We start from the raw sequence: 57,671 nt of genomic DNA on the forward strand, positions 1-57,671 counted from the left end.
GCCGACGCCGCCACCCAGGCGGCCGCCGAGGCGGACGCCGCGGCCACCCGCGCCGAGGCGGCAGCCAAGCGGGCCCGCTCCCACGCCGACGCCGCCCAGGCCGCCAAGCTGAGGGCCGACGCGGCCGTCGCGACCGCGACCAGCGCCGCCGCCGACGCCATCAAGGCGTCCGAGCACGCCTCTGCGGAGGCCAGGATGGCTGTCAAGCTGGCGGACGAGGCGGAGAAGCTGGCCAAGACCGCCAAGGCCCACGCGGACGAGGCGAGCAAGGAGGCGGCCAAGGCCCTGGCCGCCTCGGCGAAGGCCGCGGGCTTCGCCCACGTCACCGCGCAGGCCGCGGTCGTCGCGGGCAACTCCGCCGCCCAGGTCGCCAAGCCCGCCAACGACGCGATCCAGCTCGGCTCTCCTTTCGTCACCACCGACTCGGCCGCCGGCCTGGTCGTGCTGACCGGGCAGGCCTCGAAGTCGATCGCCGAGCAGCAGAAGGCCGTCGCCGACGCCCACGCCAAGAACGCGCAGGCGGAAGCAGCCGCGGCCAAGAACATCGCCGAGCAGGCGCAGGGCGATGTGAAGGCCGCGTACCAGTATGCGGCCAACGCCGCCGCCCACGCCGCCAACGCACGCACCTACTCCAAGGAGGCCCTGGGCTACGCGGCAGACGCCGCCAAGGCCGCCTCCCTGGCATCGGCGTCGCTGGCCCGCGCGACCGAGTACGGCCGCCAGGCCACCGCGGACGCGGCAGCCGCCGACCAGGCGGCCGGACGTGCCGAGGGCTACGCCAAGGAGGCCCGCTCCTCCGCCGACCAGGCCGCGCTCGACGCCCAGGCGGCCCGTGACGCCGCAGCTGCGGCCGAGCAGTCCGCCAAGGAGGCGCGGGCCGCCGCCAACCGCGCCGACGCCGCCGCCACCGAGGCGGAGCAAGCGGCGAAGGACGCGCTGAGGTACGCGCAGGAGGCACAGAAGGCAGCCGAGGAAGCGGCACGCAACGCCGCCAACAAGCAGGTCTCCATCGGCGCGGGCACCGGGGTCGGCGGCACGTGGTACGTCGTCGACGAGGACAGCATCGAAATCACCGACACCAAGCAGCACGACCCCTGCGTGATCACGGTCGGTTTCGAAGGCTGCACCACCACGTTCACTGTCACCTTCAGCGCGGTGGTCGACTTCTTCCTCTGCACCAACCCCGACACAACGGCCGCCGCCGGCGGTTGCCCGTCCCAGGACACCCTGCTCATCGAGAGCAAGCGCATCCCAGGTCTGAAGAAGGACGTCACCCGGTACTTCTCCAAGCTGGAACTCATCCAGCAGACCCTCACCTACAAGGTCATCAAGGCAGTTCTGGTCCAGGACTTCGTCGACTGCTGGCATGGCAGCGCCAGCGGTTGTGCCTGGGCCGCGAGCAACTTCATCCCCGGCAAGGCGCTCGGTAAGGTCTTCGAGGGGATCCAGGCTCTGGACGCCGCCATGAAGACCGGCGTCGGGGTTCGGGACGCGTTCCATGCCCTCAAGGCCCTCGACCTCGACCCCGGGACTCTCGCCAAGCTCAACGGCATCATCAACGCCCACGAGGAGCTCTACACCGCCTGCAAGGTGAACAGCTTCCCCGGCACCACCCGGGTACTGATGGCGGACGGCTCGCGCCGGCCCATCAGCCAGGTGGGGACGGGCGACCTGGTCATGGCCACGGATCCGGCTTCCGGCCAGTTGCGTGCCCGGCAGGTCACCGACACCTTCAAGCACGACACCGAGCGGTTGGTGGACATCACCGTGGCCGGCGGAGGGAGGCTGGCCAGCACCGCCGGCCACAAATTCTTTGTGGTGAACCGCGGTTGGACGCTGGTCTCCGACCTGCGCGTCGGCGACTCCCTACGCACCCCGGACGGCTCCGTCCGCGCGGTGACCGCCCTCCACGACCGTGCGGGCCTGGCTCCGAGCACGGTCTACGACCTCACGGTCGACGACCTGCACACGTTCTTCGTGCTGGCGGGCTCCACTCCGCTCCTTGTGCACAACTGCAAGGTAGCGTTGGGGTGGCAGAACAAGGGGAAACTCGACGAGTGGGCCGCGAGGCCCGAGAACAAGTTCACCACCTTCTCCAACGCATCCCCGAGGGACTTCGCCCGGATAGCGGAAATGGCCATCGCCGACCCCACCGTGAAGCTGCACATCAACATGACGGGGCTGAACGAACTCGGAGGCTTCATGGCGGCTGCGCAGCGTGGCCTGAGGGGCGGTGAGGCCGGAGCTGCTGCCACGGACTACGAGATGTCCATGATTGCGAGAGCTCTCGCCAATGGTCAACGCACGTGGGATTCGATCAAGTTCTACTCCCCGTCGGGTCCGGATGGAGCCATGCGGCTGGATCCCCCGACAGATATGCCGGATCTATCGGTACTGAAGGGGGAGCTTCCGCCCGTGAAAGGCTCGGTCATCGGATACTGCCACTGCTGAGGAGGCGGACATGGAGACTCATCGGAAGGACCTCTACCCGGACATGACCGCTTCGGGTGGCCTGGGACCAGCCATGAAAGAGGCAGCGACGCTGCGCGGATGCGACATCGGGCTGTCGCCCTGGGACACCGATGTCGTCAGGATCGAGACGGCAAGAGGCTTCGTGTCGGTCGATCCTGCGACCGACGAGCGCCTGTTCCGGGTGGGTGTCCACATTCCCGGGTTCACCTGGGAGATCGGCGCGACGGACGATCTCGGTTTGCTCGTGGAGGCGGTCGCCGCTTGGCGGGAAGGCATGCCGTTCGAGGAGCTGGAGGAGAGATTCGAGTTCATGGATCTCGAAGAACTCGCCAGGGCGCTCGAAGCGGGAGAGCCTACCTCTCTGCAGTGGTCCGACCTCCTGTCGTCCGATTTCTACCGGGGTCAATGGAACCTTCTGCGTCGCCTCCATGCGGATGAGGTACTGCGGAATATGTTCCCCATCGTTACGCACGGCGCCGTCCGCCTGCGTGTGGATCCGTTGGACACAACGAGCCGTCAGGTTCTGGTGCATGAGCTGGACGGCGAGCGTTACGAGGTCATGCGCGCCGGGGTGCCCGGGGCCGCCTGGGTCGAGGTGTCGGCCGGTGATCTGATCGCCTCCGTGCGAGCCGCGTTGCACGAACAGTGACCTCGACAGATCGATGAGGGGAAACCCCGCCAGGCAATTCCTGGCGGGGTTTTCCCGTGTTCCTCACGCGTTCGACCCATAGGCAGGCGACCGGGGCCACCCGATCTCCTGATGGGCTGCTCACGATGTCACCCTCGGCCTACTGATCGTCCCCGAACTCCCCGTATCACATGGAGTAGTACCGCGTACTTGCGCAAGTTGAAGTCGGTAAGTGGCAGGCGATCGTACGCAACGGGCTGGAGACCGGTTCAGCGAGTCATTCCCGCTCGCGGCCTGCCGCGGACGCGGGCCTCGAGGAGGTCGGACATGTGGTGCGGTGTGGTGCGCTTCTGTCTTTAGAACATGTGTCCCGCAACGGCGAGACATGACGACCAGGTCGTGATTCGAGGGTCGGGTCCACGACCGCGCAAGGCCACCGCGCGACCGCTTCGCCACGGGGCCGAGAGCGCGACTGGCGGACGTGAGGCTGGGGGGCGACGGACGCGAGGGGGGCTCCCGCTGGTAGCGGGGTGGTGGCAAATAGCAAAATTGCATGCTGCTCCACACGTGGCGGCCTACGTGGATACCTTCGATCTGTCAGGAGCCGTAGCGGGCAGGCGAGATCGAGGGAGCCTCAGCGTGCAGTACAGGACACTGCTCTTCGTGTTGGTCGTCCAGGGAGCCGTGATCGTCGGCATGCTGGCCGGCATCATCCAGTTCGCTGACGGGGGGCAGCTGATGGGAGCGATCAAGTACGGCGGAGTGGCGTTCGCGGGCGCCATGGGTCTGGGTATCTCGGCCGTCACCTGGTTGAAGCCGTCATGACGGCCCCAGTGCTCGAAAGGTCGCCCGTCTTCCGCAGCGTATGGCGTGCGCTGGACACCCTCTGCGCTGTAGCGTCGCCGGAGCTCGCCTACCAGCTGGCCCTTCAGGTGATCTTCCTGCGGCTGTGGCCCGCACCGGACGGTGCCGGCCTCGCGCGCTGCTTGGGGCCCGCCGAACCGGCATTGAGTCGCACTTGGACACGTCTGGGACTCGATCGGCCTTTCGACCTCGACATGGGGACGACGGGGATGTCCTACGTTCGCAGGCTCTACGGCGAGGGTGACCGCGCACTCGCCGCCCTTGTTCGGGAAGTGGACAAACTGAACAGGCCGGTGCACCTGTTCGACGCCTGCCTCGACCGGTACTCGTCCCGTTACGGGACGGGTGGGGACTACTACACGCCGCGCCCGTTGGCTCGACTCATGGCCGGCGTCGTCGCACCCAGGCCAGGAGAACGTGTTCTGGACCCCGTGTGCGGGAGTGGAAGGCTGCTGATCGCCGCAGACCAGTGGGCGCGACGTCACGGCGGCGGGGTCGGCGCGCTGGTGTTGCACGGCAGAGACGTACGTCCCGAGGCCCGCCGCGCCGCGGTGATGAACCTGACACTCAACGGGCTGTGCAACGACCTGGGTGACAGGGCGGTCGACAGCCTGAGTTCCGGGCCGGGCAACCTGTCCGTCGACGTTGTTTGTGCCAACCCGCCCCTCAATACAAAGGACTGGGGGTACGAGGAAGCGAGCCGGGATCCACGATGGGTCCTCGGGCTTCCTCCGAAAGGGAACGCGAACTTCGCCTGGGTGCAGCATGCTCTCCACCAGCTCTCCCCCCAGGGGCGCGCGATCATCTTGCTGCCGGAGAGTGCGACGAGAAGGCCCAACACAGCGGAGCTGCACATTCGTCGCCGTCTGGTGGAACGTGACCTGCTGGCAGGGGTGGTGGCCCTTCCCGCGCGTCTCTTCCCTCACACCCGCACAGGCACGACGCTGTGGCTGCTCAGCAAGGACAAGAGCGCAAACGCCCACTGGGGTGAGACTTCCAGGGTGGGTGAGGTCCTCTTCGTGGACGCGCGGCGAATGCCCAGTCACACAGACCAAGGGGGGCGCCGGTTTGCGGACGAGGACATTGACCGGATCTGTCGCGTCTTCGCGGACTGGCGGGGCCTTTCTTACGCGCAGGGCGACAGCGTGACCGAGGAAAGGGGCTGGAGCCGTTCGACGAGTCAAGAAGAGGTCGCCCGGCATGGATACGATCTCGACCCGGGCGCTTACGTCCTGTCGTCTACCGCGAGTAGCGAAAAATCCGTACCCGAGGGACGGCTAGGCCACCCGAAGGACGTGGTGTACGAGCGATTCGAAGAGACCCAGCGGATCGACCAGTGGCTTCGAAACGCACTGGAGGCGGAAGCGGAGGCCTGGGAGAGGGCTGGGGTGTGAAAAGGACAGACGAAGTCCGAGATCTCGACGCGACTGGATGGATTGAACGGGAACTGGCGCAACTGCCGGGCGTCGAGTCGGTGTCCTACGGTGTCGTGCGCCCCGGTATGGAAGATCCGACCGGCGTGCCCATGATCCGTGCCGGTGACATCACCGGGGGAGCCGTGCACGACCACGGCGTTGTGCGGATCTCCGAGGCCGTGGACCGACGAAATCGACGGACGTCGCTACGGACGGGAGACCTCCTTGTCGTGCTGGTGGGAAGAATTGGTGACACGGCAGTCGCTGGCCCACACCACGAGGGCTGGAACGTTGCTCGCTCCGTCGCCGTCATTCGACTCACCTCGGCAGGTATCGTCGAGGGCATCGGTACCTGGATCCGCTGGTGGTTGCGCAGGCCTCAAGCCCGAGAAGCCCTCTGGGCACGTTCCGTGGGAGCCGAGCACGCGACCCTTTCCCTCGCCGACCTCAAGCAGTTGCCCATGTCGCTGCCGCCGCGCCACCTCCGCACGAGGCTTTTGCAGACGATGGAATTCGCGGAACGGAAAATGGTTGTGAACGCACGGATCGCCGACCGCGCCGCCGAACTCGCGGACGCATATTTCAGTCGTGTCCTTGAGGAGTACAGCCAAGCCTGCCGATCGCGAGCGCCAGTCGCTGATGTGGGCCGGGTGATCGGGGGAGCTCGCCGGACCGGTGTGGTCGAAGGTGCTGCGCCGATCGCATGGGCGTCACCGAAGGAGGTGCTCAACAGTCGAACGGCCTATCTGGACCGGACAGCCGAGATCACATGGGCGCCTCTCGACACGGCTTGCGACATCGGGACGCTGCTGATCGCGCCGCGGCCCGGGGAAGTAAGGACGGTTGTGGCCGCGATTCCCGTCGTGCCCGGCCGTGGCATGCTGGCGATCCGCACCGAGACCGCGGCCGACCGGATGTGGCTCCTGCACGAGTTTCGCGCCCGAAGCGGGGAGCTCGTCGCCACGGCGCAAGGAGAACAGGCGCGTGCGATGAGCCGGAAGGCATTCGCGAAGTTTGCTGTGACCTGGCCGGCTGATGAGGTACGAGAGCGGTTCGCCCGTATCGCAGCCCCGCTCCACGCCCGGCTCCGCGCGGCTCTCAGTGAGAACAGCGCCCTCCAGGATCTGGTCGGGTCCGAGATGACCGGGCACCTCGGGGGTGGGAGGTGAGGAAAGTCCCTGCGCGGAGCAAGCAGCCGACGTCGGCCTCCGACCTGCTGTGGAAGGCTGCCGGCATTCTTCGTGGCTCCATGGACACGGCACATTACAAGAGCACCGTCCTGACCCTGCTCTACGTTCGGCTATTGTCCACCGAGTTCGAACAGGGGCGACGACATACTGAAGTGGAAGGTCTGGACGACACGAATTTCCACTGCGCCGCTGAAGGACTGCGATGGGTCCCGGAAGTGGCCCGATGGAAGACTCTCTTCCAGCGCGTTCAGGACCCCGACGACGATCCGGTGTCGGCGCTCGACGAGGCGTTCAGGGCCATCGAGCGCAGTGGCCGCGATTTTGCTGACTTGTTTCCGCCCGCCAGGGCCCTCATCAGAGACATGGAACGTCCGAGCATCACCGCGCTCTTCGCACTCTTCGACGACGCCATCGATGGCACGGTGGCTGGGGAGCTCCTTGAGGGCCTGGCTCGCCTCGAAGGAAAGAAGGGCAGCGCTTTTCACACACCAAGGAGCGTCTCTCGCCTCCTTGTCGAGGTGCTGCAGCCACGTCAGGGGCGCGTGTACGACCCGTGCTGCGGCTCCGGCAGCATGCTCGTGCAAGCGACCAGGTTCGCTGTGGAGCGAGGCGTGGACGTCTCGAAGATCGCGTGCTATGGCCAGGAGATCAACGCTCAGAGCTGGCGGCTGGCGCGAATGAACCTGCACATGCAGGGGCTGGATGCGAACCTGGGGTGTGGCGACACGCTGGCGGATGATCTGTGGCCGACGTTCAAGGCGGACGTCGTGGTGGCGAACCCTCCCTTCAACATCACCGACTGGACGCGCCCGGGCCGGGAGCGTCGATGGCCGTACGGTCCTCCACCGCGGAACAATGCGAACTTCGCTTGGCTCCAGCACGTCGTCGACAAGCTGGACGTCGGAGGAAGCGCTGGTGTCGTCCTGGCGAACGGCTCTCTCTCGACGAGGCAGATGGGTGAAGGAGAGATCCGCAAGGGGATCGTGGAGGACGACCTGATCGCCTGCATCGTGGCGCTTCCTGCCCACCTGTTTCCGTCCACGGCGATTCCGGCCTGCGTCTGGTTCTTGTCCAGGGGGAAGTCACCTCAGGGGGCGGGGCTTCCTGAGGATCGCCGAGGCCAGACGTTGTTCATCGATGCGCAGGGCATGGGTGTGATGACCGGGCGGGCACACCGGGTGCTGACAGACGAGGAGCTGTCCGAGATCGCAGACACCTACCATGCCTGGCGCGGCGCGGGTCGCCGAGGCGGGTGCTACCGGGATGTGCCGGGCTTCTGTCGTTCGGTACAGCTTGAGGAGATCCGTCAGAACCAGCACGTTCTCACGCCGGCCCGGTACGTCGGCCAGACGGAAGCCGACGGGACGCGACCCGGCGGGTCGACCGACGTACGTATTCGCGCGCTGACTCGGGAGCTCCTGGAACTCATGGACGCATCGGATCGGTTGACACAAGAGATGCGCCACCACTTGTCGCAGGAGTAACACTGTGCTCTGTTGGCGACGTCAACCTATCGAAACGGTGATGCAGTGACCGATTCGTGCACGCTCCCGCTATGTCTGACGCAGGCGCTGCACGGCCAGAACCGCTCGTATCCGGGTCCGAGATCGCCCGCCTCGCCGGCGTGACGCGAGCGGCGGTCTCCAACTGGCGAAGGTGTTGAGGCGACTTCCCGAAGACGGCGGGTGGCGGCGTGAACAGCCCCCTCTACGACCTTGCCGAGGTCAGGGAGTGGCTGGAGAAGCAGAAGAAGGGATTCGAGGTCTCCGGCGAAGTCAGGCTTTGGCAAGCACTTCGCGCGGCTTACGCGGAAGACATGGTCGTAGGCGGGACGGACGTCGCGCGCCACTTGGCCGGACAGGGGGCCGACGCCCGATCTTCCCTCCGATGCCGTCCGGCTCGCGGACGAACTGGCTCAAGGGGAGCCCTCCACCATGGTGGTTGAGGGGATGATCGACAGGTTGGTCGATCAACAGGACGCTCGGGATCCAGCTGGACATCGAGGCACAGCGTGGCTACGGGCGGGCGTTCAGGGCGCTTCAGGAGTTCGAGGAGCGGATGCATACCGCGACGCAGCTCGCCCGGGACGGACCAGCTCGACACCGACTATCTGCGCGGCTGTCTGCGCAGCACGGCGAACGTTCGCCGCTCCACCAGCGCCAGCGGTACGTACAGGCTCGACATCCGGGGCGCCCGCATTCCTGCCGGCAGCTCGCCGGCAAAGTGCTGTAGGCCCGCACGATGCGCTCGGACGTAACCTGCTCGAGCACTGGGGCGCTTGCCCCTTCAGTCGACAGATCCGTAGAGACCAGGACTCAACCGGCCGGCGACTGAGGCACGAACGTGCTTGGCACCCCGGTCCAGGAGACGTGCAGCGCCTCCCGGGCCCGGGTGCACGCGACGAACAGCAGGCACCGTTCCCGCGGCCTCCGGTCACCTGGACGGGGCCGCTGTACGAGGGGCGGTAGGCCACCCGGCGCTGCGACGGGTGCAGGAATACCCGCCAGGCGGCGAACGGCTTCTCCAGGATGTCGGTGAGCTCCTGGGGCCCGGTGACCAGGGTGATACGGCTCGTGGTGTTGGCGATGGCCTCGGCCGGGCTTTCGTGTCGGAGTACGTGGCGAACAACAGGGACGGAGCGGTGGCCGTGGCCTTTTCCAGCGCGGGAGTCAGCTGCTCGATCGCGACGACGTTGCGCACCTCCAGGGCACGGGTCGCCTTGTTCGTCGTGTACAGCCGCTGCGCGGTCCAGGTGTAGGCGTCGTCGTGCGGCACGGCGTTGTCGAGGAGGAACACATCGCTGCCGTCGTCGGGTGCAAGGGCGACTCCCCGCCAGAAGTCGTTGATGCGGATGGTCCTCATACGGGGGGTCGGGTGCCTTGTCCACGGACTCCAGGTGCAGTCCTTTGTCGGTGTGCAGTTCGGCGACCGTGAGCCGCTGGAACTTCTCCATCGCCTTGCACACGCCTGGCACGTCCTAGCTCTCCCAGAAGCTGTTGGCGAACGCGAGCTGCGGCACGACGGGAACTTCGCACCCTGGACTGATGATCCGCCACCGATCACACGAGCGGGGCGCCGCGCATCTGGCGGCACACCGCGGTGATGTCGGAGAGGAGCCCCTCCGGCTGCTGGTCCAGGTCCAGCGCGTGCTGGTGAATGACGATGCCGGCGTGCCGTACGCGGTGAGCCGTGTGCGCGGCGTTCCCTTTCGCGTAGATCAAGTGGCCCTCAGACAGTCTCAACGCCGTGCAATAGGCGAGCATCTGGTACAGGTCCGCGCCCGGGTAACCGTCCTGCCTCTCCGCCTTGTACTTGGCGTCTGCGACCGCGACGGGGGCGTGGTCCCGTCCGTAGAGGACGAGGTCCGGCCTCATGCGGATCGCGGCGGCCTCGTCGAGGTGGTGGGGGTCCTGGAACCGGCCGGTGACTCCCGTGCCACGCAGGGCTTCCCGCAGCGCCACCGTCACGAAATCCTCGAAGAGCCTGTTCATGTCGAAGAGGAACCCGTTGACACGCAGCCCTCCCGGTGCGTGCTCGGCGGACGCCCCGTCCAGAACGGCGCGAGCGAGACGCAGGGCCTGGTGGTAGCGGGAGTTGAGGCGGGTGGGCCGCCAGTCGGGCACAGTCTGCCCCCGTACCAGGGGCGTGACGCCGGCCAGCCGGGCGCGCTGGTGGAGCAGGCGTCGGCGTACCTCTCGCGGGACGCCTGGCAATCGCAGCAGCCGCTCCACGGCGGCGCGCAGGATGCGGTTCTCCGCGATGTCGGCCGTGAACTCGTCGTGGGTCACCTCCACCGGTACGGTCGCCCCGAAGTGCCGCCGTATCTGATCGCCTTCCCGGATCCGCCCCCGCACGACGAGGGCGGTCTCCTCGGTCGTGCGATATCCCTGCAGCAGCCCTTGGCGGAGCGCCCGGTCGATCTGCCGCTCCACGGCGTGGGCGAGCGCGGGCAGCAGCTCGCGGTGCTCGGCCACATCCACGTCACCGCCCCTCCACGCGCCGCGCGGGTCAAGGCTGTAGCCGAGCAGGAAGAACAACCGGGCAACGGGCACCTTGGGAGTGATGCGGACGGTGACGGGCACGCTGTCCCCCGGCACGTCGACCGTCACTGCCCCGACCTTGCTCCCCGCCCGCAGCAGCCAGTGCCCCGGTGTGTACGGGTCGGGGGAGGCATCCACGATCCGGGCGCGGGCGAGCGCCCGGCCGGCGGCGTCCGGGAGCGGACGACTGACCGGCCGGGCATGCTCGACGAGGTGGACAGCCGTCACGGGGCCGTAGGGCCTTCCCCGAGCACCGGCGCCGCGAACCACGGGCTCTCCCCGTCGGCCGCTACCGACGGCGCCGACGTGCGTGTGGGGCCGGCGGGCAGGGAAGCGCGCAGCGCGGCGAGCCCGTACCGCTTCTCGACGTCGACGTCCTCCCCGTAGTGATGCTCTTCCAACAGCGGCAGGATCTTCGTCCGCCACGTCCGCTCCAGGCCACCGTCCCGGTAGACGCCCCGCTTCATCAGATACGAGGGGCCGATCCTGAAGTCGGCGTCGTCGATCCGGCTGTTCAGCGCGTCCAGCAGCTCCGCCGGCTCCCCGTCCATGCCCCGGGAGGCGAGCCAGCGGCGCAGCAGCCCCTGGGTCGGCTCGGTGCGCGGCGACAGCTCCACGAAGGCGAACCGGCGCCGCATCGCCGCGTCCACGAGAGCGATCGAACGGTCGGCGGTGTTCATCGTGCCGATGACGAAGAGGTTCGGCGGCAACGCGAAATCGTCACCCGAGTACGTCAGCCGGACCGACTTGTTCCTGTACTCCAGCAGGAAGTACAGCTCGCCGAACACCTTGGCCAGGTTGGCCCGGTTGATCTCGTCAATGATCATGAAGTGCGGGATGTGCCGGTTTCCCTCCCGTGACGCCAGGTCGGCGAGCTCCCGCAGCGGTCCCGCCGTGAGCCGGAAGGCGACCTCCCGGGTCTCCGGATCCTCTTGCGGTCTGAACCCCTCGAAGAAGTCCTCGTAGGCGTATGAAGGATGGAACTGCACCAGCTTCACCTGCTCCGGACCGCCCCCGAGGAACTCCGCGAGCTTCAGCGCCAGATACGTCTTCCCTGTACCAGGAGGGCCGTACAGCACCAGCTGTCGGTCGTCCCACAGCAGGTCGCGCACCTCGCGCAACCAAGCCGTGTCATGGACGAGCAGCTCGGAGGCGAGCTCGTCCGTCGGCTCGGGAAGCTCCAGCTCCCGCCGCGCGGCGATCGCGGGGATCTCCTCGCTCGGGTCGCGCTCTATGGACTCGGCCTCGACGGCCAGCTCCTCGTCCGTCAGCCCCAGGCCGTCGATAAGCGCCTGCACGGCCGACAGGTCCACGACGTCGTGCTGGATCGACAGCTTCTGCTGAAGCTCCTCGGGCAGATCCTCGTACGGGTGGCCATCGTCCTGCCAGGTCACCGGGCGGCGCAGATTCGACCGGCCGGCCTCCGAATCGGTCTGCACGGCCGGGCCGGTGATCTCACCGACGTGGAAACGTCCGTCCGAGATGGTGCACACCGTGTCGCCCGGCTTCATCCGGGACAGGAACGCGTGCAGCGCCTCCACCAGGTCCTGCTTCTGGCTGTACGTCGCCGTGGACTCGTAGTCCTCCCGCACCACCGTCCGCAGATCCTCCTTGCTGGTTCCTTCGACCAGCCCCTGCCGCAACCGGGACGCGGCGAGCGTCACCAGACCCTCCGGCAGCCACAGCCGCCGCACGAGATCGAGTCCGGCCACGTTCGAACCCCGCACCAGCCATGTGCGGTTCGGGCCCGACCCCACCCCGGTCATGAAGTCTCCGAGCGGCGTCCCGTCCTCCGTACGCCACTCCACCCAGCCGTTGCGTGGAGCACCGGCGAGCAGGACGGCCGCGAACGAGGGCGAGCTGCACTCCACGTCCTCAGTGAGCTCCAGCCATCCGTGCCAGCGGGAGGAAGGCACGAGTACACCCTGCTCCTTCAGCTCCTCCCGTCGCCGGAAAGGCCCTCGGAAGTGCTTGTGCAACGATGGCATCACGTGATCGCGCGCCGCTGAACCAGCACGCACGAGGAACTTCCGGCTGCCGTTCGTCCCGTTCCCGTCGAGCAGTACGCCTCGAGGGCGGTGCTTGACGGGCCCCCCGGGAAGGCGTAGCAAGAACTCGGGTCGGTCGTCCCCCGTCATGGCCTCACTCCTCCGTCGGACGGATCACTCAGCCGAAGCGTAGGCGGCGGCACGGACAATGCCGGTGCTCCCTGCCGACCTGACGCGTTCTCGTCCACTGCTGATCCACTTCCTGATATCTGTGAAGTGGGCAGCTGTGATGCGCATGGGGCGCGTGAGCCGGGGGGAGAAGTACATGACTACCGCGACCGAGCACATGCCGACGGCGAACGCGTTCGCGTCGAGGCGTAAAGCGTGGCTGGAGCGCGAGGTCTCCGAACTGGCGGCTGTCCTTCGCGACACCTGCCCGGCGCTGTACGAAGCGCTGCCGCGTTCCATCGGTGACTTTCCCACCTTGGTGGCGACCGTAGTGGTACGGGTCGCCGCGGACGACGCGGACGCCCGCCCGGTCGAGGAGACCGCCCACCTGCTGGAGCGCCTGCTTCCCGAGGCCACCGGGGTCGACCTGACCGAGCAGATCATGTTCCTGCGCTCTTCTCTCACCCTGAGTGAGGCCGTCGGAGTGCGCTCCTGGCGTGCCCGGGACTGGGCCGACCTGCTGTCGGAGCGCTGGTACCGGCAGATCACCGAGGCGCAGGGCGCCCGGGCCGCGGAGCACTGGGCCGCCCGCTGGAACGGTACGCAACCCACGTCGCCGGCATCCGCCCCGGAGCTCGCCCCGACCCGCTTCGGACGGGAACTGGTCACCCTCGACGCCTTCTTCACAAGGGAGCCCGACCCCGTGCGGCTGCTGGCCCACGCCGTACTCACCGACCCCGGGACCACCGAAGCCGTCGCCGATTCCGTACTCCTGCGCAGTGGATACCTTCGCGACGCCGGACACCTCGTCTGGCTCGCCGAGCAGCAGGCGTACGCGGACCGCCTGGAGGTCTGGCGAACGGCCCAGCACGCCATCGGCTCCGAGGCGATCCGCGGCTTCCTCGCCGAGCTGTCCCCGGTGATCAAGAAGTACATGTCGGTGGTGCTGCAACCCACCGTCGACGCCCTCTCGCCTGCGGAGCGCCGCCTGTGGCGGGAGAGCGGCAGGGCGGCGGACCGTAATGCCGACGCGTATCTGGACGCCTTCCTGGACTGCCTGCCGGAGCAGGGCCCGGAGGACTTCCGCGACGGGTCGTTGAACGCCACCGTGCTCTCCGAGGCCGCCCAGAACCGGCTTCGAGGCGTACGCACCTGGCACGGCATGCGGGGCTCCACGCCCGTGTGGTACCACGTCGTGGCGTCCCCTCAGGAGCGGGCGGCGGCACTGGCCTACTCCGGGAAGCCGACGGCCTCCGTCATCCAGGTGAGCACCGGCCTCGAAGACGCCCCCGGGCCGCCGGTTGACCTCTTCGGCCGACCGACCACCCAGCACGACGAGTGGTATCCCGAGCCAGGAATCCGCGTCGAGTACGCACCCGACCGAGCCTTCGATCTGGGCGCCCTCCTCGTGCTCGGCTCCCTGGGACACGCCCGGCTCGACTTCCTCGAAGCCGCCCCGGACGGCGGGTTCACGCTCCTGAGGACCGTCCGCGCCCGGCTCCGCCCGGAGGACGCCGCACACTGGCGCCGCCAGGCCCTCGGTACCCTCGACGCCCTGATCGGTGACCCGGCCTACTTGGCGGAGGCCGTCCTGGGCGAGGAGACCGGCGAGGACGACGACCTCGCCGACCAGGACACTCCCGCGGACGGCACGCCCGCCGGGCCCGCCGGGCAGGGCCTTCCCCCGGACCTGCTCAAGAAGGTCAGGGCCCTGCTCACCAAGGCCGAAGACCCGGCCGCCACCGAGGAGGAGGCCCGCACCTACCTCGGCAAGGCGACCGAGCTGATGGCGAAGTACGGCATCGAACAGGCGATGCTGGAGGGCCACAGCGAACCGGCGCTGCCCGTGGACCGGGTCGTGCCGCTGCGACCGCCGTACGCCAAGGAGACCAGCACGCTGCTGGGGTGGATCGCCCACGCGATGCGCTGCTCCGTCGTCCACCTCCACTCGCGCCGGCGGGGCTACCGGGTCCACCTGTTCGGCTTCGAGGCGGACGTCCAGGCCGCGGAGCTGCTGTTCGCGAGCCTCCGCCTCCAGATGCTCGACGGGGCGGCCCGTGCCGACAGGCTCCACCGTCCCGACACCGAGGACGCGCGCGCGTACAAGCGGTCGTGGATGTACGGGTTCATGCGCGAGGTCACCCGGCGCGTTCAGGCCGCGCAGGACGCCATGCGTACGGAGGCGGAGCACGCGCGAGTAGAACCCGCCGAACAGCGCGACGGACGCAGCGTCGAGCTGGTGCTGGCCGACCGGACCCAGGTGGTGGAGGCCCGGTTGACCGCCACGTACCCGAAGCTTGGGAAGGCCCGTCGTATCCGGTTCTCCGGCAGCGGTTTCGGCCAGGGTGTGACGGACGGCCGGATCGCTGACATCGGAGGGCCGTCCGTCACCTCCGACGGCAGCCGGCCTCCGCTCTCCCGAGCTCTCGGCTGACTCACGGCCCGGTCGGACCAGTGTGGGCGGACACGGACTTCAGGGAGGTGAGCCGTCCCGCCCTCGCGGTCGGGGCCGAGGGGTGGTCGCGGTTCACGTGGTTCGTGGCAACGCCCCAGGCACCGGGGGGGCGCTTGTCCACGGAGACCAGGACAGCGGCTCTGGCCGCAACGGGAAAGTGTTCCTGGCTGGGTGCCCGCGGCGGAGGCGAGTGTGTGCCGGCCGGCGCAGACCTTGCGGCGGGCAGCGTCGAGGAGGGCTTGCCGAACCGCCTTGACGACGTCCGGAGGTGGGGAAGGCTTGACGGGGCGAGTGACGGACCGCACCTTACGTGTTGTCCACCACGCGAGCACGTCATGAGCTGCACTTCGGCCATGCGGGAGGCGATGAACCGGCACTTCTGAAAGACATTCCACGAGAGTTGCCGGCCCCCGCCTGAGCTGCCACGTCAGCAGCCGGCACGGTCGCAGACAGCTCCGTGAAACCGCTCCCGGTGGAAGACGAGCATCGCTGCCGAGGCGCCACGCGCCACCTCCTCCAGTTCCCGGCACCGCACCGCACCGCGGCGCCCGCCTACTTCGTCGTGGTGTGGGGGCTGGTGAGCGACTACGACTATCCGGGGCTGGTCGCGGCCGCCGCCGTCGCCGTCCTGCTCATCGGCGTACTCGCGCTGACCGTCGCCGAGATGTGGCAGGCGGCCTCCTCGTGGCAGATCTCCATGGACCTCGCGCCCGAGCGGGACCGGGCGCAGTACCTCTCCACGTTCAATCTGGGCACCACGGCGGAACGCGTGATCGGGCCCGCGATCCTTCCCGCGCTCGTCATGACGTTCAGGTCCTGGGGCTGGCTCGTGGTCTCCGCCGTGGTCCTGGTGAGCGGAGTCCTCACCTGGTGGCTCACGCGCTCCCCGGACGCCGCCGCCCTGCGCGAGGCTCCCGCGGAGGAGCCCGGCAAGCAGGTCGCAGGAGGTCCGGGCACGGCCTGATCCGCGGAACCCGGTGGACCCGGCCCCCTTGCCGTCATACGGACGACGAGGGGGCCGCACGCGTCCCCGCACACGTCCTCGTACGCGCGACCGGCACGCGTGTCCCGCAGCCGTGTCCTCGCACGCGCGACCCGGCAGGTGTCCTCGCACGCGTGACCCGGCATGCGTCTCCCGCAGCCCGTGTCCTCGCACGCGCGACCGGCACGCGCGACCGGCACGCGCGACCCGGCGCGCGTCTCCCGCAGCCGTGTCCTCGTACGCGTGGCTCCGAGGCGTGACCCGGCCTGTGTGGCCCCGGACGCGTCCCCACAGGCGTGACCCGTCATGCGCGTCCCCGCACGCGTGTCCCCGCACGCGCGTCCCCGCACGGCGGGAAACGGCCGCGGGCCAGGGCGGGTTGCGTCGGTGGACGCATGGACTCCGGTACCGGGCGGGCCATCGCGCGAGGGGGAGCGACTGCCCGGTGTCAAGGCGCGTGGCACGGTGCCGGGAGGCAGGGCCGAGGGGCCGGGGCGGGGCCTGTGACCGGGCCTGTCCCGCCAGCGGGACAGCGCCCGTGGCCCGGGCCGCGCCCCGCTCCGCTGGCCTGCTCGTTTTGATCGCGTCCAACTCGCATCAAGATTGGTGTGTGAGGGTCGGAGGCGTAGGGGCAGTGCAAAGTAAGGCGGTCATCAATGCCCGAACTCACCCAACCAGATAGGCTCGTCGCGTCCGCGGTCAGCGGGCGGGGAAGACCCGTGGCGCCGGGCGCGTACGGCGAGGCGGTGAAGAGGAAAACGTCCCTCTCCATTCCCCGTGGAATACCCATCGGCGCATGGCACAACCTGGGCCGGCACATCCAGGCGATTTCCAACTCGTCGGCATGGTGGCTGGGGGACTGGCTGTTGTACGGGCAGGCGGAATATCCCGACCGTTACAAGCGGGCCATCGAACAGACCTCGCTGGACTACCAGACGTTGCGCAATTACGCCTGGGTCGCCCGGCGGTTCGATCCGGCCCAGCGGGTCGCCGGACTCAGTTTCCAGCACCACGCCGAAGTGGCCGGCCTTGCGGTGGAGGACCGGAGCGGATGGCTGGCGCGGGCGCTCGAGCACGGATGGTCCCGCAACGAGCTGCGGCGGCAGATCCGGGCGCGGAAGGGGATCGTGGCGGGCGCCAGGGTCCCGGCCCGGCTGAAGATGAGCCCGGACGACCACCAGCGCGAGCGTTGGCAGGAGGCGGCCAAGCACGCGAACGTGGAGCTCCTGACGTGGATCACGAAGGTGCTCGACGAGGTCTCGTAAGCGCCTTCGCCAGCCACGGGAACACCGGGTACGGGAGGAACAGATGCCGGACAGCGGCAGCACGGGAACGAAACCGCCACCACTGGCACTTGCCTCCCGGACGTCCGAGGCGCAGCTGAGGCCACCGCGGAACCGGGTCGAACGGCGGGCCGTCCTGTGGTGGACGCTTCGGGTGCTGATCTCCGCGGTGACCACACTCGGCGCCCTGGCCCTCACGTACTGGCTGTGGGAGGCCGGCCGGACCTGGGTGGGCCCCGTGCTGGTCGTCGTGGCGGTTGCCCACCTGGTGACTGGCGCCGTCATGCCGAGCTGGCGCTACCGCGTGCACCGCTGGGAGTGCACCGGGCACGCCGTGTACGAGCTCAAGGGCTGGCTGGTGCGGGAGTGGCGGATCATCCCCATCTCCCGCATCCAGAGCGTCGACATGGTGCGCGGGCCGGTCCAGCAGCTGCTCGGTCTGGGCACCCTGCGGGTGATCACGGCGTCACCGGAGGGGCAGATCAAGATCGGCGGCCTGGACGCCGAGACGGTGGCGCGTGAAGCGGCCGAACTGACGGAGATCACCCAGGCCGTACCGGGGGACGCGACGTGACCGACGTGGACCTGGACGCGGACGCGCACACGGACGCGGACTCCGTGCCGCTGGAGGCGGCCGGGGGCGAAGGCACGGCGGACGGTTCGGATCAGCCGTGGGAGCGACTGCACCCCCGGCTGATCTGGGTCAACCTCGGGCGGCTGGTGCTCTCCCTGGTCCCGACCGGCCTGTCCTTCCTCGTCTTCGGCACCGGCGACGATCCCATGCAGAACTGGCCGGCCATGGTCGCGACCGCGATCGGCCTCTCCATCAGCGTCGGCGACGTCGTGCGCTGGATACGCACCCGGTACCGGATCACCGAGGACCTGGTCGAGATCCGCACGGGCCGCATCGTGCGGGTCTACCGCCAGGTTCCCCGGGACCGGATCCGCACCGTCGACGTCAAGTCACGGCTGCGGCACCGGCTCGCGGGACTGCGGGTGGTCTTCATCAGCTCCGGCAGGACCCGGCCCGCCATCAAACTCGACGCCGTATCCAAACAGATGGCGCTGACACTCCAGCGCGAGCTGATGTACGGCCGGGAGTCCGAGGCCGAGGAGGCGGAGAAGCAGAAGGCCCGCGAGACGCCCATCGCGGAGTTCCGCTGGTACTGGATCTTCTACAACGCCATCAACATCTGGGGTGTGCTCGTCGGCGGCCTCATGCTGTGGAGCCTCGACTCGATGACCGCCATCGCGGGGTTCGACCTCATCGGCCGGCTCGGTGACCTCATCGACGGCCGTGAGGCCCGCGCGGTCCCCGCCTGGGTGTACTGGGGCCTGGTGGTCACGGTGCTCGGCCACTTCGTCCTCGTCACCGGGTTCCTCAAGGACAACTGGCTGTTCCAGCTGGTGCGGGTGCACAAGGACGACGGCACGGCGCTGCTCACCCGGCACGGCATGTTCTCCACCCGTGAAGTGCACCGTGACGACCGCCGCCTGCGCGGGATCCACACCAGCGAACCGCTCTTCTGGCGGTGGATGGGCCTCACCGAGACCACGGTCCTGTCGACCGGCCTCGCCACCTTCTCCCTCAGCGGCGAACCCGCGGCCAGCATCCTGCCGCGCGCCCCGATCCGTGAGGCCCGCCGGGCCGCCGCCATGGTGCTGCCCGGCCCCGAACGACCCCTGGAGGCGCCCCTGCGAAGACATCCGCGTGCCGCCCTCGTCCGACGGCTCGTGTGGGCCTTCTGGACGGTCGTCCCGCTGGCGGGACTGCTGTACTGGCTCGGGGCGACGGACGTCGTCCCCGGCCGCGCGTGGACCGTGCCGCTCTGGCTCACGCCGGTGGCGGCCCTGCTCGCACTGCCGGCCTACAAGGCTCTGGGGCACGCCCTGGTGGGCCGCTATCTCGTGCTGCGGTGCGGCGTCTCACGGCGCCAGACCACCGCCCTGCGCAAGGACGCCGTCATCGGTGTGAAGATGCGTCAGTCGCTGCTCCAGCGGCGGCTGGGGCTGGTGACCATGGGAGTGTCGACCGCGGTGGGCGAGCGGTTCTACTGTGCTCCCGACATGGGGACGGACCAGTTCCTCGCGTTCCTTTCCGAAACGGCTCCCGAACTCACGGACGAGTTCGTGGCCAAGGCCTGAGCGCGGGTCCGCCCCCGGTTCGGCCGGCGGCCCGGAATGGCGGCCAGAAAAGCCGGCCGACAGCTGCCCGGGAACCGCTGGAATAGGTCATCATTTTTCCATCACTCAGCACGCGCAAACTTCTTCATGTGCCACTCGGCGAGGGGCCGTCGGTGATTCATCCGGGCAAGCCCCGAGTCGTCGGAGAGGACCTCTGGGAGTTCAAGTAAATGTGGGAAACCAAACTGGCCGACGGATTTTCCGTCAGCGCGCTCGGCCTCGGTTGCAGTTCGATGTCCCATGGCTATGGACCGGACAGCCGGGATGACGAGGAATCCGCCAGGGTTCTCCACCGGGCCGTTGAACTAGGAATATCCCTGTTCGACACGGCCGACGTGTACGGGCCGTTCACCAACGAGGAACTGCTCGGCCGGACCCTGGCGCCGTACCGCGACGAGGTGCGCATCGCCACCAAATGCGGGCTGGTCGCCCGGCCGGACGGAACGTTCAGCCGCAACGGCAGGCCCGAGCACCTCCGGGCGGCCTGCGAGAGGTCACTGCGCCGGCTGGGCGGTGAGGCGATCGATCTCTACCAACTGCACCGCATCGACCCGGAGGTCCCGCTCGCCGAGACCTGGGGCACGCTGGGCGAGCTGGTCACCGAGGGCAAGGTCCGGGCGCTCGGCATCTCGCACGCCACCCGGGACGAACTCGACACGATGCACCGGATATTCCCGCTCACCACGGTCCAGTACGAACTGTCCGTATGGGCCCCGCAGAACAAGCGGGAAATCCTTCCATGGTGCCGGGAGAACGGGGTCGGCTTCCTCGCCTTCGCCCCGATCGGCCGCGGCTACCTGTCCGGCAAGGTTTCGCACGACAGCCTCTACGCGGGGGACTCGCGCACGCGTGACCCCCGGTTCCGGGCGGAGGCCATGCGCGCCAACGAGGCCATCCTGGCGGGCCTGCGCGAGGTGTGCTCCCGGCACGAGGGCGCCACGCCGTCGCAGGTGGCCATCGCCTGGGTGCTCGCCCAGGGCCCGGAGGTGGTGCCCATCCCGGGTACCCGCCGTATGCACTGGCTGGAGGAGAACGTCGCCGCGACCGCACTTCGCCTCACCGAGGAGGACGTGCGACAGCTCGACCAACTGCCCGTGGCCACCGGCGAGATGCGCTGGGACGCCGTACGGCCCGAAGGCGCGGATGCGCGCCGGGCCTGACGGGCACCGAACCGGACCGAGGGACCGAGGGGGACCACCGTGCTCTTTCCGCACACCCGGTCGCGGCGGCTGGAGTTCCGCCCCGCGTCCGCCGACGACCGATCAGAGTTCACCCGCACCCTGCTGCGGACCGGGATCGAGAGCGTCAGCCCGGCGGCGGGCGCCCGGGCCTCGCTCGGTGCCAACGCCGCCTTCCTCGTCGCCCAGCGCGACAGCGGCGACGTGATCGGCTTCAGCACCCTGCACGGGCTCGATCCCGCCGGGCACCTGAGGTCGGGCGCCTACCTGGACCCGGCCCGCGCGCGGCTCGGGGTCGGCGCCGAGTGCATCTACCTGACGATCAACTACGCGTTCGCGATGTTCCCCATCGACAAGCTGCTGGCCCAGACCACCGAGGCGACCTTCGACTCGGTCGGTGTGAACCCGAAGCAGAACGATGCCAAGGGCGTGCTCCGCGACCACCTCTACTTCCGCGGGCGCCACTACGACCTGCACAGCTTCGAGATCACCCGCAGCGAATGGGAACGGTACGTCGACGCCGACCTGGACGTCGTGCTCGGCCCCGGCCTGAGCTGGCGCGAAGACCCCGACCGGCCGTAGCGGCCCGCTGCCCGACACCCCGCCGGCTCCCCGTGGTTCCCCGGACAGCCGGCACCGCCCCACCCACAGCCACCGCAGTGAAGGAGAACCCGTGCCTGGTCACGGAACGGACAAACTGATCACCGTGCTCGGCGCGTCGGGTCTGCTGGGAACGGCCGTCAGCCGGCGGCTCGCCGGCCGGCCCGGGCGCCTGCGGCTCGTGGGCCGCCGCCCCGTGACCGTACCGGGGCGCTCCACCGCCGCCGAGATCGAGCACCGGACGGTCGACCTGACGGAGCCCGGCGCCGTCGCGGAAGCCGTCGCCGGCTCCGACGTCGTCATCCACCTCGTCGCCCACACCGCGGGCCCGGGAACCTGGCGGGTGGCGACCGGCGACACCCTCGCCGAACGCGTCAACCTCGGCCTGGTGCACGACGTCCTGGACGCCGCCCGCGCCGGCCGCACCGCGCCGCGGCCCCTCGTGCTCTTCGCGGGCTCGGTCTCACAGGCCGCCCGGCTGCCCGCCGCGCGGGCCGGAGGCACCGCGGCCGACCAGCCCCCGACCGCGTACGACCGGCAGAAGCTCGCCGCCGAGCGGGCGATCGAGGCCGCCACCGCCGAAGGCGTCGTCCGCGGCACCACGCTGCGCCTGTCGACCCTCTACAGCCAGGGGTACGACAACACCGACCTGGACCGGGGGGTCGTGGCGAGCATGACCCGGCGCGCGTTCGCCGGGGAGCCACTGACCCTGTGGCACGGCGGCCGTGCCCAGCGCGACCTGCTCGGGGCCGACGACGCGGCGGCTGCCTTCCTCGCCGCCGTGGAGCGGTTCGACGTGGTCTGCGGCCACCACTGGGAGGTGGGCTCCGGCGAACCGGTGAGCGTGGCACGGCTGTTCTCCATGATCGCCGACACCGTCGCCCGTCACACCGGGAAGCCGCCGGTGCCGGTCGAGGACACCACCCCGGCGGAGTTCGCCATGCCGACCGACCAGCTCGACTTCGTCCTGGGATCGTCCGCGTTCCAGGACGTCACCGGCTGGCGCCCCCGGGTCGGGCTGGCCGAAGGACTGGACAGCCTCGCCGCGGCGGTCGCCCGCCGGAGGGCGACCGCGCCGGCCACGGCGTAGGACGCAGCGGTGCGCGAGAGACGACGTACGACGCAGGAGGAGCACGGCAGCATGCGCGTTCTGTTCACCACCACACCCGAGAAGAGCCTCTTCCAGCAGATGGTGCCGCTGGCCTGGGCCCTGCGCACCTCGGGCCACGAGGTCCGGGTGGCCTCCCAGCCCTCGTTCGCCGACACGATCACCCAGGCCGGTCTCACCGCCGTGCCCGTGGGCAACGAGCGCGCGAGCCGGCGGCTGGCACAGCTCCACCCCGAGCGCACGGAGGCGGAGCGCAAGGGACTCCCCGCCCCGTACCACGCGGCTGCGACCGCCTTGGAGGACCTGGACTGGGACACGTTGCGGGCGGGGTACGAACAGGTCGTCGCCCAGTGGCACAAGACCGACAACTTCCCCATGACCGCGGACCTGGTCGCCTTCGCCCGGCACTGGCGGCCGGACCTGATCATCTGGGAGCCCCTCACCTACGCGGGCGCCATCGCCGCCAAGGCCAGCGGCGCGGCCCACGCCCGGCTCCTGTGGAGCATCGACGTCCTCGGACTGACCCGCGAGCGGTTCCTCACCCTCAAGGCGCGGCAGCCCGCCGACAAGCAGGCGGACCCGCTGGCCGAGTGGCTGGGTGGCTACGCCCGCAAGTACGGCGGCGAGTTCACCGAGGACATGACCACCGGGCACTTCAGCATCGACCAGTTCCCCACCTCGCTGCGCATGACCGCCGCCGGCCACCGGTACGTGCCCATGCGGTACGTGCCCTACGGCGGGCCCGTCTCGGTGCCGAGGTGGCTGTGGGACGAGCCCACCAGGCCCCGGGTGGCACTGACCCTCGGCATCGCCGCGACGAACAGCTTCGCCGGCTACGTCGCGGACTTCTCCGACATCCTCGACTCGCTCGCGGACCTCGACATCGAAGTGGTCGCCACCATCGCCGAGTCCGAACAGCACAAGCTGCGCCGGATACCCGACAACGTGCGCGTCGTCTCCTACGTACCCCTGCACGTCCTGCTGCCGACCTGCACCGCCGTCATCAACCACGCAGGGCCCGGCACCTTCCTGACCACGGCGCTCAACCCCGTCCCGCAAGTCGCCGTCCCGTGGGACTTCGACGAGCCGGAACTCGCCCGGCGCGCCGAGGCGCAGGGCAGTGTCCTGGCGATCCGTGCCGACCGCGCCACCGGGGCGAAGGTGCGCGAGAGCCTGCTGCGCGTCCTGAACGAGGCCCGGTACCGGGAGGCGGCCACCGCACTGCGCGACCAGTTCCTCGCCCTGCCGACGCCCAACGACCTCGTGCCGCGGCTGGAGGCGCTGGCGGCGGCGCACAGGGCCACCGCCGCCCCGGCAGGCCCGGCCCACTGATTCCGCGTACGAGCGAGCACGAGGAGGAGACATGCGCGTCCTGTTCGCGGCCAATCCGCACAAGAGCATTTTCCAGTACATGGTGCCGCTGGCCTGGGCGCTGCGTACGGCGGGCCACGAGGTCCGGTTCGCCAGTCAGCCGGCCTTCGCCGCCACCATCACCCGGGCGGGGCTGACCGCGGTACCCGTCGGACGCGACCACGAGAAGGTGTGGGCCCGGCGCGCCGACGCGTCGGAGGCGCGCCGGGCCGGGATCGAGCCGCCCTACGACGCGTTCACCGACCCCGCGAAGGCGACCTGGGAGTACCTGTCGACCGGGGTGGCCGAGGCCGTCGAGGGGCACCGCATGGCGAACTTCTCGATCACCGGTGACCTGGTCGCCTTCGCCCGGCACTGGCGGCCCGACCTGGTCGTCTGGGACCCGCTGACCTTCGCGGGCCCGATCGCGGCGAAGGCCTGCGGTGCCGCGCACGCCCGGCTCCTGTTCGGCATCGACGTGCACGGCGGGGTACGGCAGACCTACCGCAGGCTGGCGGGGCAGCAGCCGGCCGGCCGGCGCGGCGATCCGCTGGCGGAGTGGCTGGGCGGCTACGCCCGCAAGTACGGGGGCGAGTTCACCGAGGACATGGCCACCGGGCACTTCACGATCGACCAGCTGCCCGCGAGCCTGCAGATCCAGGCGGCCGGACTGCGTTACGAACGGATGCAGTACATCCCGTACGGCGGGCCCGCCTCGGTGCCCCGGTGGCTGTGGGGCCGCCCGGAGAAGCCACGCGTCGCGATGACGATGGGTCTCAGCGCCACCGAGGTCTACAACGGCTACACCATCGACACGCAAGAGGTGCTCGACGCCCTCGCCGACCTGGACATCGAGCTGGTGGCCACGGTCGCGGACAGCGAGCGGGCCAAGCTGCGCAGCGTGCCGGACAACGCGCGGCTGGTGCCGTACGTACCGATGCACGCACTGGCCGAGCGGTGCGCGGTGGCCGTCCACCACGCCGGCGCGGCCACCCTGGCGACCTTCGCCCGCCACCCCGTTCCGCACCTGTCCCTGCACTACCACTACGACCAGCCGGTACTGGCCCGCAGACTCACCGCGCAGGGTGCCGGCCTGGACCTGCACACCACCGAGGTCACGGGCCAGTCCCTCCGCGACAGTCTGCTGCGGCTGCTGAAGGACCCCTCCTTCACCGAGCGCGCCACAGCCCTGCGGGACGAGACGCTCGCACTGCCCACCCCCAACCGGCTCGTTCCCCGGCTGGAAGAACTCACCGCCCGCCACCGCACCGCGGGCTGACTCCCACAAGGACGCACGATGCGAGTTCTGTTCACCACCTATCCGGAGCGCACGCACTTCCTGCTCATGGCGCCTCTGGCCTGGGCGATGCGCACCGCCGGGCACGAGGTCCGCTTCGCGAGCCAGCCCAGATTCGCCGACGAGATCACCCGTGCCGGGCTCACCGCCGTCCCCGTCGGCCGTGACAACGACCTGTGGCAGATCATCTCCCGGGACCCCGACTGGCTCGGGCAGACCGAGCAGGGCGGCATGCCCATGCCGTACGACGTCACCGACCGGCAGCACGCCGACATCACCTGGGAGTACCTGAGCGAGGGGTACGCCACCCAGGTCAGGCGCTGGCACATGGCCAGCAATGTGCCCATGACCGCGGGACTGGTCGACTTCGCCCGCGACTGGCGCCCCGACCTGGTCATCTGGGAGCCGCTCACCTATGCCGGGCCGCTGGCCGCACAGGCCTGCGGCGCGGCGCACGCCCGGTTGCTCTTCGGCATCGACATGTACGGGGTGGCACGCGACCACTTCCTCCGCCTCAAGGAGCTCCGGCCCGCCGACGAGCAGGTGGACCCGCTGGCGGAGTGGCTGGGTGGCTACGCCCGCAAGTACGGCGGCGAGTTCGGCGAGGAACTGGTCACCGGCCAGGTCACCATCGACCTCGTCCCCGAACTCCTCCAGCGCCGTGCCGACCGTACGTACCTGCCTCTGCGCCCCGTGCCCTACGGCGGCCCCGCCGAGGTCCCGGGCTGGCTGTGGCACAAGCCGGACAAGCCGCGCGTCGCCCTCACCCTCGGACTGAGCGCCACCGGCCACGGCGGCGAGTACAACGTCGGCGTCCAGGACGTCCTCGACGCACTCGGCGGCCTCGACATCGAGGTGGTCGCCACGATCGCCGAGGCCGAACAGCGCAAACTCACCCGCGTCCCGCCCAACGCCCGCGTGGTGACCTTCGCTCCGCTGGAAGCCCTCGCCGCCACCTGCGACGTCGTCGTCCACCACGCCGGATACGGCACGCTCTCCACCACGGCGCTGCGCGGAGTACCGCACCTGATGCTGCCCTGGGACAACGACGGCCCGGTCCTGGCCGACGGCGTCGGCCGGGCCGGCGCGGGGCTGACCCTGAACCCCAAGGAGACCACCGGCGAAGCCGTCCGCGACGCCGTGCTCCGGCTGCTGCACGAACCCCACTTCGGCAAGGGTGCGGCCAGGCTGCGCGACCACCTGCTGGAGATGCCCAGTCCCAACGACCTGGTACCCGAACTGGAGCGGTTCGTGGCGCTCCACCACGACAGCGCGGCCCGGACGGCCGCCGAGAGCAAGAGGGGGTGACGGGCTCGTGCGGGTCCTCTTCGTCGCGAATCCCGAGAAGGCACACGTACTCGCCATGGTGCCGCTCGCCTGGGCGTTGCGCACCGCCGGCCACGAGGTGCGCGTCGCCAGCACACCGTGGTTCAGCGAGGTCATCACCCAGGCGGGACTCACCGCCGTCCCGGTCGGCCGGGACTACGACCTGTGGGAGCAGCTGCGCCGCAGCATGCCCGGCTGGGAGTACCGACCCGAGTTCGGCCTGCCCGCGCCCTACGACGTCGCCCAGGAGCCGTCCGCGGCGGACTGGCCCCGGCTGCGGGACGGTTACGCGCGGATCGTCCAGCAGTGGCACAAGCCCGCGAGCTTCCCGATGATCGCCTCCGTGGCCGAGTTCGCCCGCGCATGGCAGCCCGATCTGGTGCTGTGGGAGCCGCTCGCCATGGGCGGACCCGTGGCCGCCAAGGCCTGTGGCGCCGCGCACGGCAGGCTCCTGTGGAGTTACGACGCCTTCGGCGTGGCGCGGGAGCACTTCCTGCGTCTCCGGGCACTGCAGCCCGCCGACCAGCGGTCGGACCCGCTGGGGGAGTGGCTGGGCGGCTACGCGCGCAAGTACGGTGCCGAGTTCACCGAGGACATGGTCACCGGACAGTTCACCATCGACCAGCTGCCGGACTCCATGGCCGCCCCGACCGCCCTGCCCCGGCTGCCGCTGCGGTTCGAGCCGTACGGAGGTGCCGCGGTCGTGCCCAAGTGGCTGTGGGCCGAGCCCGGACGGCCCAGGGTCGCCCTCACGATGGGCCTCAGCGCCACCGACCACGACGCCGGTTACGAGATCGGTGTGCAGGACGTCCTCGACGCGCTGGCCGATCTCGACATCGAGGTCGTCGCCACCCTGCCGGAGGCCGAACAGCGCAAGCTCGCCCGGGTGCCCGCCAACGCCCGGCTGGTGTCGTACGTCCCGCTCCAGGCACTGGCGCCGACGTGCTCCGCCGTCATCCACCACGCCGGGTTCGGCACCTTCCTGACGATGGCGCGGCACCCGGTCCCGCAGCTGCTGCTGCCGTGGGACTTCGACGGCCCCGTACTCGCGCGCGAGGCGGCACGGCAAGGCGGCTCACTGGTGATCCCGGCCGACCGTGCGACCGGCGCGGCAGTCCGCGAGGCCGTGCTGCGGCTGCTGACCGAGCCGGTGTTCCCGGAGCGTGCCGCCGCGCTGCGGGACGAGATCGAGGCCCTGCCCGGCGCACACGAGGTGGTCCGCCGCCTGGAGGACCTCGTGGGCGAGCACACCGCGGCGGCCGCCTGACGGGCCCACCCCACCACCCGCGTTCCCCCTCATCCTCCGGAAGGAACCCCCACCATGCGCGTCCTGTTCACGGTCAACCCCGGGACCAGCATCTTCCAGTCCATGGTGCCGCTGGCCTGGGCGCTGCGCACCGCCGGCCACGAGGTCCGCTTCGCCAGCCGGCCGGCGTTCGCCGACGAGATCACCCGTGCGGGGCTGACAGCGGTACCCGTCGGGCGGGACTTCGATCTGGGCCGCATCCTGGAATGGACGGGCCAGGACATGTACGAGGCGGCGCGGGCCGACCTGCCCTCCCCCTGGGACGTCGTCGGCGCACCGGAGCGGGCCACCTGGGAAGGGATGCGGGACGGGTACGCGCGCATCGTCGAGGAAGTGGAGAAGCCCGAGAACTTCCCCATCATCGCGGGTCTCGTCGCGTTCGCCCGGAGCTGGCGGCCCGACCTGGTCATCTGGGAGCCCTTCTCCGCCGCGGGGGCGATCGCCGCGAAGGCGTGCGGGGCGGCGCACGCCCGCGTCCTGTGGGGCATCGACGTCTTCGGGGTGGCCCGTGAGCACTTCCTGCGGCTGCGGGCCGAGCAGCCGGCCGCCCAGCGGTCGGACCCGCTCGGGGAGTGGCTCGGCGGCTACGCCCGCAAGTACGGGGGCGAGTTCACCGAGGACATGGTCACCGGGCACTTCACCATCGACCAGTTCCCCCACTCCCTCCAGTGCGGCGCGGCCGGACTGCACTACGAGCGGACGCAGTACATCCCCTACAACGGCCCCGCCATCACACCCCGCTGGCTGTGGCAGCAGACGCCGGACCGCCCGCGGGTCGCCCTGACCATGGGCCTGACGGCGACCGACATCTTCGACGGCTACACCATCAACACCCAGGACGTCCTCGACTCGCTGGCCGATCTGGACGTCGAGGTCGTCGCCACCGTCGCCGACACGGAGAAGGCCAAGCTGGCCCGGGTACCCGACAACGCCCGGCTGCTGCCCTTCGTGCCGCTGCACGTCCTGGTGCCGACCTGCGCCGCGGTCATCCACCACGCCGGGCCCGGCACGCTGGCCACGGTCGCCCGGTACGGAGTGCCCCAGGTGGCCATTCCGTACAGCTTCGACGAGCCGTTGTTCGCCGAGAAGCTCGTCGCGGCGGGCGCCGGGATCCGGGTGCCCAACGGCGAGGCGACCGGGCGGACGATCCGCGCCCAGGTGCAGCGACTGCTGGAGGAGGACCGCTGGGCCCGCGGAGCGGCCGCGCTCCGCGACGAGATCGAGGCACTGCCCACCCCGGCCGGCCTCGTGCCGCGGCTGGAGGAGCTGACGGTGAAGCACCGGAGCGGCCAGCGCTGACAAAGAGATCGCAAAGGCGCCCGCCGGCGGTCAGGCACACACGCCGACCGGGCGTCATTTCCCATGAGTTCCCGCGCGAACTCCCACCGCCGGCCCGTGAGGACACGTCATGAAAGTTCTGTTCGCCTGCTACCCGGAGCGCACGCACTTCCTGCTGATGGCTCCGCTGGCCTGGGCGCTGCGCACGGCGGGGCACGACGTGCGGGTAGCGAGCCAGCCGAAGTTCGCCGCCACGATCACCCAGGCCGGGCTGACCGCCGTTCCCGTCGGCAGCGACCGCGACCTGTGGCAGGTACTGGGCCGGATCAAGAAGGAGGGCACCACTCTGGAGCCGGGCCTTCCGGAGCCGTACGACGTGGTGGAGCGCAAGCCCGAGGACATCACCCTCGATCACCTGCGTGACGGATACCGCTCACAGGTCCAGAACTGGCTCAAAATGATCAATGTGCCGTTGGCCGGCGCGCTGATCGACTACGCCCGGCACTGGAAGCCGGACCTGGTCGTCTGGGAACCGCTCACCCACGCGGGCGCCCTCGCGGCGCAGTCCGTCGGCGCCGCTCACGCGCGTCTGCTGATCGGCGCCGACGTGCACGGTGTGGCGCGGCACCACTTCCTCCGGCTGGGCGGCGGAGAGGACCACGGCGAAGGCGGCGCCGATCCACTGGGGGAGTGGCTGGGCGGCTATGCCCGCACCTACGGCCGGGAGTTCGACGAGGAGCTCGTGACCGGCCAGTTCGGCATCGACGTACTGCCACCGCCGCTGCAGGTGCACGCCCCGGACCTCTCCTACCTGTCGATGCGTTACGTGCCCTACGGCGGCCCGGCCGTCGTGCCGAGATGGTTGTGGGAGCGGCCGCGGCGGCCCCGGGTCGCCCTCACCCTCGGTCTGACGGTCAGCGACCACGGGATCGGCTACCCGGTCGGGGTGCAGGAGATCCTCGACGCCGTGGCCGACCTGGACATCGAGCTGGTCGCGACGGTCGGCGCGGCGGGGCGGGGACGGCCGGTACGGGTTCCGGACAACACACGGCTGGTCGACTACGTACCCATGCAGGCACTGCTGCCGACCTGCGCCGCGGTGATCCACCACGCCGGCGTGGGCACGCTCATGACCGCCGCGCTGTACGGCGTGCCGCAGATCGCCCTGCCCTGGGACGTCGACCAGCCATTGCTGTCGGGCCGGCTCGCCGCCTACGGCGCGGGACTCACCACCCACGCGACCCGGGCGACCGGGGACATCGTCCGGGACCATCTCCAACGCGTGCTCAAGGACGACGAGTTCGGTCACCGCGCGAGCCGGCTGCGTCAGGAGACCCTCGGTGTTCCCCATCCCGCCGATCTCGTCCCGGAGTTGGTGAACCGGGTTTCGGCCATGCGCCGATGAGCCCCACCATGGCCGTTGGCATAGGGTCCTGGAGGTTCACCGAACAACACGATCCCCCCACCCCTCCTCGATCGAATGGATGGACTGATCTACCTTGACGGAAAAGCGGAATGCGAACCCCGGGCAGCCCACTGAGCTCGGACAGTCGACCGGCGAACAGGCTCTCGTCGTCGCTGTCTTCGTGCTGGTGGGTGCCGGGCTCGGCTGGCTCGTCGAGCTTCTGGCCGGTTGGCTGGTGACCCTGCCGTGGGCCCCCATGCAAGGTCCGGCGGAACTTGTGACCTCGATCCCCCAGCCTGGGCTCACCATCGGTCTGATCTGCCTCGGTGCGCTGGTCGGTCTGGTCGCCGGTGTGGCGGTCCAGCAGGACGAGTTGTCCGCGAGCGTCTCCGGGAGCGAGATCACCCTCACTCGCAAGGGAGAGTCGCAGCGGATCCCCGCGGCGAACGTCGCCATGGTGTTCCAGGACGGCAAGGAACTCGTCGTGCTCGGCCACCGGGGAGAGGAACTGGCCCGGGAGAAGTCCGACATCGACAGCAAGCGCATCGCTGCCGCCTGCGCCGAGCACGGTTTCACGTGGGCCGAACAGGACCCGCACCAGGACGAGTTCCGGCTCTGGGTTCCCGACACCCCGGGCCTTCCCGAAGGTGCCAACGCCCTCCTCAAGGCGCGCGACCAGGCGCTGAAGAAGAAGGACAGTGGCAGTGAACTGCGCGAACTGCGTCAGGAGCTGGCGAAACTGGGGCTGGTCGTGCGGGACAACAAGGGCCGCCAGTACTGGCGTACCACTCGCCCTGCCTAGCTCTGCCGCCCCCTGCCCGCTGCACCGAAGGCCCCGCCGGACCGTTGTGTCCGCGGGGCCTTGTTGCTTGGTACAGACCTAAGAACCAATCGGTAGGTTTGCCGCAGTCCCGGTGATACGATCGTCGTAGCATCAATGATACGGGGGTATCGGGCTTGCATGCATCATTGAGCGCATCTCTTCTCGGATCGGTGACCGCTTTCCGAGGGGAACACGAGGTGGAACTCGGTTCACCGACCCAAAGAACCGTGTTCGCCGTGCTGGCCGCGCATGGGAACCGAGTAGTGAGCCGGGACGACTTAGTCCGTGCTGTCTGGGGCGTCAACGCGTCCGAAACAGCGATGAACAGCGTCTACACCTATATCGCCCGGCTGCGGAAGTCCCTCGAACCGGAGCGCCCGCGCTCCGCGCAGTCCGAGGTCCTGCTGTCGAACAGGCTCGGCTACATGCTGCGCATCCCCGCCGACCAGGTCGACACCGAGCGGTTCAGCTCCGCCCTGGCCGACGCCCGGCGACTGCGCGCGGACAACGCCAGTGAGCAGGCCGTCGGGAGGCTCCGCGCAGCGCTCGGTCTGTGGCGTGGTACGCCGTACGCCGGCGCCGTCGGGGCCTTCGTCGAAGCGGAGCGCACGCGGCTCGCCGAGACCCGCATGCTGGCGATCGAGGACTACGCCGAGACGCTCCTGGAACTGAACCGGCCGGCTCCCGCGATCGGCGAACTGTCCGCGCTCGTGCAGCGCTACCCCTTGCGGGAACGCCTGCGGCTGCTGCTGATGCGCTGCCACGTCGAACTCGGCCAGCACGCCGACGCCATCGCCAACTACCACGCCCTGCGCACCAGACTGGCCGAGGAGCAGGGCATCGAACCGGGCGAGAGCCTGCGGGAGCTGTACGAGAGGGTGCTGCGACCCGAGCGCCCGCGCGTCCCGCGACAGACCAGGAGGGACATCGTCGGCGGCCCCGCCGAGGACACGCGCCGACAGGCCCCGGCAGTCACACGGGCGCCCGTGGCGGCCCAACTCACTCGTCAGGACAGGTGGTTCACCGGGCGCGAAACCGAGCTCCAGCAGTTGGACACCCTGGTACGGGCCGGAGGCCACACGGGTGAGTCCACGCTGCTGCTGCTCACCGGCGGGCCCGGGGTGGGCAAGACCGCGCTCGCCAACCGCTTCGCGCGGCTCCAGTCCGAACGGTTCCCCGACGGTCAGATCCACCTCGATCTGGGAGCGTTCTCCGCACGGGGCAAGCCGTACAGCGTGTTCTCCGCACTGCGCCGGCTGACCTCCGCGCTCGGCGAGACACGGCCGCTGGCCGACCTCGATCTGGAGACCGCCTACCGGAGCAGGGCCGCGGACCGCCGTCTGCTCATCGTCCTGGACAACGCCGCCTCCGTCGAACAGGTCCGGCCGTTGCTGCCCGGGACCTCCTCCTCGCTGGTGATCGTCACCAGCCGTTGGGGCCTGGCCGGACTGATCGCACGGGACGGGGCACGGCGCTTCGTGACGGAGGGACTCGCCGACGAGGACGCCCTGCGGCTGTTCAGCGGGATCGTGGGAGAGACCTTCGTCGCGCGGCACCGCGCCGCGGTGGACGAGATCATCGCGGCCTGCGAGGGGCTGACGCTCGCGCTGCGCATCGCGGCGACCCAGATCAACATCGCGCCCTTCCCGGAGGTGGCCCTCCGCCGGTTCCGCACCGGCAGCCTGCTCGACACCCTGTCCCTGCCCGGTGACGAGCACTCCTCGCTGAGTGCCGTGCTCGGCTGGTCCTACGCCAGCCTGCCGCCGGAAGCCGCCCAGATGTACCGGGCGTTCGGCCGGCACTCCGCACGCGACGCCGACCTGGAGCGCGCCGCGGTCCTGAGCGGGCGGACGGTGAGTGACGCACGCCGCGCCCTCGGCGTGCTCACCGACGCGGGCCTGGTACGCGAGGTGGCACCGGACCGCTTCCGGATGCACGGGCTGCTCCACGAGCACGCACGCCGGATGGCACTCGTGGAGCAGGGGAGGGCGATGGGCAGGGGATACGACGACCCCGACACGGGGTTCGCCGTGCGGCGCCCGGTCACGGACCGGAGTCCCGCGACGTGCGCGTGACGCCGTGGACCTCCCCGCTGCGCCCGCCGCTCGCGTCGGGCACCGGGTCCCTGCCCAGGCGGGGCACGACCACACCGGTCAGGGCCGTGGTGGTCATGGCCAGCAGCACCAGCATGGTGAAGCACAGATCGTTGATGAGACCGGCCTGATGGCCGATCGTCGCCACGATCAGCTCGGTGACGCCACGGCAATTCATGAGGACGCCGATCTGCCACGACTCGCGCGGGGTCATCCCGGCGAGCCGGGCGGCGCCACCCGCGCCCACCACCTTGGACACCTGCGCCACCACCAGTACCGCCGCGAAGAGCAGCCAGATCCCGGGTTCCGAGCCGAAGGCGCCGAGTGACGTCCGGACGCCGACTCCGGCGAAGAACACCGGGAGCAGCACCAGCATCGTGAAGCCGCGCAATGTGTTCACCACCCGTTCCACGGCGGGCACGTCGCGCGGCACCGCGGTGCCGAACAGGAATGCCCCGATGACCGGGTGCAGGTGCATCACTTGGGTGAGCAGCGCCCAGCCCACCGCACCGGCGATGAGAACCACCGCGAGCAGCCGCTCGGACGGCGCGCGGGCGAACAGCCGCCCCAGCAGCGGCCGTACGCCGAGGTAGGTCAGCGCCACCAGCGCGGCGACCCACACGACGGTCTTCAGCAGGTGGCCACCGCCGCCGGCCGGGGACCCGGTGAGCAGCACGGTGAGCACCAGCCAGGCCAGGCCGTCGCCCAGCGCGGCGCAGGTCATGGACACACTGCCGGCCCGTGTGCGGTCCAGGCCCAGGTCGACGAGGATCCGCGCCAGTACCGGCACGGCCGTGATGGAGACCGCCAGGCCGAAGAAGAGCGCGAACCTGGTCGACGTCGTGTCACCCGACAAGTGGGGGGCGAAGGCCAGCGCCAGCCCCGTACCGCAGAGGAAGGGCAGCGCCATGCTGCCGGCCAGGACGGCACCCAGCGGCCCCTGGTTCCGGGCCCGCTCGATCCGCACCTCGCTGCCGATCAGGAACATGAAGACGACCAGGCCCAGCTGGGCGACCTTGTCCAGACCGGCCAGCACCGCAGGGGGGAACATCAAGTCGGTGGCCGCGGGCCACAGCGCTCCGAGCACGGACGGGCCCAGCATCAGGCCGCCCAGGATCTCCCCCACCACCGGGGGCTGACCGATCCGGCGCAGCAGCTCCCCGAACAGGTGGCTCACGCACAGGACGACCGTGAGGGCGAGCAGAAAGCGCGTGAGCGGGTCGTCCCACAGGGTGCCGGGACCGCCCGAGAAGAGGCCGGTGAGGACGAGGACCGCCGCACCCGCGGCGACGACCCCCAGCGGCCCCCAGAGCCGCCGCGTGCCCTTGCCGCCGCCCCTGCCGGGGACGGTGCCGGCAGGGGCACCGTCCCCGGACCCGACCGGCCGCGACGGGGACGCGGCCGGGGTGTGCGAGCCGGACGACGGGGGCGGCGGGGTGCGGGGCGAGGAAGTCACGAGACGTTCGCTTCCGCCCGCACGCCGTCCACCGCTCCGGCACGGTCCACGCTCCGGAAGGCGCGCCTGCCGTACAACAGCGGCCAGCCGGCACCGTTCTCCACGCCGACGACCTCACCGAAGACGGCCATGTGGTCGCCGATCTCCACGCTCTCGACCACCCGGCACTCCGCCACCGCGTAGGCGTCCTCGTGCAGCCACGGCAGGCCGAGCCGCGAGGAGCGGCGCCAGGCCGTCCGCGCGAACCGGTCGGGCACGGCCGAGGCGAACACCCCGGCCGTGTGCGCTCCGCCCTGGTGCAGCAGGTTCACCGCGAAGCTGCCCTCGGCGCGCAGTGCCGCCAGCGTCCCGCTCCGGACGTCCAGACAGACCTGGAGGGTGGGAGGCGCGAGGGTCACGCTCGTCAGCGAGCTGCACGTCAGCCCGTGCGGCCGGCCCTCGCCGTCGAGTGCCGTGACGATGGAGACCCCGGTGAAATAGGAACCCATGAAGTCCCGGAAGGCACCGGTGTCCGTCAGGTCACGGGCCTGCCGGGGCCGTGGCACGGCCGGCGCGGCGGGCAGCCGTTCCGGTTCACCGGTCGCGTTCTGTACGCCGGCTCTCATGGCGTACGTCCTCCCCTCCTCGACGGACGGCTTCGTGTCCCAGTCCGCGTCATACGATCCGGACGTCGGGCACGTAGAGGATCCACTTGCCACCGGCGTCCCGGAACGCCTGCTCCTTGGCCATGATCTCGTCGGCGTGGTTCCAGGCGAACAGCAGCGCGTAGTCGGGGTAGTCCGCCGCGAACGTGTCGGGCGTCACCACCGGGATGTGGGTTCCCGGCGTCACCCGGCCCTGCTTCGCCGGCGTCGTGTCGCAGACGAACGACACGAGGTCGGGGGTGATGCCGCACAGGTTGGTGACCGTGGCGCTCTTCGCCGTCGCGCCGTAGGCGACGACCTTCTTCCCCTCGTCCTTCAGGCGGCGCAGCAGGCCGGTGAGGTCGTCCCGGATCACGGTGACCTTGCGGCCGAACTCCTGCAGGGTGGCCGGCTCGGCGAGCCCGCTCTCCGCCTCGTCCCGCAGCAGGTCGGCGACGGCCTGCGACGGTGTGCGCTCACCCGCCGGGGCGAGCGTGTAACGGACCTCGCCGCCGTGCACGGGCAGCCGCTCGACGTCGACCAGCTCCAGGCCGTTGCGCGCCGCCATCTCCCGCACGGAACGGGCCGTGAAGAAGAAGAAGTGCTCGTCGTAGATCTGGTCGAAGGACGTGCGCTCCACGATGTCGCCCAGGTACGGGTCCTCGAAGACGAACACGCCCGTGGGCTTCAGCAGCGCGCGTACGCCGCTCAGGACGGACTCCATGTACGGGATGTGGCACAGCGTGTTGGCCGCGTAGATCACGTCCGCCCGGCCGTCCTCGGCCGCGATCTCCTTGGCCGTCGACTCCTCGAAGAAGGACTTGCGCACCCGCACGCCCTTGGCGGCCGCGACGTCCGCGACGCCACCGGAAGGCTCGACACCCAGGTGACGCACCCCGGACTCGGCCATGACCTTGAGCATCACGCCGTCGTTGCAGCCCAGCTCGACGACGAACGGGTCGTCGGCGGTCAGCTCGGTGGCAAGGAGCCGCTTGGCCAGGCCCTCGAAGTGCTCCCGCATGTAGGCGGAACCGGAGGAGTGGTACGGGTACTCCTCGTGGAACATGTTGTCCCGGGGCACCTCCTCCATCAGCTGCACCATCGTGCAGCCCTGGCACAGCCCGACCGCGAGCCGGAAGAAGAACTCCTTCTCGAAATCGAAGCCAGGGGTGTGGAAGGCGTCGGACAACGGCTGGCGGCCGAAGTCGAAGAACTCGGTCACCTGGTCGCCGCAGACGCGGCACTGCGAAGTGCTCGGCATGAGATCTCCTGGGGGCACGAATACCGCGCCACGAAAATTGGGACGGAAAGTCCGTACGGAATGCGGTACGGGAAAGCCGACTCCGTCGACCTGAGCACGGGGCCATGTCGAAGCGTAAGTGGCGGATGAGCCAGATTCTTCACAGAAACAGGGCCGCGACGGAAGTGCGGGCAATCGGATTCTGTCCCGCTGGCGGGACACACCGGCCGCCGTCACACGGGCCGTGCGCAGGTGTGGGCACCGTCGACGCAGGATATCGACACCACGGCGGACACGCTGTTACGGGAGCGGGCCCGACGCCCGCCGGGCCCGCGGAGAAACTCGGACAACGGTGGTGGACACACCCCGGAATTGGCCAAGTACGGTACGGGCAACCGTTAACCGAATGACAGGGGCGTCAAGCGCATGGGGGAACCGCACAGTCTTCTTCAGGACCAGGTGGAGCCCGTGGCGGAAGCCGAGGTCAAAGGAATCCTCTCGGCCGTGGGTAATACGCCCCTGGTCGAGTTGGAGAAAATAGCAGCCGACGGTGAATTCCGGGTCTTCGCGAAGGTCGAGCGTTTCAATCCGGGCGGCAGCATCAAGGACAGGCCGGCGCTCAACATGCTGCTGGACAAGCTGCGTTCCGGGGAACTGGTACCCGGCAGGCACACCGTGATCGAGTCCAGCTCCGGGAACCTCGCCATCGGCCTCGCACAGGTCTGCTGCTACTACGGGCTGCGCTTCATCTGTGTCGTCGACGTGCGCACCACCGAACAGAACCTCGCGGTCCTGCGCGCCTACGGCGCCGAGGTGCAGGTCGTCACCGAGCCCGATCCGGTGTCCGGCGAGTACCTGCCCGAGCGGCTCCGTCGCGTCGCGGAACTGGCCGCGAGCATCCCCGGTGCGTACCTGCCCGACCAGTACGGCAACCCGCTCAACGCCGCGGCCCACCTGACGACGATGCGGGAGATCGACGAGGCCCTCAAGGGCGAGGTCGACTACGTCTTCTGCGCGGCGGGCACCACCGGCACGCTGGGCGGCTGCGCCGCCTACGTACGCGAACAGGGCCTGAACACCAGCGTCGTCGCCGTCGACGCGGTGGGCAGCGTGCTGTTCGACTCGCCGGTGTCGTGCTCCCGGCTCATCCCCGGGCACGGCACCTCCGTCCTGCCGTCCCTCTTCGACCCCACCGCCGCCGACCACGTCGTCCACGTCACGGACCTGGAGGCCGTCGTCGGCTGCCGCCGGCTGGTGCGGCACGAGGCGCTGCTCGCCGGCGGCTCCTCCGGGGCCATCGTCGCCGCCCTCGGCAAGATGGCGCCGCGCATCCCGGCCGGGTCGGTCTGCGTCCTGGTCCTGCCCGACGGCGGTGACCGCTACCTCGACACCGTCTACTCCGACGCCTGGGTGCGGCGCCACTTCGGCGAGGTCACCCACCTGTGGGCGGACGACCCGTCCTCCCGTGACACCCCACCGCACGGCGCCGGTATCGACCTCAAGGAGACTGTTTCGTGCTGATCATCGGACACCGGGAGACCCGCCGGGTGATGGAGGGCCGGGAAGAGGAGATCCTGTCGCTGGTGGGGGAGACCTACCGGCTCCACGAGGCGGGCCGCACCGCGCTGCCGCACTCGGTCTTCCTGCGCTTCCCCGACAGCCCCCGGGACCGCATCATCGGCCTGCCCGCGTACGCGGGCGGTGACAACGCCGTCGCCGGAATGAAGTGGATCGCGAGCTTCCCCGGCAATGTGGCCCGGGGCAAGGAACGGGCCAGTGCCGCGATCCTGCTCAACTCCATGCAGGACGGGCGTCCCCGGGCGTGCGTCGAGGCGTCGCTGATCTCCGCGCGGCGCACCGCGGCCTCGGCCGCCCTCGCGGCCTCCCTGCTGACCACTGAAGGCACACCGCGCGGCATGTCACTCCTCGGCTGCGGGCCGATCAACCGCGAGGTGCTGCGGTTCACCAGGGCGGCCCTGCCGTCGCTGCGGGAGGTCGTCGTCCACGACCTGGACGCCGCCCGGGCCGACGCGTTCATCGCACAGGGGGGCGCGGACTTCCCGGAGATCACCTACCGCCGTGCCGCGAGTGCCGAGGACGCCCTGGGCGCACACCGGCTGGTGTCGTTCGCCACCACCGCCGGCGAACCGCACACGGACCTGACCGCGTGCGCACCGGGCACCACCGTGCTGCACGTCTCGCTGCGCGACCTGACGGTCGAGGCGGTGCTCGGCGCGCAGAACGTCGTGGACGACGCCGATCACGTGTGCCGTGAGCGGACCTCGCTCCACCTCGCCGAACAGGCGACGGGCGGGCGGGAGTTCATCGACGCGCCCATCGGTGCGCTGCTGGACGGGAGCGCGGACTTCCGGCGCGACCCGGAGAGGACCGCCGTCTTCTCGCCGTTCGGCCTGGGCGTCCTGGACATCACACTCGCCCAGTGGGTCCACGAGGAGTGCGTGCGGCGCGGACTCGGTACCCGGGTGGACGGCTTCCTGCCCGACGACGAGGCCGGTACGGCACCGGCCACCGCTTCCTGAGGCGCGCCCGTTCTTCCGCTGAGAAAGCCTCCCGGATCACCCGACCAGCGGGGACCGGGAGGCTTTCAGCTGCCCGCCGGGCCGGGGCGTCAGACGGAGGTGACCTCGGCGACGCGCCGGATCTCGTCGATCAGCGCGGCCTGCCGCAGCGTGCCCTCCTGCTGGGCCTGTACGTTCTCGTCACCGGCGACCGCCCGGACGAAGGTCTCGACGACATTGGCGAACTGGTCGTCGGCGGGCAGCACGAACTCCTCGCGGTGGTCCTGCCGTTCGACCCGCAGTACCGGCTGGTACGTCGGGGGCGGGGTGAAGGCGCGGTCCACCGAGAGGTGCCCGGTGCTGGCCGACAGGGTGTAGGTGTTGCGGTACGCGTGCTCCATGCCGAACGTGAGCTGGGCGGGGATTCCGGCGGGCGTGGACAGCAGCACGCTCCCCGACATCACCACGCCGTGCCGTTCGTCGTGCCGGAAGACGGCCCCCGCCACCCGGAGCCGGGAGCCGAGGAAGAACTGCGCGGCACGGACGGGATAACCGCCGAAGTCCAGGAACGCGCCACCGCCCACCTCGCTGCGGTAGCGGATGTCCCCGGCCGGCTTGGGTGGAATGGTGAACGTGGCGGTGAAGCCGCGCAGTTCGCCGATGGCGCCGTCCGCCAGGACCTTGCGTACCGCCTCGTGCTGCGAGTGGTAGAGGAACATGTAGTTCTCCAGCAGCACCAGTCCGCGCGAGCGGGCCAGTTCCACGAGGCGGCGGGTCTCGGCGAGGCTGCCGGTCATCGGCTTCTCGACCAGGACGTGCTTGCCCGCCTCCAGTGCCCGGGTGACCCACTCGGCGTGCAGGAGACCGGGCAGCGGGATGTACACGGCGTCGATGTCCGGCAGCTCCAGCAGCGCGTCGTACCCCTCCAGGGGCAGGCCGCCGTAGCGGTCGGTGAACTCCACGGCCGACTGCTTGCTGCGGCTGGCGATCGCGGCGACCTCCACGCGGGTGTTGCCCGCCATGGCGGGAAGGGTGCGCCGCCAGGCGATGTCCGCACACCCCATGACCCCGACGCGCAGTCTGTCGCTCGTGTCTCGAAACATGTGGAAGAACTCCGCTCAGCATGGGATGGGTGAGGCGATCGGCTACCCGGGAACAGGGGTCAGCTCCGCGACGGGCTCTGCTTGAGAGCCTCGTAATGGGCGACGCATTCCTCGTAGGTGGGGAGCAGTCCCAGGGACTGCGCTTGGGCCAGCGTGGGAGCGCCGGCGTCCTTGTCCGACATCACGGGCTCCTGCGTGAGGTCCCACGGGATGCCGATCTCCGGGTCCAACGGGTTGACCTCGATCATCGTCCCGGGGATGTACACCTCCGAGCAGAGGTAGTTCATGCACGCGTCGTCCGTGAGGGTCAGGAAGGCGTGGCCGATGCCGTCGGCCAGGTAAACGGCCGTTCCCGAGTCCTCGTCCTGAGGCGTCACGTCGTACTGGCCGAAGGTGGGCGAGCCGACCCGCAGGTCCACCGCCACGTCCAGCACCGCCCCGCGCACACAGGTGACGAGCTTGCCCTGGCCGGGCGGCAGCGAGGTGCTGTGGATACCCCGCACCGTGTGGCGCCGGCTCAGGGAGTAGTTCGCCTGCCCGACGACGAACGGGTAGCCGATGATGTCCGTGAGGATGTCGGCGCGGAAGGCCTCGTAGAAGTGGCCGCGCCGATCCGGCTTCTTGTTCGGGACGATCCGGTAGGCGTCCCGGATCGACATCTCTGTCACGCATGCTGCATCAAACATGTCCGACCAGCTTCCGAAAGGTGATTGCGTACGTGGCGCTGTCGCCCGTCAGCACAGGCTGTACAGGCAGGTGAGCAGGGACCGCGCCTCGACGTTCAGGTAGTGGCCGTGGCGCAGCAGATCGGTCAGCTGACGTGCTGTCATCCAGCAGAAGTGCTGCGGCACGTCGAGCGGGAACTCCTCGCCGACCTCAATGATCTGATAGCGCGTCAGCGCGTTGTGGAAACGGCCGCCCTCCTCGGAGAGCACGTGGTCGTACCGCGTCGTGGCGGCGCCCGGGCGCAGCGCGTCCCGCAGGAACGACTCGGCGACGTCGCCGGTCTCCTGCCCCGGAAGCAGGTGCACGGTCGGCGCCATCTCCACCTGGTCCATCAGCCCGTACTCGGGGCGCGCCCGCACCAACAGGTGCAGCACCCCGTCGATGGGGCGGGCGAGGAACACCGCCCGCCCCTCGCCGTACGGGTTGAGCAGCGGCTGCGTCCAGCGGGTGACCTCACGCGTCCCGGCGGCGACCTCGACGGCGAGAATGCGGAAGTTCCTGCTCTCGGTGTCGGTGATCTCCCAGGTGTCGCGCGACCAGCCCGACAGCTCGTTCATCGGGACCAGGCGTGCCGTCCAGTCGCACCGGGTCTTCGCCTCGGTGAACCAGCTCAGGATCTCCCCCGCGGTGTGCAGCGCGTGCTTGCTGCGACCCGCCGTCTGGTACTGGAAGGACCGGACCAGGGCGTCCCGGAAGGCGCTGCCCGTCGAGCCCTCGGCCTCGTCGGGGAGGGCGAAGGGCATGCAGGACAGGACCGTGCGGGCGTCCATGTTGAGCAGGTTGTCCCGCTGGGTCAGTTCGCGTATCTGGGCGAGCGTGAGCCAGCAGAAGTTCTCCGCCAGGGGGACGTCGTCCGTGGCCAGGACGACCATGTTCCGGTTCCGCTTGCGCCAGAACCACGCACCCTGCTCCGACTGGAGCACGTCCACCAGCACCTGGTCGCGGTCGGGTCCGATGAACCGCTCCAGGTAGAGCGTCCCGGCCCCGCGGTGCACCCGGGTGAAGTTGCTGCGGGTGGCCTGCACCGTCGGGGACAGCTGGATCGTGTTGACGTTCCCCGGCTCCATCTTCGCCTGCATGAGGCAGTGCAGGACGCCGTCGAACTCCTTGACCACGATGCCGAGGACGCCGATCTCCGGCTGGTGGATGATCGGCTGCGACCAGGTGTCGCGGGTGCCTTCGCGCACCCGCAGCCCCTCGACGGTGAAGAACCGTCCGCTGTCATGGCGGAGGTTCCCGGTCGCGGGGTCGAAGGACCACGCGTCCAGGCGGTCGAAGGGTATGCGCTCCACCGAGAAGCCGCCGGTCCGCAGCCGTTCCTCCCACCAGCTGTGGAACTCCGCCGACGAGGTCAGGCGGGGGCCGTCCGCCTCCCAGCGGAGGGCGGGACCGTGCGGTCCCGACTCCACGACGTGTGTCATCTCCGGTCAGAGCCTTCCCGCGACATCGCGCACCGTCTCGATGACCCGCTCCTGCTCGGCGTCGGTCAGCGATGGGTACATGGGCAGCGAGAAGATCTCGTCCGCCAGGCGGGTGGTGACCGGCAGGTCGTCCTTCGTGTAGCCGAGGTGGCTGAAGCCCGACTGGATGTGCACCGGCCACGGGTAGCTGATGTTGAGCGCGATGTCGTGCTCCTTCTTCAGCGTCTCGATGATCCGGTCGCGCTGGGGATGGCGCACCACGTAGACGTAGTAGACGTGTTCATTGCCCGGCGCCGTGCGCGGTGTGACGATGCCGGTGCCCTCGAACGCCTCCGCGTACCGGTCGGCGATGGCCCGGCGGCGGGCGACGTAGTCGTCCAGGCGCGTGAGCTTGCGGCGGAGGATCTCCGCCTGGACCTCGTCGAGCCGGCTGTTGTGACCGGGCGTCTCCACGACGTAGTACCGGTCCTCCATGCCGTAGAAGCGCAGCCGCCGCAGCCGGGCGTCGACCTCCGCGTCGTCGGTCACGGTGGCGCCGCCGTCGCCGTACGCCCCGAGCACCTTGGTCGGGTAGAAGGAGAACGCGGCGGCGTCGCCCATCGACCCGGCGATACGACCGTGGTGACGGGCGCCGTGCGCCTGGGCGCAGTCCTCCAGGACGACCAGGCCGTGCTCGGCGGCCAGGGCCTCCAGCGGGGCCATGTCGACGCACTGGCCGTACAGATGGACCGGCAGCAGGCAGCGGGTGCGCGGCGTGATGGCCGCCGCCACCTGGTCGACGTCCATCAGGTACGTGTCGGGGTCGATGTCGACGAACACCGGCTTCGCCCCGACGGCGTCGATCGCGATGACGGTCGGCGCGGCGGTGTTGGAAACGGTGATCACCTCGTCCCCGGGCTGGACACCCAGGGCGCGCAGGCCCAGGACGATGGCGTTGGTTCCGTTGTCGACGCCCACGCAGTGTCCGACACCGTGGTACGCCGCGAATTCCTGCTCGAACGCGCTGACGCTCTTTCCGAGCACCAGCTGCCCCGAACTGAACACCGTGTCGACGGCTTCGAGGATCTCCGCGCGTTCTTTTTCGTACTCCGGCAAATAACCCCACACATGCTGGGTCATCGAGCCTCCAGGGTTCCCGTCGGGATGCAAGAGCTGACTGGTGAATGTGTCCGTCGTACGGCCGGGTCAGACGATCTGCTTGAGGAGGTCCACCCCGAGCGTGTCCCAGTCGTCACGGTGAATGGCGAGAACGTGGACGTCCCGCAGACTGCCGTGCACATAGGCGTGATCCGGCAGTACGGCCTCGGACCTGAGCAGCGAACCGAACTCGTCACCGAAACCGATGCCGGAAGTGTCCGGCGACGTCAGATGGACGTACACCTTACGGGTACGCCACATGGTGAAGGCGAAGTTGGCCGTCAGGGCGTGGGCGTCGGTCGCGAATTCCGCGGCCGTCTCCGATGCCAGGCTGACGTCCATACGGAGATGGCCGGCCGCCTCGAGCGTGGAGAGCGTGCTGAACCCCACGACCTCCTCGGTGTCGTTCCGGTGCACGAGGAAGCAGGCCGAGAGCCGCTCGCCGAAGGATTTCACGAAATCGTCGATCAGCGGGAGCCCCGGGCTCCCCAGGCGGAAAAGAATCTCATACGCCTGAGCGGCGTCCTCGGCGCCGGCCGGGCGCAGCGAGACGCGCCTGGACGTGGTGTGCGGGAAAAGCATGGGGTCCCTTCCGTCGGGGCCGGGTCGGCAGTCGAACAGCGGCCCCTGGCGATACATCGGGTTTCTGCACCGACGGTGCGGGGTTCGGCGAGGCCGAAGTCACGCACTCGACGTTCGACCGGCGGAAGGGCGCGGGGCAAGTCCCGGCGGCGACAATGGACTTCCCGGAGCGGGATCCCGGCCGTACGCCGCCGGCGGCGGCGGGCCGGACCGAATGGCTGCGCTTGTCCCGCCGGCGGGACGCCGACCGGGCACATAATGCGGCCTGCCATGGCGCCAGGCCGGCGGACACCGGTGAACGTTGCCCCCGTACGGAATCCGCGGATACCGTCGGGATTCACCTCCGGCTGAACTCCGCAGCGCGATGCGCGCCGACCGGGTGGCGAATGGGGAGCCGGCGGAAGCCGTGCCGGACCACACCAATGCAACGAATTCCGTGCTGCTCGTCGGTGAATTCAGCCTCTCCCGTGCGGTGCGTTTTCTGTCGAAGGGGGCTTCGTGAACATCCGGATACTGCCCGAGCTGATCGCCGTGCAGGCCACGCGCACACCGGACGCGGTCGCGGTCGAGGACGCGGGCGGGCCGGGAGCGCGGCTCAGCTACGCACAACTGGAGCGGAGGGCCGACACCCTGGCCCGCCGGCTGCGCGCGCTCGGCGCCGGCCCGGACCGGCGGGTGGCCGTCTGCCTGCGCCGCGGCACCGATCTGGTGGCGGCTCTCCTCGCGGTGTGGAAGACGGGCGCCGCGTACGTACCCCTGGACCCGGCCCACCCCGCCGACCGGCTCTCCTGGGCCCTCGCCGACACCGCTCCCTCCGTGGTGCTCACCGAGCGCGCCTCCCGCGCCGCCCTGCCGGAACCGGCCGCCGCGCCGATGCTGATGGTGGACGAGGTCGCGGACGAGGAGGAGGCGGAGCGTCCCGGAGCCGGCGGCGGAGAAGCGCGCGCGGACGGCGCCGCGTACGTCCTGCACACCTCGGGCTCCACCGGCCGCCCCAAGGGAGTCGTCGTCCCGCACGAGGGCATCGCCCACCGGGTGCGCCGGCTGGCGGAGGGACACGGGCTCGGTCCCGGGGACCGGATGCTCCAGAAGACCACCATCGGCTTCGACGCGGCGGGGCTCGAACTGTTCGCGCCCCTGATCAGCGGTGCCACCGTCGTCCTCGCGCCGGACGGCGTCGAGCACGACCCCGCGGCGATGCTCGACACCGTGTCCCGGCAGCGGATCACGGTGTTCCAAGCGGTGCCCACGGTGCTGCGCGCCCTGGCGGAGCTGCCCGGCTGGGACGGCTGCGGTGCGCTGCGGCTGCTGTTCAGCGCGGGGGAGCCGCTCTACGCCGAGCTGTGCCACCGGCTGCTGGCGCGGGTTCCGCAGGTCGAGATCTGGAACACCTACGGGCCCACCGAGTGCTCGGTCGACATCACCGAGCACCGCTTCGACCCGGCCCAGACCCATGGTCCGGTGCCCATAGGCCGGCCGCTCGGCCGGATGCGCGCCCTGGTCCTCGACGAGAACGGCACGCCCGTACCGCCCGGCGGCGAGGGCGAGTTGTACGCCGCCGGGCCCGGGGTCGCCCTCGGGTACCTGGACCGCCCGGGACTCACCGCGGAGCGCTTCGTTCCGGATCTGGCCGGCCCGCCGGGGGCCCGCGCCTACCGCACCGGCGACCTTGTGCGGCAACGCCCCGACGGAGTACTGGAGTACCGCGGACGCCTGGACCAGCAGCTCAAGATCAACGGCGTGCGCGTCGAACCCGGAGAGGTCGAAGCCGCCCTCGCCGCTCACCCGCGGGTGGACGCGGCAGCGGCCGGCGCCGTCCCGGACGGCAAGGGGGGACAGCGTCTCGCCGCCTGGATCCAGGTCCGCGGCACCGCGCCCTCCCCCTCCGATCTGCGCGCCTTCCTGCGCCGTACGCTGCCCCAGCCGCTGGTCCCGGCCGTCTTCGTGCCGCTCGCGGACTTCCCCCGCACCCCCAGCGGCAAGACCGACCTCGCCGCGCTGCCGGTCCCCGCGGCGGTGGGCGGCACGGGCGACGACGCCGGCTCCGCGGCCCCGCGGACCCCGGCCGAGCGGGCCGTGGCCGCCATCTGGTCCGAGCTGCTGGGCCTGCCCCTCACCGCCATCGGCGTCCACGACGACTTCTTCCAGCACGGCGGCTCCTCCCTCCAGGTGCCCCAGCTCGCCACACGGCTCGTCGCGCTGGGCGCCGCGGTGGGCCTCCGTGACCTGTTCGCCGCCTCGACCGTGGTGGCCCAGGCCGCGTTCCTGTCCGGGGGCGAGCCCGCCCGGCCGGTGGGCACAGCCGTGGCGCACGGCGACGCCGACGCCGCCCCGGAGGACGACGCGGTCGTTCCCGTGGAGCGCGACGGCGACGGCATGCCCCTCTCGTCCGGCCAGCGCGGACTGTGGCTGCTCGAACAGATGCAGCCCGGAAGCCCGGAATGGGTGTCCCCGCAGTGGATGCGGCTGCCCGCCGAATGGAGCGAGGAGACCGTCCGCGGGGCGCTGGCGCGGCTCGTCGAGCGGCACGAGACCCTGCGCACCCGCTACGTACTGCGGGACGAGGGACCCGTACAACTCATCGACCCGCCCGCGCCGTCGGTGGACCTGCGGGTCGCCGACGCCGCGAACGCGGCGGAACTGGGCGCCCTGACCGAACGCGAACTCTCCCACGGCTTCGACCTGGAGACCGGGCCGGTCTGGCGCGCCCTGCTGGTCCGCACCCGCGACGACGGCCCGCTGCTGCTGCTGACCGTCCACCACATCGCCTCCGACGGCTGGTCATCGGTCATCCTGGAACGCGACCTGCACGCTCTGGGCACCGCCCTGCACGAAGGCAGCGCGCCACAACTGCCCCCACTTCCGGTACAGTTCGCCGACCACGCCGCCTGGCAGCACCGCCGCCCCGAGGCGGACACCGAGGCCGACCTCGCACACTGGCGCACCATCCTCCACGGCATCACCCCCCTCGAACTGCCCGGGGACCGCCCCCGGCCACCGGAGCGGGACGGCCGGGGCGGCCTCGTGACCCGTACCGTGCCGGCCGCGCTGACCGAATCCGTGGCCGCCCTCGGCCGCGGCGCGGGAGCCACCCTCCACCAGACCCTGCTGACCGCCTTCGCCGCCCTGCTGACCCGGCTCACCGGGCGCACCGACTTCACCGTCGGCGTGCCCGTCGCCGGGCGCCACCGGCCGGAGGTCGTCCAGACCGTCGGCTTCTTCCTCAACACCCTCGTCGTACGCTGCCGCACCGACGCCGACAGCACGGTCCTGGAGGCGCTGGAATCGGTGCGGGACACCGTGCTCGACGCCCTCGCCCACCAGGAGCTGCCCTTCGACCGCCTGGTGCAGGAGCTGGAACCGGAGCGCGACACCTCCCGCACGCCCCTCTACCAGGTCGTCTTCGACCTCCACGAGGAAGGCCGCACCGCCACCGCCGTACCGGAGGCCGGCCGCATCGCGCTCCGTGACGCCTGGCGCGCCGCGCGCACCGACCTCTCCCTGGTGGTCCAGCACCGGGCCGACGGCTCCCTGCACGTCGGCGCCCACTACGCGACCGCGCTGTTCGACGAGGCGACCGTCGACCGGTTCGTGGCCTGCTGGATACGGCTCCTGGAGTCCTTCGTCGCGGACCCGAGCACCACCCTGGCCGCCGCCGAACTGCTGCCCGAGGACGAGCGCGCCCGGCTGACCGCCCTCGCCGCCCCCGACGGCCCCGCCGACACCGCCCCCGACGGCTGCGTGTACGCCGCGTTCGAGACGACGGCCCGCGCCACGCCCGACGCGGTCGCCGTCCTGTGCGGGGACGAGCAGTGGTCCTACCGGGAGCTGTCGGACCGTGCCGAGGGCATCGCCCGCGAGCTGCGCGCCGTGGGCGCCGGCCCCGAGCACACCGTCGCGATCCTGCTGCCCCGCTCGCCCGGCCTCGTCGCCGGAATGCTCGGCGTGTGGGGCGCGGGCGCCGCCTTCGTACCACTGGACCACGCCGCCCCCGACGAGCGGCTGGCGCACATCCTGTCCGACGCGGGCGTCACCGCCGTCCTCACCGACACCGCGGGCGCCGAGCGCCTCCGGCCCCACCACCACGGCGCGTTCGTCGTCCCCGGCGACGGCACGCGCGGCGGCGACCGGGAACGGACACCGGCCGAGCGCGACCCCGCCCGGCTCGCCTACCTGATCTACACCTCCGGCACCACGGGGCGCCCCAAGGGCGTCGCCGTCGAGCACCGCGCGGTCCTGCGCACCCTGCGCGCCAACGGCGCCCACCTCGGGTTCGGCGAGGGCGCCGACGACGCCTGGCTCGCCCTCGCCCAGCCCACCTTCGACATCGCCCTCACCGAACTGGTCATGCCGCTGCTCGCGGGCGGCCGGGTCGTGCTGGCCCGGGAGGAGGAGACGTCCGACCACGCCGCGCTCCTCGGCCTGATCGACCGGCACGGCGTCTCCCACCTCCAGGCCGGCTTCCCGTTGTGGCGGATGCTCATCGACGCGGGCTTCGGCAGCAGGCCGCTGACCGGCCAGACCGGCGGCGAGCCCTGCCCGCCCGCCCTCGCCCGCGACCTCGCCGACCGCCTGAAGCGGTTCGTCAACGAGTACGGCCTCACCGAGACCGCCATCGCCGCCACCCGGTGGGAGGCGGACAGCACCGCCTCCGCCGTCCCCATCGGCCGCCCCTACCCCCACGCCACCACCCACGTGCTCGACCCGCAGCTGCGGCCGGTCCCCCTGGGCACCGTCGGTGAACTGTGCGTCGGCGGCACCGGACTGTTCCGCGGCTACGCAGGACGCCCCGGCGCCACCGCCGCCTGCCTGGTGCCCGACCCCTACGGCCCGCCCGGCTCCCGGCTGTTCAGGACCGGCGACCTGGTCAGGATGACGCCCGACGGCACCCTCCACTTCGTGGGCCGCGCCGACGGACAGGTCAAGATACGCGGCCGGCGGGTGGAGACCGGCGAGGTGCGGGCGGTACTGGCCGAACACCCGGCCGTCGGCGAGGTGGTCGTCGTCCCGCACGGCACCGGTGACGAGGCCCGCCTGGTCGCCTACTGCGTCCCGGCGGCGGGGGAGGAGCTCCCGTACCTGGGCACCCTGCTGGACCACTGCGCCCGCAGCCTGCCCGAGTGGATGCTGCCCACCTACATCGTCCCGCTCGACGCCCTGCCCCTCACCCGGCACCGCAAGGTCGACCTCGCCGCGCTGCCCGCACCCGCCCACGGCGAGTCCGACGACACGGCGTACACCGCGCCCCAGGGCGAACTGCAGGAGTCCATCGCCCGCATCTGGAGCGACGTGCTGGCCGGGGCCGACGGCGCCGTACCGCGCATCGGCGCCCGCACCGGCTTCTTCAGGCTCGGTGGGGACTCGCTGCGGGCCGCGCGGGTCATCGCCCGCATCCGGGAGACCTACGACATCAAACTGCCACCGCGCACGATCTTCGACCGCCCCACCGTGGCCGGCCTTGCCGAGGCCGTCGAGGACGCCGTACGCGCGGAGATCGCGGCACTCACCGACGCGGAACTGGCCGCAGCACACAAGGAGATCCATCCGTGACCGGACCGCAGACGAGCCAGGCGGAACCCACCCCCACCGACGCCGCCGCCCTCCGGGAGGAACTGCTGCGCCGCCGGCTGGCCGGATCCGCCGCCCGTACCGGCTCCCGTGCCGTCCGCGACGCGCGGCCCGCCGACACCATCCCCCCGGTGCCGCGCGGAAAGCCGCTCCCCCTGTCGTCCGGACAGCGGCAGTTCTGGATCCTGCACCAGCTCGACCCCAAAGCCCCCGACTACCTGCTGCCCATGGCCTACCGGCTGCGCGGGCCCGTCGACGCGCACGCCCTGCGCGCGGCGTGCGACCGGCTCACCGCGCGGCACGAGATCCTCCGCACCCGTTACGTCCTCACCGGCACCGAACCACGCCAGGTCATCGACCCGCCGGGGCCGGCCGACCTCACCGTCACCGAGCTGCGCGGCCTGGGCCCGCGGGAGCGCGACGCCGAGGCCGAGCGCCGCCTGGAGGCCGCCGCACTGGACCCGTTCGACCTGGCCGCGCAACCGCCCATGCGGATACGGCTGATCCGCTTCGCCGACGACGACCACCTCCTCGTGTTCGTGCTGCACCACATGGTGTGCGACGCCGCGACCCGAGTGCTCCTGCTCAAGGAACTGTCCGAGCTGTACCGCGCCCGCACCGAGGGCGCCGCACCCCGGCTCGGCGCCGAGCCGGTGCAGTTCGCCGACTACGCCGCCTGGCTCACCGCCCGGGAGGACAGCGCGGCGGCGCGCGAGGAACTCGACTGGTGGCGACGGCACCTCGCCGGGCTGGACCCGCTCGACCTGCCGACCGACCGGCCCCGCCCCGCCGTCCGGTCGTGGGCCGGGGCCGAGCAGCGGTTCACCGTGCCGCGGCACGTGGCCACCCGGCTCCGAGCGCTGGCCGACGAGCAGGGGGCGTCCCTGTTCATGGTGGTGCTCACCGCGTTCCAGACCCTGCTCGCCCGGCACACCGGCGGCACCGACATCGCCGTCGGTACGGCCGTCTCCGCCCGTACCCGCGACGACCTCACCACCATGGCGGGGTACGCGTACAACACCCTGGTGCTGCGCGCCCGGTGGGAGGGCGACCCCGCCTTCCGGCACCTCCTCGCCGACAACCGCGGCACCGTCCTCGCCGCATTCGACCACGCCGGAACGCCCTTCGACCGGCTGGCCGAAGCGCTGGCACCGGAACGGGACCTGTCCACCACCCCCGTCTACCAGGTGATGTTCGACCTCGCCGAAGCGGCCGCCACCGAACCGCTGGACCTGCCCGGCGTCGACGTCGCACCGGTCGACGTCCCCTGCCGCACCTCACGGTTCGACCTCACCATGCACCTGGAGGAGCGGCCCGACGGCAGCATCGACGGCGCGCTGGAATACGCGACCGCCCTCTTCGACGCGACCACCGCCGAGCGCCTGACCGGCCACTACACCCGGCTGCTCGACGCCGTGTCGGCGGCACCCGACACCCCCGTGTCGGCCCTGGACATCTTCGACGACGCCGAACGGACCCTGCTGATCGACGGCAGGCCCGACCCCGTCGGCACCCGCGCGCCGCTCGACCCCGCCGCCCTGCGCCCGGTCCACGAGGCCATCGCGCTCCAGGCGTCCCGGACACCGGACGCCCCCGCCGTCTTCCACGGCGACCGCACCATGACCTACCGCGAACTCGACGCGCACGCCTGCCGAACCGGCCACCTGCTGCGGGAACTCGGTGCCGGACCCGAACGCACCGTCGGCGTCCTCCTCGACGTCACCCCGGAGACGGTCGCCACCCTGCTGGGCATCTGGCGCACCGGAGCCGCGTACGTCCCCCTCGACCCCGGCTACCCCGACGACCGGCTCGCCCACATGGTCGCCGACACCGGCACCGAACTGATCGTGACCGAACGGCGCCACGCGACACGACTGGCCGGCACCGGAGCCCGGCTCCTCGTCGTCGACGACGACGCGGACCGCGCCGCCCTCCAGCGGCAGGCCACCACCCCGCTCACGCCGCCGCCCGGCGGCCACGACATCGACCACCTCGCGTACGTCATCTACACCTCCGGGTCGACGGGCCGCCCCAAGGGCGTCCTGGTCAGCCACCGCGGGCTCGCCAACTACCTCCACTGGACAGTCGACGCCTACGCGAGCGCGGGCCGGGGCGGCGCCCCGTTCTTCTCGTCCCTCGCCTTCGACCTCGGCGTACCCGACCTGTACACCCCGCTGATGACCGGCGAGCCGGTGCACCTGCTCGACCAGGACACCGACATCACGGAGCTGGGCGCACAGCTCGTCCGCCGTGCCCCGTACTCCTTCGTGAAGCTGACCCCGGGCCACCTCGACCTGCTCACCAAGCAGCTGACCGGCCAGCAGGCGGCCTCGCTGGCGGGAGTCGTGATCGCCGCCGGGGACTCCTTCACCGGCCGGCTCGCCAACCGCTGGCTGGACATGGCCGGCCCCGACGGCACGCGTCTCGCCGCCGAGTACGGACCCACCGAGATCACCGTCGGCAACTCCGCCTACTTCATCGACGGCCCCCAGGACGCGGAACTCGTCTCCATCGGACGGGCCATCCCGCACACCTCCATGCGCGTCCTCGACCGGGAACTGCGGCCGGTACCGATCGGCGGCGTGGGCGAGGTCTGCGTCAGCGGCATCGGCCTCGCGCGCGGCTACGCCCGCCGCCCGGCCCAGACCGCCGAGCGCTTCCTGCCCGACCCCTACGGTCCGCCGGGGTCCCGCCTGTACCGCACCGGCGACCTCGCCCGCGTACTGCCCGACGGCAACCTGGACTTCGTCTCGCGCGCCGACCACCAGGTCAAGCTGCGCGGTTACCGCATCGAGCCCGGCGAGATCGAAACAGTCCTCACCGCCGACCCCGCCGTCGCCGAAGCCGTGGCGCTCGTACGGGAGGACGCACCGGGCGACAGACGCCTGGTCGCCTACCTGGTCCCCGCGGCCGACGCCGACCCGGCGGCCCTCGCACCCGCCCGGCTCCGCGAACTGCTCGGCGCCTCGCTGCCCGAGTACATGGTGCCGTCGGCCTTCGTCACCCTCCCGGACCTGCCGCTGACCGCCAACGGCAAGCTCGACCGCCGGGCGCTGCCCGCGCCCGGACGCGAGGCCGCCGCCGTCGGGGAGCACGTCGCCCCCCGCACCGACGACGAACGGGCCATGGCGGCCGTGTGGTCCGACATCCTCGGCCTCGACCGGATCGGCGTCCACGACAACTTCTTCGACCTCGGCGGCGACTCGCTGCGGGCGGTCGCGCTGGCCGGCGTGCTGCGGGAGGGCGGACAGCCCGTCGCGGTCCGTGACATCTTCGAGCACCGCACCGTCGCGGCGCTGTGCCGGGCCCTGGGCCAGGGAGAGGGCGGGGGCACCGAGCGGTTCACCCCCGTCGCGCCGTTCGCGCTCGTGGCGGAAGAGGACCTGGCGGCCCTCCCGGCGGACGCCGTCGACGCCTACCCGCTCTCACGCACCCAGGCCGGCATGTTCATCGAGATGCACGGCGACAGCGGCGAGAACCGCTACCACAACATCACCTCCTTCCGGATCAAGGACGACGAGCCGTTCGACCCCGACGCCTTCCGTGCCGCGGCCGACCTGGTCGTCGCACGCCACGAGGTGATGCGGACCTCCTTCGCGCTCACCGGCTACTCCCAGCCGCTCCAGATCGTGCACGCCCGCCGCTCGATGCCCTGCGTCCACCACGACCTGCGGCACCTGCCCCCGGAAGAGCGGTGGCCCGCGCTCACCGCGTTCGCCGACCGGGACCGGGAACGGCTCTTCGAGGCCGGTGCCGCCCCGCTGATGCGCATGGCCACGCACGTACTGGACGACGACGGCTGGTGGCTGTCCATCACCGAGGGCCACCCCGCCATCGAGGGCTGGAGCTACCACAACCAGCTCATGGAGCTGCTCCACGCCTACCGGCGGCTGCGGGCCGGACAGGACCCCGAACCCGCACCCCCCGCGCCCGCCTTGCGCTACGCCGACTTCATCGCGGCCGAGCTGCGTTCACTGGCCGACCCCGAGGACCGCGCCCACTGGCGCGGACTCATCGACCGGTACGAGAAGTTCCGCATCTCTCCCGGCTGGGCGGGCTCCCCGGAGGAGCCGGGCGAGAGGTACCGCATCGACATCCCGCTGCACGACCTGGAACCGGGTCTGCGTGCCCTCGCCACCGCCACCGAAGTGCCGTACAAGAGCGTGCTGCACGCCGCGCACAGCAAGGTGCTCAGCATGCTCACCCGGCAGGACGCCTTCCGCGGCGGCATGGTCATCGACGCCCGGCCCGAGGTACGCGGCGCCGACCGGGTCTCGGGCATGTACCTCAACTCCGTCCCCTTCCCGTACGAGCGAGGCGCCCGCACCTGGGGCGAGCTGGCCCGGCAGGTGTTCGAGGCCGAGGTCGGCCTGTGGCCGCACCGGCGCTTCCCCATGCCGGCCATGCGCGAGGAGGGCGGTGAACGCCACCTGGTCGACGTCCTGTTCCACTACCTGGACTTCCACCAGGTCGACGCGGACCTCGTCGACAGCGCGGTCACCCGGGACGTCAGCCCCAATGAGTTCCCGCTCGTCGTCGGCACGCCCACCCGCGGGCTGCTCAGCATCGCTTCGGACACCCGCACCCTGCACCGCGCGTTCGGCGAACGGCTCGCCCGGCTCTACCGCGCCGTACTCGCCGACATGGCCGCCACCGGTGCGGAGGGCGACGCACGGCGCGGATACCCGGAGGACGAGGAGCAGGGCACCGAGGTCCTGGCCCACGCCGGCAGCCCCCGGCCGCTGGACACCGTGCTCGCCTTCGAGGAACAGGCACGGCGAACCCCGGGGGCGATCGCCCTCTCCACCGGCACGGAACGGCTGACGTACGGGGAACTCGACGCCCTCGCCAACCGCCTCGCACGGCGGCTGCACGCGGCGGGCGCGGGACCCGAGGTCTGCGTCGGGGTGCTCCTCGACCGGGGCATCGACCTCGTCGTCACGCTCCTCGCGGTCTGGAAGACGGGCGCCGCCTACGTCCCCTTCGACACGTGCGTTCCCGACGCCCGGCTGCACGCCCTGCTGGCGGGGACGGACTGCCGGATCGTCGTCACGGGCACGCGGCACGAACGGAGGGTCACCGCCCCCGCCGGCACGGCGCGCGCCCCGTACACCGTGCTCCTCGCGGACGCGCCGGAGGAGCCGGACGCGCTGGACGCGCTGGACGCGCCGGACGAGGCAGGTGCGCGGCGGGCCGGGTCCGCCACGCCACCCCCGCGCGTGCTCGACCAGGACCGCCTCGCCTACGTCCTGCACACCTCCGGCTCCACCGGACGGCCGAAGGGCGTCGCCGTCGGCCACCGGGCGCTGGGCCACTATCTGGACTGGGCCGTACGCACCTACCTCGCGGACGCGACGGGCGGAGCACCGTTCTTCACCTCCATCGGAGCCGACCTCGGGGTGCCCGCGCTGTTCGGGCCGCTGCTGACCGGGCAGACCGTGCGGCTGCTGCCGCAGAACTGGCGGCCCGACGAGCTGGGCGCCCTGCTGACGGCCGGAGCGCCGTACGCGTTCACCGGGCTGACCCCCGGCCACCTGGCGCTGCTGGAGCGGCAGCTCGACGACGAGCAGCTGGCCGGGCTCGCCGCCCTGCTCGTCGTCGCGGGCGACGGACTGCCCGCGGGGCGGGCCGAGCGGATCGCCACCCGGATCGCCGCGGGCGGCGGCGCGCTGCGCCTGGTCGCGGAGTACGGCCCCACCGAGGCGACGGTGGCCGCGTCCGCCTACCGCACGGAGGGTCCCGCGGTACGTGACCTGGTGCCGCTCGGGCGGGCCCTGCCGGGCACCACGCTGCGCGTCCTCGACGAGAACCTGGCCCCCGTACCGGACGGAGCCGTCGGGGAGATCCACATCGGCGGACCGGGGCTGGCCCGTGGGTACACGGGGCGGCCGGGTCTCACCGCGGAGCGCTTCCTGCCCGACCCGTACGGGCCTCCCGGCGCACGGCTGTACCGCACCGGCGACCTGGCCCGGGTACTGCCCGGCGGCGAGCTGGAGTTCGCCGGCCGCACCGACCGGCAGCTCAAGGTGCGCGGCCACCGGGTCGAGCCCGCCGAGATCGAGGCGGCCCTGCTCACCGATCCGCGGGTGCGCGAAGCGCTCACGGTCGCGGTGCCCGACGAAGCGGGCGGCAGCCGGACCGCCGCCTGGGTCGTGCCCGTCGGCGGCCCCGGCGGTACGCCGACGCCCGCCGAACTGCGCGACGGGCTGCGCGCCCTGCTGCCGGAACCGCTGATCCCCGCCGTGTTCCGGGTGGTGAAGGAACTGCCCCTGACCGAGCACGGCAAGTACGACCGGCGGGACATGGACCCGGCCGTCGCCGATCGCACCGACGCCGCCGTCCGGGCCCCGTACACGGCCCCGAGGACCCTGACCGAACGCCGGCTCGCCGATGTGTGGCAGCGGGTGCTCGGACTCCGGCGGGTCGGCGTCCACGACCACTTCCGCGACCTCGGCGGGAACTCGCTCCTGGCGCTGTCCGTGCTGAGCGCCTCCCGGGCGGCAGGGCTGCCCCTGGAACTGAGCACCCTCCTGCGGCACTCCACCGTCGCCGGGCTCGCCGCCGTCCTCGACACCCCTACCGAAAGGTGAACCCGATGGCCCCGTCCACCGCCCGCCACCTGATCTCGCTCGACGACCTGCGTGACGAGGACCTGCACCACATCGTCGCGCGGGGGGCGGCGTTCTCCTCCCGTACCGCCGTGCCCGACAACCCGCTCGCCGGTTCCGTCGCGGGCATCTACTTCGCCAAGACCTCCACGCGGACCCGTACCGCGTTCTCCGCCGGCACCCAGCGGCTCGGCGGCTCGATCGTCACCTACGGCCCCGGCGACCTCCAGCTCAACACCGGGGAGACCAGCGAGGACACCGGCCGGGTGTTCGCCCGGATGCTCGACGTCCTGGTGGCACGGACGGCGGGCGACCCCGAGGAGATGCGGGCCTGGGCGCGGCAGGACCGGATGTCGGTGATCAACGCGATGAGCGCCGACGAACACCCCACGCAGGCCCTCACCGACCTGACCACGCTGCTCGGACACTTCGGCCGCATCGAGGGCCTGCGCATCCTCTACCTGGGGGAGGGCAACAACACCGCCGCCGCCCTCGCCCTGGCGCTCAGCCGCTACCGGGGCGTGGAGTTCGAGCTGCGCACGCCGCCCGGATACGGGCTGGCCGCCCCGGTGCGGGAATCGGCACGGCGGCACGCGGCGCGCAGCGGTGCGGTGCTGCGCGAGGAGCACACCATGGAGGGGCTGCCGGAGGGGTTCGACGTCATCTACACCACGCGCTGGCAGACCACCGGCACCACGAAGCCCGACCCGGACTGGCGTGAAATCTTCGCCCCGTTCCAGGTCGACGGCGCACTGTGGGAAGGCAGCCCGAAGGCCGCGTTCATGCACGACCTGCCGGCCCACCGGGGCGAGGAGGTCACGGCCGACGTGCTGGACGGGCCGATGAGCATCGCCTTCCAGCAGGCCGAGAACAAGATGCACAGCGCGATGGCCGTCCTGGAGTGGTGCCGCGCGGACAACCGCCCGTGAGCGCGCCCGCGTAGGCGCGCCGGCGGACCGGCCCGGGCGGCCGGCGCCCACGCGGAAGAGCGGCGTCCCGGGCCCCTCGGCCCCGGACGCCGCTCACCGGCACCGGTACGTCAGCGCAGCACGGCCCCGCCCGCCTCCGCGTCGGGGCGGCTGCGGCGGCGGTCCAGCGCGGCGTAGACCCGGTGCAGCCACCGGTCCGTACCGTCGAAGCGGGGGCTGAACGACGTCCGGCCGTGCACGGTGAGCCGGTTGTCCACCACCGCCAAGTCGCCCGCCGCCAGGTCGTGCGCGTGGGCGGTCCGCTCGAATATCCCGCGCAGCTCCTC

General features: G+C 70.9%; 38 protein-coding genes (1 of these 38 running past the window's edge). 27 read left to right on the plus strand and 11 right to left on the minus strand.

Translation table 11 applies throughout. The features are described 5' to 3' along the window. The 6 genes from ABT360_RS16635 to ABT360_RS16660 form a co-directional block, all read left to right on the plus strand. Positions 1–2,451 (plus strand): Hint domain-containing protein (locus ABT360_RS16635; protein ID WP_351816039.1); only part of this gene is annotated, 2,451 nt, incomplete at its 5' end. Positions 2,452–2,461: 10 nt separating this feature from the next. Further along, entirely contained in the window at positions 2,462–3,121 is a 660-nt protein-coding gene (locus tag ABT360_RS16640; RefSeq protein ID WP_351816042.1) for a hypothetical protein, read from the plus strand. 618 nt (positions 3,122–3,739) lie between these two features. Then, positions 3,740–3,925: a hypothetical protein gene (locus tag ABT360_RS16645; protein WP_351816045.1), complete on the plus strand. Its 186-nt coding sequence runs from the start codon at positions 3,740–3,742 to the stop codon at positions 3,923–3,925. Positions 3,926–3,933: 8 nt separating this feature from the next. Further along, positions 3,934–5,358: an N-6 DNA methylase gene (locus ABT360_RS16650; protein ID WP_351816048.1), complete on the plus strand. Its 1,425-nt coding sequence runs from the start codon at positions 3,934–3,936 to the stop codon at positions 5,356–5,358. Next, positions 5,355–6,548: a hypothetical protein gene (locus ABT360_RS16655; RefSeq protein ID WP_351816051.1), complete on the plus strand. Its 1,194-nt coding sequence runs from the start codon at positions 5,355–5,357 to the stop codon at positions 6,546–6,548. Before ABT360_RS16650 ends, ABT360_RS16655 begins: the two co-directional genes overlap by 4 nt. After that, positions 6,545–8,053, plus strand: a complete 1,509-nt coding sequence (locus tag ABT360_RS16660; protein ID WP_351816054.1) for a type I restriction-modification system subunit M — start codon at positions 6,545–6,547, stop codon at positions 8,051–8,053. Before ABT360_RS16655 ends, ABT360_RS16660 begins: the two co-directional genes overlap by 4 nt. A 1,575-nt stretch (positions 8,054–9,628) precedes the next feature. Here the strand turns inward: ABT360_RS16660 and ABT360_RS16670 are convergent. Together ABT360_RS16670 and ABT360_RS16675 are read right to left on the minus strand one after the other, a co-directional pair. Further along, complete coding sequence (locus tag ABT360_RS16670; RefSeq protein WP_351816057.1) at positions 9,629–10,837, minus strand: McrC family protein; 1,209 nt, start codon at positions 10,835–10,837, stop codon at positions 9,629–9,631. After that, positions 10,834–12,747 (minus strand): DUF4357 domain-containing protein, encoded by a 1,914-nt coding sequence (locus ABT360_RS16675; protein ID WP_351816060.1) that lies wholly within the window; start codon positions 12,745–12,747, stop codon positions 10,834–10,836. The genes ABT360_RS16670 and ABT360_RS16675 overlap by 4 nt, the downstream gene beginning before the upstream one ends. 175 nt (positions 12,748–12,922) lie before the next feature. On the opposite strand from ABT360_RS16675, the gene ABT360_RS16680 reads away from it, so the two are divergent. From ABT360_RS16680 to ABT360_RS16755, 16 genes are all read left to right on the plus strand, one after another. Then, a complete protein-coding gene (locus tag ABT360_RS16680; RefSeq protein ID WP_351816063.1) occupies positions 12,923–15,199 on the plus strand; it encodes a DUF2786 domain-containing protein in 2,277 nt (758 codons plus the stop codon). A 493-nt stretch (positions 15,200–15,692) separates the two neighbouring features. Further along, positions 15,693–16,184, plus strand: a complete 492-nt coding sequence (locus ABT360_RS16685) for a hypothetical protein (RefSeq protein ID WP_351816066.1) — start codon at positions 15,693–15,695, stop codon at positions 16,182–16,184. A 674-nt stretch (positions 16,185–16,858) separates the two neighbouring features. Beyond that, the gene (locus ABT360_RS16690; RefSeq protein ID WP_351816069.1) at positions 16,859–17,467 is read left to right on the plus strand and encodes an LmbU family transcriptional regulator; all 609 of its coding nucleotides are present in this window, start codon (positions 16,859–16,861) and stop codon (positions 17,465–17,467) included. A gap of 172 nt (positions 17,468–17,639) precedes the next feature. Beyond that, positions 17,640–18,059 (plus strand): PH domain-containing protein, encoded by a 420-nt coding sequence (locus ABT360_RS16695; protein WP_351816072.1) that lies wholly within the window; start codon positions 17,640–17,642, stop codon positions 18,057–18,059. Next, positions 18,056–19,630, plus strand: a complete 1,575-nt coding sequence (locus tag ABT360_RS16700; RefSeq protein ID WP_351816075.1) for a PH domain-containing protein — start codon at positions 18,056–18,058, stop codon at positions 19,628–19,630. Before ABT360_RS16695 ends, ABT360_RS16700 begins: the two co-directional genes overlap by 4 nt. A gap of 209 nt (positions 19,631–19,839) precedes the next feature. Further along, complete coding sequence (locus tag ABT360_RS16705; protein ID WP_351816078.1) at positions 19,840–20,829, plus strand: aldo/keto reductase; 990 nt, start codon at positions 19,840–19,842, stop codon at positions 20,827–20,829. A 39-nt stretch (positions 20,830–20,868) separates the two neighbouring features. Further along, positions 20,869–21,429 carry a GNAT family N-acetyltransferase gene (locus ABT360_RS16710; RefSeq protein WP_351816081.1) on the plus strand — a complete coding sequence of 187 codons (561 nt, stop codon included), beginning with the start codon at positions 20,869–20,871 and terminating at the stop codon, positions 21,427–21,429. 91 nt (positions 21,430–21,520) lie between these two features. After that, positions 21,521–22,537: an NAD-dependent epimerase/dehydratase family protein gene (locus ABT360_RS16715; protein ID WP_351816084.1), complete on the plus strand. Its 1,017-nt coding sequence runs from the start codon at positions 21,521–21,523 to the stop codon at positions 22,535–22,537. A gap of 51 nt (positions 22,538–22,588) precedes the next feature. Further along, complete coding sequence (locus ABT360_RS16720) at positions 22,589–23,887, plus strand: activator-dependent family glycosyltransferase (protein WP_351816087.1); 1,299 nt, start codon at positions 22,589–22,591, stop codon at positions 23,885–23,887. Between the two features lie 31 nt (positions 23,888–23,918). Continuing rightward, positions 23,919–25,184, plus strand: a complete 1,266-nt coding sequence (locus tag ABT360_RS16725) for an activator-dependent family glycosyltransferase (protein WP_351816090.1) — start codon at positions 23,919–23,921, stop codon at positions 25,182–25,184. 18 nt (positions 25,185–25,202) lie between these two features. Continuing rightward, entirely contained in the window at positions 25,203–26,510 is a 1,308-nt protein-coding gene (locus ABT360_RS16730) for an activator-dependent family glycosyltransferase (RefSeq protein WP_351816093.1), read from the plus strand. Positions 26,511–26,517: 7 nt separating this feature from the next. Beyond that, entirely contained in the window at positions 26,518–27,795 is a 1,278-nt protein-coding gene (locus ABT360_RS16735) for an activator-dependent family glycosyltransferase (protein WP_351816096.1), read from the plus strand. Between the two features lie 54 nt (positions 27,796–27,849). Further along, positions 27,850–29,133, plus strand: coding sequence for an activator-dependent family glycosyltransferase (locus ABT360_RS16740; RefSeq protein ID WP_351816099.1), 1,284 nt, complete (start codon positions 27,850–27,852; stop codon positions 29,131–29,133). A 109-nt stretch (positions 29,134–29,242) separates the two neighbouring features. Then, complete coding sequence (locus tag ABT360_RS16745) at positions 29,243–30,517, plus strand: activator-dependent family glycosyltransferase (RefSeq protein WP_351816102.1); 1,275 nt, start codon at positions 29,243–29,245, stop codon at positions 30,515–30,517. A 94-nt stretch (positions 30,518–30,611) separates the two neighbouring features. Beyond that, the gene (locus ABT360_RS16750) at positions 30,612–31,319 is read left to right on the plus strand and encodes a YqeB family protein (protein WP_351816105.1); all 708 of its coding nucleotides are present in this window, start codon (positions 30,612–30,614) and stop codon (positions 31,317–31,319) included. Positions 31,320–31,537: 218 nt separating this feature from the next. Then, positions 31,538–33,415 (plus strand): AfsR/SARP family transcriptional regulator, encoded by a 1,878-nt coding sequence (locus ABT360_RS16755; RefSeq protein WP_351816177.1) that lies wholly within the window; start codon positions 31,538–31,540, stop codon positions 33,413–33,415. Here ABT360_RS16755 and ABT360_RS16760 read toward each other — a convergent pair. From ABT360_RS16760 to ABT360_RS16770, 3 genes are read right to left on the minus strand one after another with little or no spacing between them, the layout of a single operon-like run. Continuing rightward, positions 33,384–34,889, minus strand: coding sequence for a cation:proton antiporter (locus tag ABT360_RS16760; RefSeq protein ID WP_351816108.1), 1,506 nt, complete (start codon positions 34,887–34,889; stop codon positions 33,384–33,386). The two genes, ABT360_RS16755 and ABT360_RS16760, sit on opposite strands and share 32 nt — an antisense overlap. Then, positions 34,886–35,494, minus strand: coding sequence for a flavin reductase family protein (locus tag ABT360_RS16765; RefSeq protein ID WP_351816110.1), 609 nt, complete (start codon positions 35,492–35,494; stop codon positions 34,886–34,888). The genes ABT360_RS16760 and ABT360_RS16765 overlap by 4 nt, the downstream gene beginning before the upstream one ends. Positions 35,495–35,543: 49 nt before the next feature. Next, positions 35,544–36,773, minus strand: a complete 1,230-nt coding sequence (locus tag ABT360_RS16770; RefSeq protein WP_351816113.1) for a class I SAM-dependent methyltransferase — start codon at positions 36,771–36,773, stop codon at positions 35,544–35,546. A 483-nt stretch (positions 36,774–37,256) separates the two neighbouring features. On the opposite strand from ABT360_RS16770, the gene sbnA reads away from it, so the two are divergent. Beyond that, a complete protein-coding gene (sbnA, locus tag ABT360_RS16775; protein WP_351816115.1) occupies positions 37,257–38,273 on the plus strand; it encodes a 2,3-diaminopropionate biosynthesis protein SbnA in 1,017 nt (338 codons plus the stop codon). Next, positions 38,267–39,292 carry a 2,3-diaminopropionate biosynthesis protein SbnB gene (gene sbnB, locus ABT360_RS16780; RefSeq protein ID WP_351816118.1) on the plus strand — a complete coding sequence of 342 codons (1,026 nt, stop codon included), beginning with the start codon at positions 38,267–38,269 and terminating at the stop codon, positions 39,290–39,292. The genes sbnA and sbnB overlap by 7 nt, the downstream gene beginning before the upstream one ends. Positions 39,293–39,381: 89 nt before the next feature. Here sbnB and ABT360_RS16785 read toward each other — a convergent pair whose 3' ends face one another. The 5 genes from ABT360_RS16785 to ABT360_RS16805 form a co-directional block, all read right to left on the minus strand. Next, complete coding sequence (locus ABT360_RS16785) at positions 39,382–40,335, minus strand: Gfo/Idh/MocA family protein (protein WP_444852255.1); 954 nt, start codon at positions 40,333–40,335, stop codon at positions 39,382–39,384. Positions 40,336–40,433: 98 nt separating this feature from the next. Beyond that, on the minus strand, positions 40,434–41,033 hold the full coding sequence (locus ABT360_RS16790; protein ID WP_351816180.1) for a dTDP-4-dehydrorhamnose 3,5-epimerase family protein: 600 nt from the start codon (positions 41,031–41,033) through the stop codon (positions 40,434–40,436). 75 nt (positions 41,034–41,108) lie between these two features. After that, on the minus strand, positions 41,109–42,521 hold the full coding sequence (locus ABT360_RS16795) for an NDP-hexose 2,3-dehydratase family protein (protein ID WP_351816123.1): 1,413 nt from the start codon (positions 42,519–42,521) through the stop codon (positions 41,109–41,111). Positions 42,522–42,527: 6 nt separating this feature from the next. Continuing rightward, on the minus strand, positions 42,528–43,640 hold the full coding sequence (locus ABT360_RS16800; protein WP_351816126.1) for a DegT/DnrJ/EryC1/StrS family aminotransferase: 1,113 nt from the start codon (positions 43,638–43,640) through the stop codon (positions 42,528–42,530). Between the two features lie 66 nt (positions 43,641–43,706). After that, entirely contained in the window at positions 43,707–44,240 is a 534-nt protein-coding gene (locus ABT360_RS16805; RefSeq protein ID WP_351816129.1) for a GNAT family N-acetyltransferase, read from the minus strand. A 498-nt stretch (positions 44,241–44,738) separates the two neighbouring features. Between ABT360_RS16805 and ABT360_RS16810 the strand changes: the two genes are divergently transcribed. The 3 genes from ABT360_RS16810 to ABT360_RS16820 are packed head-to-tail and all read left to right on the plus strand — an operon-like array spanning position 44,739 to position 57,345. Continuing rightward, the gene (locus tag ABT360_RS16810) at positions 44,739–49,790 is read left to right on the plus strand and encodes an amino acid adenylation domain-containing protein (RefSeq protein WP_351816132.1); all 5,052 of its coding nucleotides are present in this window, start codon (positions 44,739–44,741) and stop codon (positions 49,788–49,790) included. Further along, a complete protein-coding gene (locus tag ABT360_RS16815; protein WP_351816135.1) occupies positions 49,787–56,398 on the plus strand; it encodes an amino acid adenylation domain-containing protein in 6,612 nt (2,203 codons plus the stop codon). Before ABT360_RS16810 ends, ABT360_RS16815 begins: the two co-directional genes overlap by 4 nt. A gap of 5 nt (positions 56,399–56,403) precedes the next feature. Continuing rightward, complete coding sequence (locus tag ABT360_RS16820; RefSeq protein WP_351816138.1) at positions 56,404–57,345, plus strand: ornithine carbamoyltransferase; 942 nt, start codon at positions 56,404–56,406, stop codon at positions 57,343–57,345. Between the two features lie 110 nt (positions 57,346–57,455). On the opposite strand, the gene ABT360_RS16825 is transcribed toward ABT360_RS16820, so the two are convergent. Beyond that, positions 57,456–57,671, minus strand: partial view of a TauD/TfdA family dioxygenase gene (locus ABT360_RS16825; RefSeq protein ID WP_351816141.1) — the end only. The gene runs 777 nt beyond the window's last position; only the last 216 of its 993 coding nucleotides appear in the window; its start codon lies beyond the right edge, outside the window; its stop codon occupies positions 57,456–57,458.

The organism is Streptomyces sp. NPDC000229, from assembly GCF_040300825.1.
Classification (GTDB): domain Bacteria; phylum Actinomycetota; class Actinomycetes; order Streptomycetales; family Streptomycetaceae; genus Streptomyces.

What these genes read in the sequence shown, in the direction of transcription:
- ABT360_RS16640 (WP_351816042.1), top strand. Translation starts at nt 2,462, where the DNA reads ATGGAGACTCATCGGAAGGACCTCTACCCGGACATGACCGCTTCGGGT.
- ABT360_RS16675 (WP_351816060.1), bottom strand. Translation starts at nt 12,747, where the DNA reads ATGACGGGGGACGACCGACCCGAGTTCTTGCTACGCCTTCCCGGGGGG.
- ABT360_RS16680 (WP_351816063.1), top strand. Translation starts at nt 12,923, where the DNA reads ATGACTACCGCGACCGAGCACATGCCGACGGCGAACGCGTTCGCGTCG.
- ABT360_RS16690 (WP_351816069.1), top strand. Translation starts at nt 16,859, where the DNA reads ATGCCCGAACTCACCCAACCAGATAGGCTCGTCGCGTCCGCGGTCAGC.
- ABT360_RS16705 (WP_351816078.1), top strand. Translation starts at nt 19,840, where the DNA reads ATGTGGGAAACCAAACTGGCCGACGGATTTTCCGTCAGCGCGCTCGGC.
- ABT360_RS16720 (WP_351816087.1), top strand. Translation starts at nt 22,589, where the DNA reads ATGCGCGTTCTGTTCACCACCACACCCGAGAAGAGCCTCTTCCAGCAG.
- ABT360_RS16725 (WP_351816090.1), top strand. Translation starts at nt 23,919, where the DNA reads ATGCGCGTCCTGTTCGCGGCCAATCCGCACAAGAGCATTTTCCAGTAC.
- ABT360_RS16730 (WP_351816093.1), top strand. Translation starts at nt 25,203, where the DNA reads ATGCGAGTTCTGTTCACCACCTATCCGGAGCGCACGCACTTCCTGCTC.
- ABT360_RS16740 (WP_351816099.1), top strand. Translation starts at nt 27,850, where the DNA reads ATGCGCGTCCTGTTCACGGTCAACCCCGGGACCAGCATCTTCCAGTCC.
- ABT360_RS16745 (WP_351816102.1), top strand. Translation starts at nt 29,243, where the DNA reads ATGAAAGTTCTGTTCGCCTGCTACCCGGAGCGCACGCACTTCCTGCTG.
- ABT360_RS16765 (WP_351816110.1), bottom strand. Translation starts at nt 35,494, where the DNA reads ATGAGAGCCGGCGTACAGAACGCGACCGGTGAACCGGAACGGCTGCCC.
- ABT360_RS16770 (WP_351816113.1), bottom strand. Translation starts at nt 36,773, where the DNA reads ATGCCGAGCACTTCGCAGTGCCGCGTCTGCGGCGACCAGGTGACCGAG.
- ABT360_RS16785 (WP_444852255.1), bottom strand. Translation starts at nt 40,335, where the DNA reads ATGGGGTGTGCGGACATCGCCTGGCGGCGCACCCTTCCCGCCATGGCG.
- ABT360_RS16790 (WP_351816180.1), bottom strand. Translation starts at nt 41,033, where the DNA reads ATGTCGATCCGGGACGCCTACCGGATCGTCCCGAACAAGAAGCCGGAT.
- ABT360_RS16795 (WP_351816123.1), bottom strand. Translation starts at nt 42,521, where the DNA reads ATGACACACGTCGTGGAGTCGGGACCGCACGGTCCCGCCCTCCGCTGG.
- ABT360_RS16800 (WP_351816126.1), bottom strand. Translation starts at nt 43,640, where the DNA reads ATGACCCAGCATGTGTGGGGTTATTTGCCGGAGTACGAAAAAGAACGC.
- ABT360_RS16805 (WP_351816129.1), bottom strand. Translation starts at nt 44,240, where the DNA reads ATGCTTTTCCCGCACACCACGTCCAGGCGCGTCTCGCTGCGCCCGGCC.
- ABT360_RS16820 (WP_351816138.1), top strand. Translation starts at nt 56,404, where the DNA reads ATGGCCCCGTCCACCGCCCGCCACCTGATCTCGCTCGACGACCTGCGT.